The sequence below is a fragment of the Streptomyces sp. NPDC090127 genome (assembly GCF_044746945.1).
Classification (GTDB): Bacteria; Actinomycetota; Actinomycetes; order Streptomycetales; family Streptomycetaceae; genus Streptomyces.
This window is the reverse complement of record NZ_JBIVDE010000004.1, coordinates 681,846-739,516: the sequence shown is the minus strand read 5'-3', so window position 1 is coordinate 739,516 and position 57,671 is coordinate 681,846. Positions and strand designations below refer to the sequence as shown.

Below are 57,671 nucleotides of genomic sequence, written 5' to 3'. Positions count from 1 at the left end.
CCACGCTGGTCGCGGCGCGCGGCAGGCTGATGCAGGCGCTGCCGCAGAACGGGGCGATGGTGTCCGTCCTGGCCTCGGAGGCCGAGGTCGCGCCGCTGCTGGCCGGACGTGAGCACGAGGTGGCGATAGCCGCCGTCAACGGGCCCGGCTCGGTGGTGATCTCCGGTGACACGGACGCGGTGCTCGGGCTCGCCGAGGCGCTCGGAACCCGTGGGGTGAAGACCCGTCGCCTGACCGTCAGCCACGCCTTCCACTCGCCGCACATGGACCCGATCCTCGACGAGTTCCGCGCGGTCGCGGGCAAGCTGACCTTCTCCCCGCCGACCGTGCCCATCGTCTCCAACGTCACCGGTCGCCTCCTCACCGCGGAGGAGGCGTGCTCCCCGGAGTACTGGGCCGACCACATCCGGGGGGCCGTACGCTTCCACGACGGTCTGCGCACCCTGTGGTCCCTCGGCGTCACCACCTGCCTGGAGCTGGGGCCGGACGCCGTCCTCACCGCCATGGCGCAGGAGGGCCTGGACGCCGAAGCCGGCGCCGAGGCCGAGGTCCCCGACCGTCCCGCCCCCCTGCTGATCGCCGCCCAGCGGCGCGGCCGGCCTCAGGCCCGTACCCTCGCCGAGGCCATCTCGCAGGCCCACGTGAGCGGGGCCGTCGAGACGGACTGGCGGGTGCTGTACGCGGGCGCCGACGCCCGGAGGGCCGAGCTGCCCACGTACCCCTTCGAGCACAAGCGGTACTGGCTCGAGCACACCACCGCACCCGTCGACGGCGGGACCGCCGACGGCGGCCCGGAGCAGCGGTTCTGGTCCGCCGTGCGGGGGCGGGACCTCGACGGTCTGCGGGACCTGTTCGGTCCGGAGACGGCCGACGCGCTCGCCGGCGTCGTACCGGCGCTGGCTGAGTGGAGCGAGGACAGCGCCCGGCGCTCCGCCGTCGAGAACTGGCGCTACCGCGCCGTCTGGTGGCCCGCCGACGTGCTCGCCGACACCGAACTCACCGGCACCTGGCTGGTCGTCGAGCCCCCGGCTCCCGCCGCCTCCGGCCTGGCGGCCGAGGTCACGACGGCCCTGGCCGCACGGGGCGCCCAGCCGGTCCGGGTCGCCGTCGACCCGACGCGGGCGGACCGGTCGTCCCTCGCCCGGCAGCTTGCCGAGGCGGCGGACGGCGCCCCGGTCGCCGGCGTCCTGTCGCTGCTCGCCCTCGACACGACCCCGCTCGACGGGCACCCGGCCGTGACCCGGGGAACCACCGCCACCCTGCTGCTGATCCAGGCCTGCGTCGACGGCGCCGCCTCCGCTTCGCCGGAGGGCGACGCGCCCCGCCTCTGGCTCCTGACCCGAGGTGCCGTCGGCACCGGCGGGCAGGACCTGACCGCCGACCCGGCGCAGGCCCAGGTGTGGGGACTGGCCCGGACCGCCGCCCTGGAGCACCCGCGGCTGCTGGGCGGGGCCGTGGACCTCCCGGCCGCGCCGGACGCGGACGACCTGCGACGCCTCGCGGCCGTCCTCGCCGCCCCCGCCGACGAGGACCAGGTGGCGATCAGGCCCGCGGGCACGCTCGTACGCCGCCTGGTGCGCGCCACCGCCGGCCGCGCGGGCGACGCCACCTGGACGCCCCGCGGCACCGTCCTCGTCACCGAGGGCACCTGGGGGACGGGTGCGCGGGCCGCCGGCCGCCTCGCCGCCCTGGGGGCCGGGCACCTGGTGCTCACCCACGCCCCAGGGACCGCCGCCCCCGGTGCCGACGAGACCGTGGCCGAACTCACCGCCCTGGGCGCCGAGGTGACCGTCGTCCCGTGCGACCTGGGCGACCGGGACGCGGTGGCCGCCCTGCTCGCCTCCGTACCCGCGGAGCGGCCGCTCACCGCCGTCGTCCACGCCGCCGCCGAACTGAGCGCGGCCCCGCTGACCGAGACGGACGCGGCACAGTTCGCCCGTACGGTGAGCGCCACCGTCGCCGGCGCGGCGCACCTGCACGAGCTGCTCGCCCCGGAAGGCGCCGACGGCGCCGACGACCTGGACGCCTTCGTCCTGTTCACCTCGGTCGCCGGGGTGTGGGGCAGCGGCGGACAGGGCGCGTACGGCGCGGCCGCCGCCCATCTCGACGCGCTCGCCGACCACCGCCGCGCCGGCGGGCGTACCGCGACCGCGCTCGCCTGGAGCGTCTGGGCGGACACCGCGGTGTCCGCCGACGCCACCGCCGACCCGGTCGCCGAGCAGGCCCGCCGCGACCAGCTCCGCCGCCTCGGCCTGGCCGAACTCGACCCCGAGCGGGCCCTGGACGGCATGCTGGAGGCCGTCGGCAGGGCGCACGGCGACAGCGTGGTCGCCGACGTGGACTGGGCCAGGTTCGCCCCGGCCCTCGACGCCGTACGGAGCATTCCGCTGCTGCGCGCCCTGCCGGAGGCCGTGCAGGCCCTGGAGGAGCCGGCCGCGACCGGTTCCGGGGCCCCCGACTCCGCGGCCGAGACCCTGCGGGCGTCGCTGGCGGGACGGCCCGAGGGGGAGCAGAACCATCTGCTGACCGAGCTGGTCAGGGCCGAGATCGCCGCCGTCCTCGGCCACTCGGGCCCCGAGGACGTGCCCGCGGGCAAGGCCCTGAAGGACCTCGGGCTCGACTCGATGTCCGCCGTGACCCTGCGGAACCGGCTGGGTGCCGCGACCGGCCTGCGGCTGCCCGCGACGCTCGTCTTCGACCACCCCACCCCCGCCGCCGTGGCCGCCGTCCTGCGCGCCGAACTCGCCCCGGAGGAGCCGGGCACGGACATCGAGCAGGAGATCGACCGGCTGGAGGCCCTGATGGACGGGGTCTCCGCGGACCGGGGCGCACGGGACCGGATCGGCATCCGCCTGCAGTCTCTGCTCGCCCGGCTCGCCGACCGGGACGCGGAGGCTCCGGGCGCCGGTGTCGCCGAACGCCTGGACTCGGCGTCGGACGACGACATCTTCGCCTTCATCGACAGCGAACTCGGCACCGGCTGACCCGGCCGCACGGCAGCGTCCCGCCCCGCCGACACCGGCGGGGCCCGGCTGCCCCGCCCGGCATCAGCGGGGCCCCTGCCCCGACCCGACCGCAGCGGGCCCCGCCCTGACCCGACATCAGCGCGAGCCTTCCCGACATCAGCGAGGAACGGATGAACGCCACACCCGCCACACCCGACGAGAACAAGCTCCGGGACTACCTCAAGCGCGTCACCGTCGAGCTCACCGAGTCACGCCGCCGCCTCAAGGAGACCGAGGACCGGCGCCACGAGCCCATCGCCGTCGTGGGGATGGCCTGCCGGTTCCCCGGCGGGGTGCGCTCACCGGAGGACCTGTGGCGCGTGGTGGAGACCGGCGCCGACGCGATCGGCGGCTTCCCGACCGACCGGGGATGGGACGAGGACCTCTACGACCCCGACCCCGACCGGGCCGGCCGGACCGTCACCACCCGGGGCGGCTTCCTCTACGAGGCCGCCGAGTTCGACGCCGAGTTCTTCGGGATAGCGCCGCGCGAGGCGCTGGCGATGGACCCGCAGCAGCGGCAGTTCCTGGAGGTGTCCTGGGAGGCGGTGGAGCGGTCCGGGATCGACCCGGCGACGCTGCGCGGCAGCAGCACCGGTGTCTACGCCGGATGCGTCACCGACGACTACCAGCTCACCCTCCAGCAGGCCCCCGGTGAGATCGAGGGGTACCGGATGACCGGCGCCGCGCGCAGCGTGGTCTCCGGCCGGGTCGCGTACACCCTCGGCCTGGAAGGGCCGGCCGTCACCGTGGACACCGCCTGCTCCTCCTCCCTGGTCGCCCTCGACCTCGCCGTGCAGGCGCTGCGCCGCGACGAGTGCTCTCTCGCGCTCGCGGGCGGCGTGACGATCCTGGCCACGCCCACCGAGTTCGTGAACTTCAGCCGCCAGCGCGGCTTCTCCTCCGACGGTCGGTGCAAGGCGTTCGCGGCGTCGGCGGACGGTACGGGGTGGGCCGAGGGTGTGGGTGTCCTCGTGGTGGAGCGGCTGTCGGACGCGCTGCGTCATGGGCGGAAGGTCCTGGCGGTGGTGCGGGGTACGGCGGTGAATCAGGATGGTGCGTCGAACGGGTTGACGGCGCCGAACGGTCCGTCGCAGCAGCGGGTGATCCGTCGTGCGCTCGCGGAGTCCGGGCTCTCTGCGCGGGATGTGGACGCGGTGGAGGCGCACGGGACGGGGACGCGGCTGGGTGATCCGATCGAGGCGCAGGCGCTGCTGGCGACCTACGGTCAGGACCGTGCGGCGGGTGAGCCGTTGTGGCTCGGGTCGTTGAAGTCCAACATCGGCCACACGCTCGCCGCCGCGGGCGTGGGCGGCGTGATCAAGATGATCATGGCGATGCGGCACGGCGTGCTGCCGCACACCCTGCACGTGGACGAGCCGACGCCGTTCGTGGACTGGGAGTCGGGCGCGGTCCGACTGCTCACCGAGCGGCGCGACTGGCCCGAGACCGGACGGCCCCGCCGCTCGGCGGTCTCCTCGTTCGGCATGAGCGGCACCAACGCGCACGTGGTCCTGGAACAGGCCCCCGCCGCCGAAACCGCCGAAGCCGGAACCCCCGGAACCCCCGGAACCGACGCGGTGACGGACGCCGCCGAACTCGCCGAACCCCCCGCCGAGCAGCCCGCCGAGCAGCCCGTCCTGCCGTTCCTCGTCTCCGGCCGCAGCCCGCACGCGCTGCGCGCCCAGGCCGCCCGGCTCGCGGCCCATCTGAAGGCCCGCCCCGGCGAGGACCTCGCCGACGTCGCCCACGCGCTCGCCACGACCCGCACCGCCCTCGACCACCGCGCCGTCGTCCTCGGCTCCACCCCGGCCGCCGTCCTGGCCGGGCTGACCGGCCTGGCCGAGAGCGAGACCCGCACCACGTCCGTGGCGGGCGTGGTGCGGGAGCACGGCCGGACGGTCTTCGTCTTCCCCGGCCAGGGGTCCCAGTGGACGGGCATGGCCGTCGAACTCCTCGACACCTCACCCGTCTTCGCCGACCGCCTGCGCGCCTGCGCCCGTGCCGTCGGCGCCCATGTCGACTGGGACGTGGAGGACGTGCTCCGCCAGCGGGAGGGCGCCCCTTCGATCGAACGCATCGAGATCGTCCAGCCCGTGCTGTTCTCGGTCATGGTGTCGCTGGCCGAGCTGTGGCGTTCCCACGGCGTCGAACCGGACGCCGTCGTGGGCCACTCCCAGGGCGAGATCGCCGCGGCGGCCGTCACCGGAGCGCTGACCCTCGACGACGCCGCCCGGCTCATCGTGCTGCGCTCGCAGCTCTTCGCCGACGAGCTCGTCGGCCGGGGAGCCGTCGCCTCGGTCGCCCTCTCCCGGGACGAACTGGAGCCGAGGCTCGAGCCGTACGGGGAACGGCTCTCCGTCGCGGGACTCAACGGTCCGCGCCTGGTGACGGTGGCCGGCGAGACGGAGGCGCTGGGGGAGCTGGTCGCCGCGCTCGGCGCCGACGGGGTCCGGGCCCGGATCGTCCCGGCCACCGTCGCCTCGCACAGCCCCCAGGTCGACCGGCTGCGCGCACGCATCGCCGCCCTGCTGGACTTCGTACGACCCCAGGCAGGGCGGGTCCCGATCTACTCCACGGTCACCGGAGAGGTCCTCGACGGATCCGAACTGACCGCCGACTACTGGTTCGAGAACTGCCGGCGGCCGGTCGCCTTCGAACCGGTGCTCCGCCGGCTGTTCGCCGACGGGTTCGACGTCTTCGTCGAGTCCAGCGCCCACCCGGTGCTCGCCCTCGGCGTGGAGGAGACCGCCGAGGCCGCCGGGGCCGAACCGCTGGTCTCCGGCACGCTGCGCCGGAACCAGGGCGGTCTGCAGCGCTTCTACGCGGCGCTCGCCGAACTCCACGTCGCCGGCGTCCGGGTGGACTGGACCCCCGCGTTCGCCGGCCGCGCCGGCCGCCGTACCGAACTGCCGACGTACGCCTTCCAGCACCGCCGCTACTGGGTGGAGGGGAGCTCCGGGATCCCCGGGCAGGGTTCCACCGGCCCCGCCGACGGCCTCGACGCCGCGTTCTGGGCGACCGTCGAGCGCGAGGACCTCGAAGCCCTCGCGGCCACCCTCGGCGTCGACGCCGGACCGCTCGGCGCCGTCCTGCCCGCCCTCGCCTCCTGGCGGCGCGAGAGCCGCGCGGACGCGGAGCTCGAGTCGCTGCGCTACCGGGTGACCTGGCACTCGGCGGGAGACCCCCTCAGCGCCGGGCCCACCGGCCACTGGCTGGTCGCCGTGCCGTCAGGTGCGGCGGACGACCCGCTGGTCAAGGACGTCGTACGGGCCCTGGTGACGGGCGGCGCCCGTCCCTCCCTCGTCACCGTCGCCGCCGACGACGCTCGCGCGGAGCTGACCGCACGGCTGCGCGCCGCGACCGAGGGAGACCCGCCGGCCGGGGTGCTGTCGCTGCTCCCGCTGGACGGTACGGCCGACACCGCGCGCCCCGCGCTGCCGAAGGGCCTCGCGGGGACCCTGCTCCTCCTCCAGGCCGTGTCCGACGCGGGCCTCGGCCGCCAGGTGTGGTCGGTGACCCGCGGCGCCGTCGCGGTCGGCGCCGCCGACCGGGTCGACGCGCCCGCGCAGGCCGAGGTCTGGGGCCTCGGCGAGGTCGCCCGGCTCGAGGTGCCGCACCTGTGGGCCGGGGTCGTCGACCTGCCCGAGACGCCCACCGGGCGCGACCTGCTCCGGCTGACCGCCGTCCTGGCCGGTCCCGTGGAGGAGAGCGGGCTCGCGGTTCGGCCCTACGGGCTCTTCGCCCGCCGGCTCGTCCGCGCCCCGCGCACCCCTTCCCGGACCGCCGCCGGTGTGTCCGCGGTCCACGGCACCGTCCTCGTCACGGCGGGCACCAGCGGGCCGGGCGCCCACCTGGCCCGCCTGCTCGCCCGGCAGGGAGCCGCCCACCTGCTGCTCACCACCGACCCCGAGGGCACCGGAGACGGTACGGCGGACGGCGGGGACGGAGACGCTACGGCCGAACTGGTCGCCGCGGTCGAGACGTCGGGCGCACGGGTCACGGTCGCGCGGATCGACCTCGCCGACCGCGAGGCGCTGGCCGAGCTGCTGGACGCCCTGCCCGACGACGCGCCGCTGACCGGTGTCTTCCACACCGCCGGGCTGCTGGAGGAGGAGGCGCTCGGGACCCTCACCCCCGACCGTCTCGAGACCGTCCTGCGCATCAGGACCCTCGGCGCCCGCCACCTGCACGAACTGACCCGCCACCGGGACCTCTCGGCCTTCGTGCTGTTCTCGTCGGTGTCCGCCGTCCTCGGCGCGGGCCTCGGCCTCGCCGGGCACGCCGCCGCCAACGCCTACCTCGACGCCCTCGCCGAGCAGCGCCGCGCCGACGGACTGCCCGCGACCTCGCTGGCCTGGGGCGTGTGGGACGAGGAGCCCGCCGAGCCCGAGGCGGCGGCGGAGGCGGCGACGCGGCGCGAGCGCCTGACGCGGCGCGGCCTGCCGCCGCTCGCCCCGCGGCGGGCCCTCGCCGCGCTCCGCCAGGCCCTCGACACGGACACGCCCACCCAGGTCCTCGCCGACATCGACTGGGACACCTATCTGAAGGTGCTGGTGGCCGGGCGGCACGAACCGTTCCTCGGCCTGCTTCCCGAGGTCGCGCGCGCCGCAGGCCAGGGCGCCGACGGCCGCGACCGGGCCGCAGCGGAGCTCGCCGAGCTCCAGGGCGCGAGCGCGGCCGAGCGCCACGCGCTGCTGCTCGGCCTGGTGCGCGCCGAGATCGCGGAACTCCTCGGGCACGACACCCCGGAGGCCGTGGAGGCCCGCCGCGACTTCCTCGAACTGGGCATGGACTCGGTGGGCGCCGTGGCGCTCCGCACCCGCCTGGAGCAGGTCCTGCGGCGCAAGCTGCCCGCCCGGCTGGTCCTGGACCACCGCACCCCGGACAGCCTCGCGTCCTTCCTGTCCGACGCGTTCGGCCCGGGGGGCGGCGACGCCGGCGCCGACGATCCGGCGGACGGACTCGCCGCCCGGTACCTCGCGGCGGTCGCGGCCGACGGGCGGGCGGACGAGTTCGCGGGTCCGCTCGCCGAAGCGGTGGCCGCCCGCGCCTCGTTCGAGGAGCCGGGTCCTGACGACATCCCCGAGTCGGTGCTGCTCGCCTCCGGTGGCCGGTCGCCCGTGCTGATCTGCCTCCCCACCGTGCTCGCCACCTCGGGGCCGCACCAGTTCGCCCGCTTCGCGGCGGGCCTGGGCGGCGAGCAGGAGGTCGCGGCGGTGAGCCTGACCGGCTTCGCCGGGGCGCAGCGGCTGCCCGCGTCCCTCGACGCGCTCACCGCCGCCCTCGCCGAGGCGGTGCGCCGCCGCGCCGACGGCGCTCCCTTCGCGCTCGCCGGCTACTCCTCCGGCGGCGTCCTCGCCCACGCGGTCACCGCCCTCCTGGAGGCGGACGGCGTGCTGCCCGAGGCGCTGGTCCTGCTCGACACGTACCTCCCCGGCAGCGACGAACTCGCCGCCGTCGGACCGGCGCTGATGCGGGGCATGGCCTCGCGGCTCGGGGAGTTCGAGCCGCTCGGCGCCGAACGGGTCACCGCCATGGCGGCCCACCTGGACCTCATCGGCGACTGGCGGCCCGCCGACATCAAGGCCCCGGTCCTCCTGGTCCGCCCGGACCGCCCCGTACCCGGGGACCGGCCCCCGGCCGACGACGCCTGGCGGTCCCTCTGGCCGGGGCGGCACGACGCCGTCACGGTCCCCGGCGACCACTTCTCGCTCATCGAGGAGGACGCGGTGACCACCGCGCACGCCGTCCGCGCCTGGTGGGACCGCACGGTCCCCGGCGGCGCGGCGCCCGCCCCCGACCCGGCGAAGGAGCCGTCCGCATGACCGAGCAGGACAGAGCCCGGAACGACAGGGCCCAGAACGGCACGGCACAGAGCGACAGGGCTCAGAACGGCACGGCACAGAGCGACAGGGCTCAGCACGACACGGCACAGCCGGAACAGCCGAACCGCCGCACCCCCGTCCTGGTCGTCGGCGCCGGGCCGGTGGGTCTGGCCGTCGCCTGTGCCCTGTGGCAGCGCGGCGTCCCGGCCCGGATCGTCGAGGCCCAGGCGGACCCGCACCAGGGCTCCCGCGCGGTGCAGCTGCACCCCCCGACGCTCCGCGTCTTCCGGGAGCTCGGCATCCTCGACGAGGCCGAGCGGCTCGGCCTGAGGATCCGTACGACCAGCTACCACCTGGCCGGCGGTCGCACCCTGAGGGTCGCGCTCGGCGTCGAGAACGAACCGCTGATGCTGCCTCAGCAGGACACCAGCCGCCTGCTTGAGGAGGCACTGCTGCGGGCGGGCGGCCGGGTGGAGCGCTCCGTACGGGTCACGTCCGTGGACCTCGCGGACGACGGCGTCACGGTGAAGGCCGAGGGGCCGCGGGGCACGGAGGTCATCGAGGCCGACTGGCTCGTCGCCGCCGACGGTGTCCGCAGCACCGTCCGTGAGCTTCTCGGCGTCGACTTCGAGGGTTCGCCGGTCGCCACCGGCTTCCTGCTCGCCGAGGGCCGCATCGACGGCGCCTTCGAGCGGGACGCGGTCCACTACTTCCTCGGCCGTAGGGGCTCGGTCGTCTTCGCCGGGATGCCCGGTGACCGGATCAGGGTCTCCGGCGCGGTCCCCGACGACCACCCGACGACGCCCGAGGGCGTCCAGCGGCTGCTCGACGAGCGCGGCCCGGGCGGCATCACGATCGAGGACCTCGACATGGTCGGCCGGTTCACCAGCCAGGAGCGGATCGCCGCCGCCCTGCGCAAGGGGCGCTGCCTGCTGGCGGGGGACGCCGCCCACACGCACTCCCCGCTGGGCGGGCAGGGCCTCAACCTCGGCATCCAGGACGCGCACAACCTGGCCTGGAAGCTTGCCGGTGTGTGCACCGGCGCGCTGCACGCGCGCGTGCTCGACACCTACGAGGCGGAGCGGCGGGGCGCCGCCGAGCAGATCGTCCGGACCACGCACCGCTTCCTGAAGGTCTTCATGCTCGGCCCCTTCGCGGCCCGGGTGCGCAACACGGTGTGGAGTTCCCTGGAGGCGACCGGCGTGCTCCGCCGCTGGTTCGTCCCGCTCCTCGCCGGCTGGCGCGTCCACTACCCCGACACGCTGTCCGGCGCCCCGGCCGGCCCCGCCCGGTCCGGGCGGCCGCGGGGGCTGCCCGCCCCCGGCCGGCGGGCGCCGCACTGGGCGCCGCAGGACCAGGAGGCGGGACCTGCCGGGTTCCGGCTCGTGACCACGGGGCCCGCGGGCGGCGCCACCGCCGTGCGCGGCCGGGAGTGGGCGGAGCGGGCTCCGCTGCCGGTCGGGCACGTCCATGTGCCCCGGCGCGCATCCGGCTTCGTGCTCGTACGGCCCGACGGCTATGTCGCGGCCTCCGGCGCCACCCCCGCCGAACTCGCCGACGCCGGCCGCCTGCTGGCCCGTATCGCGCGCTGACCCGACGAGGACAAAGGAGTCCAGCCATGCCGGCCACAGACCGCCTGGCGGAACTGATCGAGCTGAAGTCGCGGGTCCGTCAGGGGGCGGACCCGACGGCCACCGCGCGCCAGCACGCCCGGGGCAAGCTCACCGTGTACGAGAGGATCGAACTGCTTCTGGACGAAGGCTCGTTCCAGGAGATCGAACCGTTGCGGCGGCACCGTTCGTCGGGCTTCGGCATGGAGCGGCGCCGCCCCCACTCCGACGGGGTGGTCACCGGATGGGGCACGGTCCACGGGCGGACCGTCTTCGTGTACGCCCACGACTTCCGGATCTTCGGCGGCGCCCTGGGCGAGGCGCACGCCGCCAAGATCCACAAGCTGATGGACCTCGCCGCGGACACCGGCGCGCCGCTGGTCTCCCTCAACGACGGCGCGGGCGCGCGGATCCAGGAAGGGGTCACCGCGCTCGCGGGCTACGGCGGGATCTTCCGCCGCAACACCCGTAGCTCCGGGGTGATCCCGCAGATCAGCGTGATGCTGGGGCCGTGCGCGGGCGGGGCGGCGTACTCGCCGGCGCTCACCGACTTCGTCTTCATGGTCCGCGAGACCTCGCAGATGTTCATCACCGGCCCCGACGTCGTCCAGGCGGTGACGGGTGCGGAGGTGTCCATGGACGGTCTGGGCGGCGCGGACGTCCACGCGGGCGTGTCGGGCGTAGCCGGTTTCGTCTACGACGACGAGGAGTCCTGCCTGGAGGAGGTGCGCTTCCTGCTCTCCCTGTTGCCACAGAACAACCGGGAGATGCCGCCGGCGGAGCTGTGCGACGACCCGGCCGACCGGCCGAACGACGCTCTGCTCGACCTGGTCCCCGACGATCCCCACCAGGCGTACGACATGCGGGCGGTGATCGAGGAAGTCGTCGACGACGGGCAGTTCTTCGAGGTCCACGAGGGGTGGGCGACGAACATCGTCTGCGCGCTGAGCCGGCTGGACGGCCGGGTCGTGGGCATCGTCGCCAACCAGCCGTCCTCGGCGGCCGGGGTTCTCGACATCCAGGCCTCGGAGAAGGCGGCCCGGTTCGTCTCCCTCTGCGACGCGTTCAACATCCCGCTGGTCACCCTGGTCGACGTGCCCGGCTTCCTGCCGGGCGTCGACCAGGAGCACAACGGCATCATCCGGCACGGCGCCAAGCTGCTGTACGCCTACTGCAACGCGACCGTGCCGCGGATCCAGCTGATCCTGCGCAAGGCCTACGGCGGCGCGTACATCGTGATGGACTCCCGCTCGATCGGCGCGGACATCTCGCTGGCCTGGCCCGGCAACGAGATCGCGGTCATGGGCGCGGAGGGCGCGGCGAACGTGATCTTCCGGCGCGAGATCGCGGACGCGGACGATCCCGAAGAAGTGCGCGCCCAGAAGATCAAGGAGTACAAGGCCGAGCTCATGCACCCGTACTACGCGGCCGAACGCGGCCTGGTCGACGACGTGATCGACCCGCGCGACACCCGCCTGGTGCTGATCAGGGCCCTGGACATGCTGAGTTCGAAGCACGCCGACCTGCCCGCCCGGAAGCACGGCAACCCGCCGGCCTGAGGCCGGCGGGTCGTCCCAGGCAGCCACGGGCCGCCCGCGCGCGTACGCGGGCGGCCCGTGGCGTTCAGACCGCCGGCGCCCCGGGCGCCGGGCCGGTCACGTCGACCTCCGCGACGGTGTCGTAGAACGACAGGTACCCCTTGATCTCGGGGACGGCGTCGATCGGGTCGAGATAGGACCACGCCACGTCCGGGTGGGCCGGCGTCCTCGCGTCCCCGCCCTCGCCGCGGTACGACCAGTAGGCGGCCTCGCCCTTGTACGGGCAGGTGGTCCGGGTCTCCGAGGGGTCGAAGAGCGTCAGGTCGACGTCCTCGGGCGGGAGGTAGTAGCGCACGGGCAGACCGGTCTCGTGGACCAGTACGGGCCGGTCGGAGGCGGCGACCGTACGGCCGCCGATCACCACCCGTACGGTCTGTGACCCGCGGACGGCCACGACACGGTGGCCGTTGTCGGTGGGCGGCATCCGGGCTCCTCTCCTGCCGTCAGCCGACGGCGGTCATGGACTGGTACTCCTGCTCGGAGAGGCGGATCGCCGCGCTCGCCATGTTCTCCTCCAGGTGCGCCACCGAGGACGTGCCGGGGATCGGGAGCAGGACGGGGGAGTGGCGCAGCAGCCAGGCGAGCGCGAGCTGGGCGGGAGTGGCGTCGCTCGCCTCGCCGGCCGCCGTCCCGCCTCCGGTCGGCGGAACGTTGTCGGGGGTGGCCAACTGTCCCATGGCGAGCGGGAACCAGGCGATGAACGCCAGGCCGTGGAGTTCGGCGTGGCGCAGGACGTCCTCGTACTTGCGCTCGGCGAGGTTGTAGAGGTTCTGCACGGAGGCGATCGGGGCGACCGTCCGTGCCTTCTCCAGCTCCTCCACCGTGACCTCGGAGAGGCCGATGTGCCGGATCTTGCCCTCCGCGCGGAGCTCGGCGAGCTCGCCGACCTGGTCCTCCAGGGGCACGGCCGGGTCGATCCGGTGGAGCTGGAGCAGGGGTATCGACTCCAGGCCGAGGTGGCGGAGGTTGAGCTCGACCTGCTGGCGCAGGTACTCGGGGCGGCCGATCGGACGCCAGTCGTCGGGCCCGGGGCGGGCGAGGCCGACCTTGGTGGCGATCACCAGGTCGTCCGCGTACGGGTGCAGGGCCTTCTTGATGAGGTGGTCGCTGGTGAAGGGGCCGTAGGCGTCGGCGGTGTCGATGAAGTTCACGCCGAGCTCCACCGCCCGCCGGAGCACCCGGACCGCCTCCGCGGGGTCGGCCGGGTCGCCCCAGATGCCCGGTCCGGTGAGCCGCATGGCGCCGTAGCCGAGCCGGTTGACGCTGAGGTCGCCCCCGATACGGAGGGTGCCGCCCGCCGGGGGCCGCGAGGTGGGCTGAGTCATGTACACAGTGTTCATCATTTGCACTCTGCGAGTCAATTACATGCCGTGAAGGAACCGGGGAGCGGTATTTATGTTTCAACACTGCTAAGATGTCGAGCATGGGACAGGTGACTCAAAGCCGGAGGATGCGCCTGCGCGAGGCGACGACCGCGGAGATCAAGGCGACCGCCCTGGAGCACATGGCCACCAGCGGGACGGCCGCGATCTCCCTGCGGGCCATCGCGCGTGACATGGGGATGACCGCTGGTGCGATCTACAGCTACTTCGACACCCGGGACAATCTGGTCAGCGTCCTGATCGCGGATGTCTACGGCCGCCTGGCCGACACGCTGGAAGCCGCCATCGGGGAGACCCCCAAGGGGGACGCGACCGCGCAGGTGCTCGCGTTCGGGCAGGCCTACCGCAACTGGGCGGTCGGCAACCCGGAGGAGTTCCGCCTCGTGTACGGCGACGCCGTGCCCGACTACCAGCCCCCGGAGGGCGGCGCGGCAGCCGAGGCGGAGCACCGCTCCTGCGCCGTGCTCACCGGCATCGTCGCGGCCGCCTGGCCCAAGGCCCAGCATCTCTACATCGGCAGCGACCACACCTGGTCCGACTTCGACCCGGAGTTCGGCGACCTGATCCGCCGGACCTTCCCCGACCTGCCGCCGGCCGCCGTCGCGCTCTCGCTGCGCGTCTGGGGCCGGATGCACGGCCTGGTGTCCCTGGAGGTCTACGGCCACCTGGCCCCCCAGGTCCGTGACCCCGAGAAGCTCTACCGCGCCGAGCTCATCGACCTGTCCAAGTCCCTCGGCCACGTGCCGACCGGTGAACTGGTGGGCTCCGCGCAGGCGTGACGCGTCGAACGGCCGGCTCCGGCGGTGGTGACCACCCCCGGACCCGGCCGTCACGTCTCTCAGGGACGGTCGGCGCATCCCGCGAGCCAGCGTCGGCCGAGACCCGCGTGGTCCGGCCCCGGACCGCCGGTCAGCCGCCGCCACAGTCCCGCCAGCCGGTGCCCCGCCTCGACGCAGTACACCTCCGCGAGCGCCTCGGCCTCCGCGCACTCGCCCCCGACGCCGTCACCGCCTTCGCGGGGATGCGGGTGCGCGGCCCTCGCGAGCACCGCGTACGCGGCGAACAGCTCCGCCCCGATGCGGCCGAGCAGGATCAGTGTGTGCTCCTTCTCGAAGAGCTCCTCCTGCCGGGGGTGGGCCGCGACCAACTCCCGGCAGGTCGCGTGGAACCGGGCCACCTGCTCCCGCACGGCCGCCAGATGGGCCCGGTTCGCGGCGCTCAGGCCCGCCCCGCCGACGGCGGTGTCGGCCGCCGCGACGGCCCGCTCGTCGCCGCCCGTCGCGTAGTACCGGGTCAGCAGCCGCCGCCCCGCCTGGGCATCCAGCTGGAAGTCCACGTTCCCTGCGATGCGTAGCCCGCGCGCGTCGCGCATCCGGCGCTCCAGCGGAACGGGAGGCGCTCCCCGACGGAGCTTGCTCGGCAGGGTCTCGACGCCCTCCGCCCCGTACAGGGAGACCGTCCGGTCCACGATCCGCCAGGCGGTGCGCACCGCGAGGTTCTTGGCCGTGAGCCGCTCGAACCAGCGGTCCTCGGCGCCGGGGCCTATCAGCCCCCAGCGGATCACGCTGTCCACGGCGTGCACCTCGGCCAGGGTGGCCGCGACAAGACGCTGGATCGCGTCGTACTCGATCAGGGCGCGGCCGTTGACGCTGCGCCGGGCGAGGAACTCCGCGGACCACCGGCGGCAGAGCCGGGCGATGGCGAGAGCCGGGGCGGCGGTGAAGTACAGCTGGCCGTCGAGGAGGACGTCGGCCATGGCCTCGGAGAACCGAGGGTCCTCGGGGGCGCCGCGGACGATGTGCTCCGCCGGCACCTCCACTCCGTCCAGGCGCAGCGCCCCGTTGGGCAGGCCCCGGCTGCCGGCGAACTCGACGGACGACGTCACCGCGAAACCGGCGGCGGACGTCTCCACGAAGCAGACGCACAGCCGGCGCCCCTCCGCCGTGTGCTCGGTGGCGGCGACCGCCAGCAGGTCGGCCACGGGACCGTGCCCGGTGAACACCTTCTCCCCGTGCAGGACATAGGCCGTGCCGTCGGCGGAGCGGGTGGCCGTGGTGCCCGGCCAGGCGTTGTTCTGCCCGGCGGGCTCGGTCAGCGCGAAGCCCGAGACCGCGCCCTCGGCGAGCCGCCCGGCGAGGTGGTCGCGCAGCGGCCCCTCGGGCAGCGCCGGCAGCAGCGCGGGCGCACCGACCCCCGCCTGGACGGCGAGCATCTGCCCCGCGGGCATGCAGAGCCCGGCGGCGTGCTCGACGGCGCGGAAGGTGTTGTACGGCGAAAGGCCCAGGCCGTCCGCCTCCGGTCCGAGGCGCAGCTTCAGGAAGCCGCTCGCCCGCAGGTCGTCGAGGAAGCCGTCCGGGAGCGCCCCGGTCAGATCGACCTGGTCCGGGTCGAGCCGGGCGCGGAGGAACGCGTCGAGCCGGACCCTGGTCGCCTCGCCCGCGGCCCGGTCCGCCGGGTCCTGCTCGGGGAGGGCGGGTGGCTCCGGACCGAGCAGCCCGGACTCCAGGGCGGCGGCGAAGCCGGGGACGGGAGGCGCGGTGACGGCGGGGGCGGCGGTCATCACACCCCCTGCGCGGGCACGAGTTCCACGGGTACGTCGAGCAGCACCGTGTGCTTGTTGTTGGGCGCCCACGTCTCCGGTCCGGCGGGGCGGATCTCCTCGACCCGGTCGAGCAGCGCCTCCAGCGCGAGCCGGATCTCCAGTCGGCCGAAGGCGTCGCCGAGGCAGTAGTGGACGCCGTGACCGAAGGAGAGGTGCGGGTTGGGGTCGCGCCGGATGTCGAACCGGTCCGGGTCCGGGAACACGGTCTCGTCGCGGTTGGCGGACGGCCACCACAGGGTCACCTTGTCACCGGCGCGCAGGCGCGTGCCGTGCAGTTCCACGTCCTGGGTGAGGGTGCGCCGGTTGTAGGGGTTCGCCGGCAGCCAGCGGAGCACCTCCTCGACCGCGGTCGGCAGCAGGGCGCGGTCCTTGCGCAACTCCCGCCACTGGTCGGGGTGGTGGGCGAAGGCGAGCAGGCCGCCGGCGATGGTGTTGCGCGGCTGCTCGAAACCGCTGACGAGCAGGACGCTGGCGTTGGTCTCCCGCTCCATCTCGGTGAGCGCGGGCTGGCCGCTGTCGGCGGGCAGTTCGCCGTTGGCGAGGACCGAGCCCAGATCGTCCGCGGGCAGTGCTCTCTTCCGTTCGAGGAGCGAGGTGAAATAGGAGCGCAGATTCTGGTAGACGGCCCGGGACCCGTCGTCGACCCGTCCGGTCCTGCGGTGGGTGAATCCGAGGACCGCGTGCACCCATTCCGTGAGTGCGGGCCAGTCCTCGCGCGGTACCCCGAGGAGAAGCGCGACCGAGCGCAGCGAGAAGGGTTCGGTGAAGTCGTCGACGAGGTTCACCCGGCCGCGGGCGACCGCCTCGTCGGCCAGGTCGGCGGCGGTGGCGCGGAGTTCGGGCTCGAGTTCCGTCACGGCGGTCGCCAGGGCCGGGCCGAGCAGGTGCTTGAACACGTCGTGCCGCGGGTTGTCCATCATGGCCAGCACGCTGCCGGTGAGGCCGCCGCCGAAGGGCAGGTCCTCCAGGTGGGAGCCGCCGCCGGCGCGGCCGCCGCCGCCCTGGGACGAGAAGACCGGGTCCACCGAGGCCGCCGCTATGTCCGCGTGCCGGGTCAGCACCCAGAAGCTCTCGCCGTCCGGGAGGGTACCGGCGGGGTGACGGAGCACGGGTGCCTCGCGACGGAGCCGCGCGAACAGCCCGTACGGAATCCCGCGGGCGAATCCGGCATGGTCCGTGAGGTCGAACCCTTCGAGGATCTCAGGGAATTCCATGGAATTATTCCGGTCGCTGCTATTGCTCATCCGAACCTCGTGTCAGGGAGTTTTCGGTGCGATACTCTGCAATTTCCCCGGGAAAAGTAGTGGTCCCCGCCCCCTAGTGCCAACCCCAGATTTTGTGGGGTACCCCTGTATGGGCGGGCGCGGTGAGAGGGGTTGGCCCTAGGGGGAGGTCGCAAGTAATTTCCGGATCCCAGCAGACGGTCCTCAATCGAGTGGGATGTGGAAAATGACCGAGGCGTCGACCGCAAAAATCCCGGATGTCATCACGTACGACCCCGAAGCCGCTCGGCGGGCGCTCCCCTTCGACCCGTTCGACCCCGATTTCCATGACGACCCGTTTCCGTACCACCGGAAGACGAGGGAGGAGTCCGGCCGGGCCTTCCGTACGCCGGGCGGGATCGTGGCCGTGTACGGCTACGAGGAGGCCGCGGCGGTGATGAAGGACCCCCGGTTCGGCTGGGGGGTGAACCCGATGGTGGCCGACCAGTTCGTGGAGAACCCCGCGAGCGGGGAGTCCGGCCGCATCCTCATGTTCATGGACCCGCCGGACCACACCCGGATCCGCGGCCTGGTGTCCAAGGCGTTCACGCCGAAAATGATCGCCGACCTGCGCCCCAAGGCGGCACGGTACGCCGAGGAGCTCCTCGACCAGGCGCTGGCGGAGCACCCCGACGGCCGGGTCGACCTCCAGCAGGCGCTGTCCCGGCCGCTGCCGGCCCGGGTCCTCAGCGACATGATGGCGATACCCGAGCACTACCACCCGCTGTTCTTCGCCAACACCATGGAGAGCGGGCGAGGCCTCGACCCGGGCTTCACGCTGACCGACGAGCAGAAGACCGGCCGCAACGGCGCCCGTGACGTCTTCATCAACGCGGGCATCGAGATGGTGGCCGCCCGGCGCGAGGCGCCCGGCGACGACCTCATCAGCGAACTGGCCCGTGCGGAGCAGGAGGGTGACCGGCTGTCCGAGTGGGAGCTGGCCATGCTGCTGATGAACCTGCTGGCCGCCGGGTTCGGTGCCACGGCCGCACTCATCGGCAACCAGGTCTACAACCTGCTGTCCCACCCGGCGCAGTTCGCGTGGCTGCGCAAGAACCCGGAGCGGGTGCCGGCGGCCGTCGAGGAACTGCTGCGCTACGACTCCACGCTGGCGATGGTGACCCGGACCGCCCTGGAGGACGCGGACGTGGCCGGCATCCCGGTGCGGACCGGCGAATACGTGGCGGTGATGATGGCCGCCGCCAACCGGGACCCCGAGGCCTTCGACGACCCGGAGCGGCTCGACATCACCCGGGAGCAGACCCGCAACCTCGGGTTCGGGCACGGCATCCACTTCTGTGTCGCGGCGCCGATCGCGCGCATGATCGGGCAGGAGGCGCTCGCCGCCCTGATCCGGCGCGACGTACGCCTGGACGAGGGCCGGTCGGTCGAGCGCTGGCCCGGCGTCTCGCTGCGGGTCATCGGTGAACTGCCGGTCGTCCTCGGGCCCGTGAGCGACGCCGACCCCGCCTGACCTGCCCGACGGCGCCGGTACGGCGTCTCCCCCCGCTCGATCGCCGGCCCTGGACCGCGCACACGGTCCGGGGCCGGTCCGCGTGCTCGCCCCCCGGGACCGGCCGAGGGCATACCGGTTCCGCTTGACAGTGAACGCTGTGGCAGTACCATCTCCCATGCGAACTCTGAACACCGCTCAGTAAACGAACGACATGTAGAGAGCGCCTCGCCGTTCTCCTTTGCAGAAGGGCTCCAATCCAGTGGAAGGTTCCGTTAGCTCGCATCAGCGGTCCGGCCTGAGGCTTGCGCTGCTGGCGTTGGCCCAGTTCATCATCGCCGTGGACTACAACATCGTGTTCGTGGCGCTGCCGGACATCGGCAAGGACCTGGACTTCTCCCCGCAGACCCTCCAGTGGGTCGTCAGCTCCTACGCCGTGGCCTTCGGCGGCTTCCTGCTCTTCGGCGGACGGGCCGCGGACCGGCTCGGCCCCCGCCGGGTCTTCGTCGCGGCGCTGGTCCTCTTCGGCGTCTCGGCTCTGGTCGGCGGCCTCGCCACCTCGGCGGAGCTCCTGGTCGCCGCACGCGCCGTGCAGGGCCTCGGCGGCGCCCTGCTCTTCCCCGCGACGCTCACCCTGATCGTCACCAGCTTCGAGGAGGGCCCCCCGCGCAACAAGGCGCTCGCGGTCTGGGGCGCCACCGGCAGCGGCGGCCTGGCCGCGGGTGCGCTGCTCGGCGGCGTGCTCACCCAGTGGCTCGGCTGGGAGTGGGTCTTCTTCTTCATGGTCCCGCTGGCCGTCGTCGCGCTCCTCGGCGTCCCCGCCCTGCTCGCTCCCGACGCCCCGCGCACAGGCGCCCGTCAGGGCTTCGACGTCCCGGGTGCCCTGGTCGTCACCATCGGCGCCACGCTCGTCGTGTTCGGCCTGGTCAGCGGCCCCGAGTCCGGCTGGACCACGCCCCGGGTGCTCGGCTCGCTGATCGTCGGCCTGCTCCTCGTCGCCTCGTTCTTCCTCATCGAGGCCAAGACCAAGGCCCCGCTCGCCCCGCTGCGCATGTTCCGCAACCGCACCCTCGTGACCTCGATGATGGTGGCGTTCCTGCACATGAGCGCCCTGAGCGGTGGCTACTACCTGTTCACCACCTACATCCAGAACATCCTCGACTTCAACGCGCTCCAGGCCGGCCTCGCCTTCCTCCCGCTGGGCCTGCTGGCGATGCTCGCCGGCGGCAAGATCGCGGCCACCATGCTCAACAGGACCGGACTGCGCGGAACCCTCTCCCTCGGCATGCTCATCTACGCGATCGGCATGGCCGCGATGGCCGCGGGCATGGTCGCCGGCGGCACCTACTGGGCGGTCCTGCCCGGCGTCGCCATCTACGGCTTCGGCGGCGGCCTGGCGTTCACCTCCATCTTCGCCACCGCCGGTTCCGGGGTGGACCCGGCCGAACAGGGCGTGGCCTCGGCGCTCGCCTCCACATCCCAGCAGATCGGTGCCGCCGTCGGCCTCGCCGTCATCCTGGTCATCGCCAACTCCGGCCTCGACCTGACCGCCGGCGCTCCGGCCCCGGCCGACGGCGACGTCATCTCCGGCCTGCGGGTGGCCGGCTGGGTCACCGCGGCCGCCGCGCTCCTCGGCGCCGTGGCCGCGCTCAACCTGCGCAAGGCTCCCGCCGCGGCCCCCGCCCCGGCCGAAGAGCCCTCCGGGGTGCGCGTCTCCTGACGCCCGCCCTCCCGGACTCGGGACCCGCGGCCGGCAATCCCCCGTACCGGCCGCGGGTCCCGATCGCAGAGAGCCCCGTGGCCCCTCGCCGAACACGGCGAGGGGCCACGGGGCTCAGGGCTGTCCGGGGTGGTGGGGCCCCCTGGGCGGGCCGCGATCCGCGGCCACGCGCCGGGAGGCCGACTCCCCGGGCTCAGGAGGCGCGGCGGGTCGTGATCACCGGTCCGCCCTCGCCGTTCACGGCGAGGGCCAGGTCACTGCGCCGCTTGATCCCGAGCTTCCGGTACACGCGGGTGAGGTGCTGCTCGACGGTGCTGACGGTGACGAAGAGCTTGGCCGCGATCTGGCGGTTGCTGTGGCCGCGGACGGCCAGGGCCACCACCCGCATCTCCGCGTCGCTCAGCACGCCGACCAGCTTCTCCCCACCGGTCACCACGGCGGCCAGCTCCTGAGGTCTTCGCCCCCCTTCCGGCGGTGTCCGGGCAGGTAGCGGCACGCCGGACCGCTCGGCGAGCTGACGGGCCCTGCGCAGCGCCATCCGGCCCTTGCTGTACTGCCCGGTGTCGAGGTGGCACCGACTCAACGCGCTGAACGTGTACGCGAGTTCCAGCGTGTTGCCGCACTTCTGCGCGGCCTCCAGGGCCTGCCCCAGGAGCTTGATCCGCTCTTGCGGGGGTGCGGTGGCCGCGAGTGTCCGCAGGGTCAGGGAGCGCGCCTCGTGGTGCCCCGGTCCCACCAGGACCGACTGCTCGGCGGCCAGTTCCCGGGCGCGCGCCAGCTCGCCGCGTGCCAGGTGGGCCCGTGCCACGTCGGTGCGCCAGGGCAGCAGGGCCGGGACGTCCATCTGCCAGCGGGTGGCCAGTTCACCGACGGCGGCGAAGTCGTCCAGGGCCGCCTGCGACTGGCCGCTCGCGAGCAGCGCGTTGCCGCGGGCACGGAGGTAGCAGGCCCCGAGCAGGGTCTGGAACATGGCCTCGGGCGGCTCCACCTGGAGCTGGGCCAGCGCCCGGTCGTGCGAGCCCAGGACGGTGTACGCCTCCAGGGTGACCGTCAGCGGCAGCCCGATGTGGATGCCCCAGCCGGCGGCCGGCATCTCGGCGAGGGCCCGCTCGGCCAGCCGCGCGGCCTCGGCCGGGTCACCCCGGTGCAGGGCCAGCGACGCCCGCAGGCTCTCGAAGAGCGCCTGCCAGATGGGTGCGGACCGGCTCCGGGCCGCGGCGGAGAGCGAGTCGATCCACTGTTCGGCCGAGTCGTGGACCCCGTTGAAGATCAGCGTGCTGACCGCGAGCACCAGAGGGATCAGCGTGTCGTCGTCCAACCGGTGGCTGACCAGCGCCTGTTCCGCGCACAGGGCGGAGAGCGGCCCGGGGCCGTCCCGCAGTACGCGCTCCAGTTCGACGAGCGTCTGGCCCCGGGTGGCGGCCGGCGGGACGTACGACTCGCCGGCCGCCGCCGTGGTGTCGCCCTCCTCCTCCGCCATGGCCGGATACAGCAGGACGAGGGTGGTCCGGCACCTCCGCAGGGTGGCCGACGCCTCCGCGTCCTGGCGCAGCCGGGCGTGCCGCTCCATCTGCTCCAGGAGATCCAGGGCCGCGCGCGGGCGGCCGAACCAGAGCAGCGCGTCCACCGGCGCCGCCACATGACGCCCCGTCAGCAGGCCGCAGCGGGCCGCCTCCAGGAGGGACGGCAGTCGACGGGCCGCGGTCCGCGGATCGGACCGCCACTCGGTGCGGAAGAGCATCGCCGTCGTGGCGGTGAAGTGCTCCTTGCTGCGGTCGTACCGGTACGCGACGGAGAGGCAGTCGGTCGCGAGTGTGGTGTCGCCCGTCGAGAGGCCCTCCTGCGCGGCCTCCAGCAGGACGGCGGCGGCGCAGTCGTTGTCGATCTGGCTCGCGGCGACGAGGTGGTGCGCGACCGCCGTCACCGGAGCGCCGTTCTTGAAGAGCAGGGTCCCGATCCGGGTGTGCAGTTCGGCACGCGCCTCGGGGGTCATGTCGTGCAGGACGGCGGTGCGCGCGTCGGGGTGGCGCCAGGCGCCGTCGCTGAGCAGACCCGTCTCCTCCAGCGTGCCGAGCGCCAGGTTCAGGGACTGCGGGTGGGTGCCCGGGAGTTGGACGAGCAGCGGCACGTACCGCGGGTCGTGCAGGACGGCCATGATCCGCGCGATCGTCCGTACCGAGGTGGCGCAGCGGTAGAGGCAGCCGAGGACGGCCTGCTCGAAGAGGGTGCCCGCGGACAGTGCCGGGGCGGGCCCCCGCGTCGTCGCCGCGATGCTGTCCTCGACCAGGCCGCGGACGAGGAACGGATTGCCGCCGGTGGCGGCGAGGCACTCCGTACCCAGGGCCTGGGCCGCGCCCGCGCCGAGGCGCGCCGCGAGCAGGGCGCGCACCCCGTCGAGGGAGAGGGGCGGCAGCCGCACGCGGTGGCAGACCGGCTCCGGGGGAAGCTCCGCGCGTAGCAGGGTGCTGGAACGGCGGGGGGAGGGGAGTTCGTTGAGGACGAGGAGGAGCGGCGTCGCGCGCAGCCGACGGGTGAGCGAGGACAGACACAGCAGGGACGGGGTGTCCGCGTACTCGACGTCGTCGACGCTGATGAGCAGCGGCCGCTCGACGTACTTGACGAGGTCGTGCAGGGCCGTGCCCATCTGGTGGAAGAGCCGCGGCGGGATGGCGACGGCGTCCTGCACGTTGGCTGCGTCGGCGCTCAGGGCCCGGTCGAGCAGATGGGCCACGTGACCGGCGGCCGCGGGCGGCAGCTCCACGCCCCGGAACAGCTGGGCGAGGACGCCGAAGGGCACGTACCGCTCCATGCGGGAGGCGGTCGCGGAGAGGTGCACCACGCCGGCGAGCCCGGCCTCCTCGGCGAGGGCGGCGAGGAGTTCGGTCTTGCCGTGCCCGGCCGCCCCGCTCACGACCGCGATCCTGCTGTTCCCTCCCAGGGCTTCGCCGAGGAGGCGCCGCATGACCGATAACTGTTCCTCACGCTCGCATATGAGGTGGGGATGGGGCGGGGGAGTGAGCTCGTCCAGAACGACCGACGCTGTTCTTGGAGGCATTCTTTCGACTCCGCTTCGTATTCAGCTGTATCGGAGAAGGGGTGCGCCAGACGTGTCGAACGATTGATCCGCTGGCGAGCTCTGCCCAGTAAAACCCGGTCTCCCGAGCACGGCAACCAACGTCCACGGCGGAGGTACAGGCTCCGATTGGCCGCTGAATACAAGGGAGTCCGTCGTGCCTGGGGGATCACGGCCGAGGGGCCGGAATATTCGACGGCGGGGAGGGGTCCGTGAAACGCGTCACATTCGCTCGTGGTGGGCTGTCGGGCCGTCCATCGGGGTGGGCGCGTACGGATGACGTACGGAGATCGGCCACCAGGGGCCGGTGATGTGGTTCATGACGAGACGATTCCGCTGGATGGCGCCCCACGCACCGCATTTTTTCGGCCGGAAATCAGACTTTAACCTGGCTGTTCCGAACGCTCCGATGATGCTGACAAAACCCCCATGCGGCCACACCGGGCGCCCTCCGCGCCGAACGCCGGGCAGAGCGCCACCCCTTGACGCGCGCCGGCATTCTGTGGACCGAAAAAAGAACGCCCGCCCTGTGCGGCCGCCGCCGCGGCGGCGGTCCCTGCCGGTGCCGGCGCCCGGGGCGAGACGCGCCGAGGGCCCGTACGTGTCGGGGGACGCGTACGGGCCCTCGGTCGTGTCCGGAGGCGGTGCGAGGCGTCGGATGGCTACTCGACGACGAGCTCGACCTGGATGTTGCCGCGGGTGGCCTTGGAGTACGGGCAGAACGCGTGGGTCTTCTCCAGCAGCGAGAGGCCCGGCTCGCCCTGGAGGTGGTCCGGGAACTCGGCGCGCATGACGACCGCGAGGCCGAAGCCGCCGTCCGTCTCGTCCTTGCCGATGGAGACCTCGGCGGTGATCGAGGCGTCCGTGATGTCGATCTTCTCCTGGCGTGCCACGACACCCATCGCGCTGGCGAAGCAGGCCGCGTACCCGGCGGCGAAGAGCTGCTCGGGGTTGGTGCCCCGGCCGTCGCCGCCGAGCGCCTGGGGGTGGGCGAGGGGGAGGTCGATGTGGCCGTCGGAGCTGACGGCGCGGCCCTCGCGGCCGTTGGCGGTGGCGACGGCGGTGTAGATCGCGTTCATGGAGGTCCTCGTTTTCCGGTCCGTGCTCGGTCGGTGTCTGCGGTAAACCGTAGCGTGCAATTCAATTGCGCACAACTCAATCGTCCGTGAGGTGGTCCCGTACCCTGGAGCCATGGAGACGCTCGACACGACCCCCGACACGGACCGGGCGAACCCGGAGGCGGACTTCCTCCGGCTCGACCACCAGATCTGCTTCTCGCTGCACGCCGCGACCCGCGCCTTCAACGGCGTCTACCGGACCGCGCTCAAGGAGCTCGGGCTCACCTACCCCCAGTACCTGGTGATGCTGGTGCTCTGGGAGCACGGCGAGCTGCCGGTCAAGCGGATCGGCGAGCACCTGCGCCTCGACTCCGGGACGCTGTCGCCGCTGCTCAAGCGGCTGGAGGCGGCCGGCTACGTCGAGCGGCGGCGCAGCCCCGAGGATGAGCGCTCGGTGACCGCGCGCCCCACCGAGGCGGGCGTCGCGTTGCGGGAGCAGGCCCTGGGAGTGCCGATGCGGATCGCCACGGCGACCGGCCTGGACCTGGAGGAGATCCGAGGCCTGCGCGCCCAGCTCACCGAGCTGGCCGCCCGCCTCGACGCGGCCGACCCGGAGGCGCTGGGAGGCCCGGGGCGGCACCAGGCGTAGACGATCCGCCGGGGTGCGGGAGTCGTCGGGGTGCGGGGGCCGTCGGCGTGCGGGAGTCGTCGGGGTGCGGGGGCCGTCGGCGTGCGGGAGTCGTCGGGGTGCGGGAGTCGTCGGGGTGCGCGAGCGTGGCGGGGAAGCCCGAACGCCCACCACCGCCCGCACCGAACGGAAGTCCGATGGAGTACGTCACCCTGAACAACGGCGTCCGGATGCCGATCCTCGGCTTCGGCGTCTACCAGATCCCGCCGGAGCAGACCGAGGAGGCCGTCACCGACGCCCTCGCCGTCGGATACCGGCTGCTCGACACGGCAGCCGCCTACGGCAACGAGGAAGCCGTCGGCCGCGCGATCAGCAGGAGCGGCATCGCGCGCGAGGAGCTGTTCGTCACCACCAAGCTCTGGATCCAGGACGCCCCCGCGCAGGAGAACGCCGAGCGCGCCTTCGAGGCGTCCCTGTCCAAACTCGGCCTCGACCATGTCGACCTGTATCTGATGCACCAGCCCTACGGCGACGTCTACGGCCAGTGGCGTGCGATGGAGAAGGCGCACCGCGAGGGCCGGGCCCGGGCGATCGGCGTCGCCAACTTCTATCCCGACCGGCTCCTCGACCTCCTCCTCCACAACGAGGTCACGCCCGCGGTCGACCAGATCGAGACCCACCCGTTCTTCCAGCGCGTCGCCGACCAGGAGCTCATGCGCGAGCACGGGGTCCAGATCCAGTCGTGGGGCGGGTTCGCCGAGGGCCGCAACGACCTCTTCGGCCAGCCCCTGCTCAGCCGGATCGGCGCCGAACACGGCAAGTCCGTGGCCCAGGTGGTCCTGCGCTGGCTGATCCAGCGCGGTGTCGTCGCGATCCCCAAGTCGGTCCGCGCCGCGCGGATGGCGGAGAACTTCGCCGTCTTCGACTTCGAACTCGCCGACGACGAGATGGCGGCCATCGCCGGTCTCGACACCGACCGCTCGCTCTTCTTCGACCACCGGGACCCGGCCGCCGTCGGCAGGCTGGGCACGGTCCGGGTGGACGCCTGACGGCACGCGGGCGAGACGCGGACGGCCCCCTCGGCACGGGAGGGGGCCGTTCCGAGGGCGGCGCGTCGCCCGGCGCGTGCTGGTAAGGACCGAACCGCACCCCAGTCCTATACTCACCCCCATGTCCTCCCTCACCGTCCGGCGCGCCACCGCCGACGACTCGCGTCGTCTCAGTCACCTCGTGCGGAAGTCCCGTGCCTACCGGGGTGACTACGCCGCCATGGTCGACGGCTACACCGTCGGAGGGTCCTACATCGAGCACCACCCCGTCTTCGTCGCCGTCGACGCCGACGAGCGCGTGCTCGGGTTCTACGCCCTCCTGCTCGACGAGGCCGAGCTCGATCTCGCCTTCGTCGCCGACGCCGCGCAGGGGCGGGGCGTCGGCCGGGTGCTCATGGACCACATGCGGGAGCAGGCGCGGGCCGCCGGGCTCGGGGCCGTGCGGGTCGTCGCGCATCCGCCCGCCGAGGAGTTCTACCTGCGGACCGGCGCCCGTCGCACCGGCACCGTCGAGCCCGCCGGGCGGATCCACTGGGCGCGCCCCGAGCTCCGGTACGACATCGCGTGAGCGCCACCGACAAGACCCACGAGGCCGAACCCGGCGAGCGGGCCGCACAGAGCGAGCAGACCGAACGGACCGAGCGGCGCCGCGTCTTCGCCGACCTCACCCCGCTCCGTACGTCCGCGCACTACCGTCGCCTCTGGTTCGGCAACACCGTCTCCTGGGTCGGCCAGGGCATGACCGCGCTCGCGGTCTCCCTCCAGGTGTACGAGATCACCCGCTCGCCGTTCTCCGTCGGGCTCGTCGGGCTGTTCTCGCTCGTGCCCCTGATCGTCTTCGGGCTCTACGGCGGCGCCATCGCCGACACCGTCGACCGCCGCAGGCTCGGGCTCGCCTCCGCCACCGGCTCCGCCGTGCTGTCCGCCGCCCTCGCCACCGCCGCGTTCGCCGGCTTCCACCGGGTCTGGTTCCTGTACGCGATCGTGGCCCTGCAGTCGGTCTGCGGCGCGCTCAACTCGCCCGCCAGGACCTCGATGATCCCGCGCCTGCTGCCGCCCGAGCAGCTGCGCGCCGCCAACGCGCTCAACTCGATGACCACGACCTTCGGCACCCTCGTCGGCCCGAGCCTCGGCGGCCTCATCGTCGGCTTCGCCGGCTTCCAGACCGCGTACCTCATCGACGCCGTCGCCTTCTCCGCCGCGCTCTACGCGATGTGGCGACTACCCTCCATGCTCCCCGAGCGGACCGGCACGGCCAAGCGCGCCTCCGTCCTCGACGGACTCCGCTTCCTCGCCACCCGGCCCAATCTGCGCATGACGTTCTTCTCGGACTTCTGCGCGATGATCCTCGCCCACCCCCGCGCCCTGTTCCCCGTCGTCGCCGTCCTCTGGTACGACGGCGACGCCACCACCACCGGTCTGCTCGCCGCCGCGCCCGCCGCCGGAGCGCTCCTCGGCGGGGTCGTCAGCGGCTGGCAGGGGCGTATCCGCCACCACGGGCAGGCGATCCTGATCGCCGTCGCCTGCTGGGGCACCGCCATCGCCGTCTTCGGCCTCACCCGCGAACTCTGGCTCGGGCTGCTCCTGCTCGCGCTCGCCGGGTACTCCGACACCGTCTCCATGATCTTCCGCAACACGATGATGCAGGTCGCCGCCCCGGACGAGATGCGCGGGCGGCTCCAGGGCGTCTTCATCGTCGTGGTCGCGGGCGGGCCCCGACTCGGTGACTTCCTCGCAGGGTCCGTCGCCGATCTGACCTCTCCGGCCGTCGCCGTCACCGGCGGCGGCCTCGCCTGTGTGCTGGCGATCGGTGTTCTCGCGCTGTTCGCGCGCGGTTTCCGCCGATACGACGCGCTCGACCCGACTGCCTGAGATGGCGGTTGGCCGCCACGGCACATAGTCGCCAGGCCGTTCCGTATTCACTGACCTGACGGTCGGAACAGACTCCTCGCGGGCCCGGAACCACCCCTTCCCCCGGGTGCCGAGGAGTGCGTCGATGATCAGACCTTCCGCAGGAGGAAGGGCCGGACTGCTCGCCGCCGGCATCTCCCTGGTCCTGCTCACGGCAGGGCAGACCGCCGCCGCCGGAGGGGCCGGCGACCCCGCCGTACCCGACACGTTCACGAACGCCGGCGCGCGGAGCGCCACCGTCACCCTCGTCACCGGCGACCGGGTCACCGTCACCGAGCTGGGCGGTGGGAAGAAGACCGTCACGGTCGACCGGGTCGAGGGCGCCACCGGCGCCGTACGCAGCGAGATCTCCGGCGGCCGGGTCACCGTCGTTCCCGACGAGGCCCGCCCCTACCTGGACTCGGGCGTCCTGGACGAGCGGCTCTTCGACGTCAGCGGCCTCATCGAGCAGGGCATCACCGACGATCTGCCGCTGATCGTCACGCACGGCGCCGGCAAGGACGCCCGCGCCGCCGCACCGCGCGGCACCACGACCGTCCGCGCCCTGCCCAGCATCGGCGGCGCGGCGGTGGAGGCGACCGACCCGGCCGCGTTCTGGCGCGCGTTCACCTCGCCCGCCACCCGCTCGACGGGCGGCAAGGTCTGGCTCGACGGCCGCGTCGAGGCCGCCATGGCCGAGTCCAACGCCCAGATCGGTACCCCGAAGGCGTGGGAGGCCGGGCTCACCGGCAAGGGCGTGAAGGTCGCCGTCCTCGACACCGGGGCCGACCTCGGCCACCCCGACCTCAAGGACCGGGTCGGCGAGTCCAGGTCCTTCATCGAGGGCCAGGAGGTCGCCGACCGCGACGGCCACGGCACGCACGTCACCTCGACCGTCGGCGGCAGCGGCGCCGGTTCCGACGGCACGGAGAAGGGCGTCGCGCCCGGCGCGACCCTCGCCGTCGGCAAGGTCCTCAGCGACGAGGGGTCCGGCAGCGAGTCGCAGATCATCGCCGGCATGGAGTGGGCCGCCAAGGACATCGACGCGAAGATCGTCTCGATGAGCCTCGGTTCGACCGAACCCAGCGACGGCACCGACCCGATGGCGCAGGCGGTCGACACCCTGAGCGCCGAGACCGGCGCGCTCTTCGTCATCGCCGCCGGCAACAGCGGCGCCCCCGGCTCCATCGGCTCGCCCGGCGCCGCCGACTCCGCCCTGACCGTCGGCGCCGTCGACTCCGCCGACCAGGCCGCGTACTTCACCAGCCAGGGACCCCGCCACGGCGACCAGGCCCTCAAGCCGGACCTCTCCGCGCCCGGCGTCGACATCCTCGCCGCCCGCTCGCAACTGGCCACCGGCAGCGGCCTCTACACCTCCATGAGCGGTACGTCGATGGCGACCCCGCACGTCGCGGGCGTCGCCGCCCTGCTCGCCGAGAAGCACCCCGACTGGACCGGCGCGCAGCTCAAGGACGCGCTGATGTCCTCGTCGAAGACGCTCCCCGACTCCGCCTACGCGCTCGGCGCCGGACGGGTCGACGTGGCCGCCGCGATCGGCGCGGACGTCACCGCGACCGGCTCCGCCGACCTCGGCTTCTTCGCGTGGCCGTACGAGGGGAACGAGCCGGTCACCCAGGCCGTCACGTACACCAACCACTCCGACGCCGATGTGCGGTTGAGCCTGGCCGTCGAGGGGATGCCCGCGGGCGTGGTCACGCTCGCCGACACCACCCTCACGGTCCCCGCCCACGGCACCGCGCGGACCGCGGTGACCGGTGACGGCGGCAAGGCCCCGGTCGGCGCGGCCTCCGGCCGGATCATCGCCTCCGCCGCCGGAGCCCCCGTCGCGCACACCGCGCTCGGCCTGGTGAAGGAGGAGGAGCGCTACACGCTCACCGTCCACGTCAAGGACCGGGACGGCGCACCCACGGCCGCGGCCCTCGGAGTGGCGAAGCTGGCCGAGGGCGAGGAGGCGTTCCCGGCGACCGTCGGCGACTCCGGCACGCTCGAACTGCGCCTGAGCCCCGGCACGTACACCGTCTCCTCCTTCCTCGACGTCCGCGGCTCGCACGGCGAGGACTCCCTCGGTCTCGGCTTCCTGACCGACCCGGAGATCGTCCTCGACCGCGACCGCGAGATCACCCTCGACGGCCGCCGGCTGAAGGAGATCAGGGCCGAGGTCGAGCAGCGGACCGAGACCCGTCAGCTCCTCATGGAGTTCGACCGGCAGGCGAACGGGGCCTCCTACGGCGGCGCCGTCCAGCTGCCGATCGCGTACGACTCGATCTTCGCCGCCCCCACCCGCAGGCCCGCCACCGGCACCTTCGAGTACCGGACCGTGTGGCGCCTGGGCAAGCCGCTCCTGGAGGCGAGCGCGGGCGGCGTCCGGCTCTCCGGCGCCACGCCGCAGCCGGGCACGGCGCTGCTCGAAGGCGGCTCGCGGCTCGGGCTCGTCGACGTCGGCACCGGCACGGCCGCCGAGTACGCGGGCAGGAACGTCAGGGGCAAGGCCGTCCTGGTCCGCGCCGGAGCGCTGACGCCCGTCGCCGTCGCCCAGCTCGCCCAGGACGCGGGCGCCGCCCTCCTCTTCGTCACGGACGACGCACCCGGCCGCCTCAACACCTGGTTCGGTACGGCGGAGTTCGAGGACCGGCCGCTGGCCGTCGCGACCGTGAACGCGGCCGACGGCGCCCGGCTCGCCGAGGCCGCAGCGCGGAAGAAGACCGCCGACGTGACCGGGACGCGCTTCACGCCGTACGTCTACGACCTGTCCGAGGGGCACCCCGGCGCGATCCCGTCCGACCTGGTCTTCCGGCCCGACGAGGACGAACTCGCCACCGTACGCTCCACGTTCCACAACCCCACCGGCCGCACCGAGCTCGGCGGCGAGTTCCGCTACTCGATCACCGACACCTTCCCGGTGGGCTTCGGCTTCAAGGAGTACACCTCCTTCCCGGCCGAGCGCACCGAGTACGTCTCCACCGGTCGCGGCCAGGGCTGGCACGAGTCGGTCGACCTCGGGGACTCGCTCGAACAGCGCGGCGGGATCCTCACCTACCGGGGCGACAGCACGACCCACCGCGACTGGTTCAAGCCGGTCTGGCACCCGTGGCTGGGCACCGGGCTCGGCTGGGGCCAGCAGCGCGCGGGCAACGACCTGCAGTTCAACACCCCCGGCTGGGGCGACTCCGGCCCCGACCACACCGGCTTCGGCAACGTGTGGGGCGACGACTCGATGACCCAGTTCACCGAGGTGTACGTGAACGGGACCCGGGTCGACCGCAGGCAGAGCTCGGGCGCCTACGCCTGGGACTCCCCGGCCGAGGAGGCCGTGTACAAGGTCGTCACCGACACCACGCTGGATCCGGCGCGCTGGCGGCTGTCGACCAAGGGCCACACCGAGTGGACGTTCCGCTCGAAGGAGACCCCCGCCGACCGCGCGACCGTCCTCCCGCTCATCAACCTCGGCTTCGACGTCGACACCGACCTCAAGGGCGACGTGCGCGGCGGGCACCGGCTGTCGGTCGGGATCTCGGCGGAGTACGTGCGGGGCGCGGCCGGCACCGGCCGGATCGGCGGCGGCACGCTGGACGTCTCCTACGACGACGGCAGGACCTGGCAGAAGGTCACGCTCGGGACGTCGTGGCACGGCACGTCCTGGACGGGTGAGCTGCGGGTGCCGCGCGGCGCCGCGTACATCTCGCTCCGGGCGGGCGCCACCGACGACCGGGGCGGCGCGGTCACGCAGGAGATCATCCGGGCGGTGGGCGTGCGGTGACCCCCGGGCACGGCGGGGCGCCGAGCGCGGCGCCCGCGCTCCCCGCCGTGCCTCGGATGGGCCACGTTGTGCCCCGAACGCCCGTCAGCGTTTGCCGCTGTCCTATGCCGTGGTCAGGCTCCGAGGTGAGCAACCCCGCTCAATCAGGAGGTTTTCCATGCGCAAGACCCTGGTCACGCTCGCCCTGACCGCCGCCGCCGTGCTCGGCGGCTCCGGTGCCGCCCTCGCCCACGGCGGACCGGAGTTCGGTGACAACGACGTGTACGTCGTCGAGCACGGTCCCGTCGACGTCGGCATCGTCGTCTGCGGCGACTTCAGCGTGTGCGTGGGCGACTGACGCTCGCACGGCGCGCCAACGAAGCCCCCTCACCGCGAGGGGGCTTCGTGCTGCCCGCCGTCCGTTCGGCACACGATCCCGCGCACCACGCCCAGCTCCACCAGGTCCTGTGGGCGCAGCCGGAGCTGGTCGGCGGTGGCCGGGGCCTCGTCGGGGGAGCGCTTGAGGATGGCCGAGGCGAGTTCGGGCGCGATGACGGAGAAGTAGCCGTCGGGCGTGGTCCAGGTGGAGCCGCGCGCGGCGAGCGCGAGGGCGCCGCCGGAGCCGCCCTCGCCGACCAGGAGCGAGGTGACCGGGACCCGTGCCTCGGCGACCGCGGTGAACGCCTCCGCGATGGCCGGGCCAGCCCCGGCCCGCTCCGCCTCGGCGTCGTTGGCGGCGCCCGGGGTGTCGATCAGCGTGAGCACCGGGATCCCGAGGCGGTCCGCGAGCCGGATCAGCCGGGCGACGGTCCGGAAACCCGCGGGGCGGGTCGCCGAACCGTCCTGCGCCGCGTACGCGACCGTCCGCCCCTCGTGCAGCCCGAACCCGCACTCCACACCGTCGTCCACCCCACCGGCCCGATCGCCCCGCACGGTCGCCCGCACGTCGAAGTACGCGTCCAGATAGGCCCCGGCCCGGGGACGCGCGGCGGCCCGGGCCCGTACGACGGCCTCCCACCCGGTCCCGGGCGGCCCGGCCTCGGCGAGCGCGCGGGGCGGGGGAGCGGGGGCGACGGCCGAGGGGTCGGCGGGTGTGGCGGGCGCGGCGGGTGTGGTGGCCGGGGGGTCGGCGGGTGCGATCCGGGCGGCCGGCTCGTCGTCCGTGTGGGCGGGTGCGGTGGCCGGGGGGTCGGCGGGTGCGATCCGGGCGGCCGGCTCGTCGTCCGTGCGGGCGGGTGCGCCGCCCGTCAGGAGCCGTAGCCACAGGGCGAGCGTCGCCCGCAGGTCGGCCGGGGCGACGAGCGCGTCCACGTGCCCGTGGGCGTACTGCTCCTCCGCCGTGTACGCGGACGGGTCGGCGTCCCGCGGCCGGACCCGGGAGCCCGCGAAGGCCACCTGGGCGGAGGGCAGGGCGAGGACCACGTCCGCGCCCGCCCCGACCGTCGCCCAGCCGCCACCGGTCGACGGGTCGCGCAGGACGGAGACGTGGGGGACCCCCGCGTGCCGTAGCCGTACGGTCGCCTCGGCCACCCGCTGGAGCTGGGTCAGGGCGATCATGCCCTCCTGCATCCGGCTGCCGCCCGTCGCCACGAGCGACACCAGCGGTACCCGATCGGCCGCGGCGGTGCGGTACGCGGCGACCAGCCGGTCACCGGCGGCCTGCCCGAGCGAGCCGCCCAGGAAGCCGAACTCGAACGCGGCCAGGACCACCGGGTGACCGCCGATCGTCGCCCTGCCGTACAGGACGGACTCCTCCTCACCGGTCCTCTCGGCGGCACGCGCGCGTGCCGCGTCGTACCCGGCCCACCCGATCGGACCGTCCGGTCGCGGCGGCTCGTCCGGGGCGCGGGCGCGCAGCGGCGCGAAGTCGTCGGCGACCAGCGCGACGACCTGACGGGCGGTGAGCCGCTCAGCCACGGCGGGCCTCCGCGAGGGCCTCGGGCAGCGCCTTCTTCAGGAGCTTGCCCATGTCGTTGCGGGGCAGCGCGCCGAGGAAGTGGACGGTCCGCGGCCGCTTGTGCGGGGCGAGCAGACCGGCGACGTGGTCCGCCAACTCCGCGGCCGTCGGCGGCTTCTCCGCGTCCGCCGGCACCACCCACGCCACGATCCGCTCCCCGAGATCCGGGTCGGCCTCCCCGGTCACGGCGGCCTCGGCCACCGCCGGGTGGTCCAGCAGGGCGTTCTCGATCTCGCCGGCGCCGATCTTGTACCCGCCGCTCTTGATCAGGTCCGTCGCCTTGCGGCCCACGATCCGGACGTACCCGTCGGGTTCGCGGACCGCCATGTCCCCGGTGCGGAACCACTCCCCGTCGAAGGCGGCGGCGGTCGCGTCCGGCCGGTTCAGATACGCGCTGAACAGGTTCGGGCCCCTGACCTGGATCTCGCCCACGCTCTCCCCGTCGTACGCCCCGAGTTCCGTGCCGTCCTCCTCCACGAGCCGCAGCCGCACGCCCCGCAGGGGCAGCCCCACGGACCCGGCGCGCGGCGCCGAGTCCGCGGCGACCGACGTGGGGGTCCGGGGGTCCGCCCGCAGCGAGCACAGCATCAGCGTCTCGGTCATGCCGTACCGCTCGATCACCGTCCGGCCCGTCGCCACCGCGATCCGCGCGTGGTCGTGGACCGGCAGCGCCGCCGAGCCCGACACCAGCAGCCGCGCCTCGGACAGCGCCCGTACCAGCGTCGGGTCGCCGTCCAGCGCGTCCGCGATCCGGTGGTACATCGTCGGTACGCCGAACAGCATCGTGCCGCCGCCCGCACCCAGCTCCCGGGCCACGCCCTCGACGGAGAACGCGCCGAGGTGCCGCACGGAGCCGCCGCGCCGCAACGGGCCGAGGACGCCCAGGATCAGGCCGTGCACATGGAAGAGCGGCAGCGCGTGCACGAGCACGTCGTCCGCCGTCCAGGCCCAGGCCTCCTCCAGGGCGTCCAGCGAGGCGGCGACGGCCCGGTGGGAGAGCACGACGCCCTTGGGCGGGCCGGTGGTGCCGGAGGTGTAGACGATCAGCGCGGCCGTCTCGGGGTCGTCCGGCCCGTCGGGGAAGGCGCCGTCGGGGAAGGCTCCGTCGGAGAGGGCCCCGTCGGAGGAGGCTCCGGCGGAGGGCGCGGAGTTCGGGGTGTGGCGCGCGACCACGGTCTCCACGTCGATCCGGGGGAGTTCCGCGAGCCCCGGAGGTAGGACGTCGTCCGCGCCCGCGAGCACGACGCCCGGAGCGCTGTCGGCGAGGATGTGCGCCAACTCCCGCTCGCCGGTACGCGGGTTGAGCGGGACGGCCGGTACGCCGGCCAGCAGCGCGCCCACCACCGCGACCGCCGTCCGGGCGGTCGGCGTGGCCCAGACGGCGACGCGCCCCGCGTCCGCGATCCGGGCCACCAGGGCGCCGGCCGCCCGGCCCAGCTCCTCGTACGTCAGCGTGTCCGCGCCGAAGCGCAGGGCGGGCCGGTCCGAGCCGGCCTTCAGAGCCGGGAACAGCGCGTTCAAGGGTCGTCCTCCTCGCGTAGCGGGATGCCGAGAGGCATTCTTCCCGCGCTCAGGGGCGGCGCGCTGCGACCTTGCTCACCTCCGGGGCCCCGCCCTCCTCCGATCGGGGACGGATCGTCCGCATCCGGCCGTACGCGTACACACAGCCCGCGAGCGCGAGGTCGGACAGGAGCATGAATCCGATCGAGTAGGAGTCCTTGGCGCTGTAGATCGCGCCCATCACCAGCGGCGGTACGAACCCGCCGAGCCCGCCCATCGCCCCGACGATGCCGGTGACGCTGCCGACCTGCGGCTGCGGGGTGACCTGCGAGACCAGCGCGAAGACCGAGCCGCTCGCCGTGCCGAGCCCGGCGGCCATGCAGAGCAGCGCGATCGTGCCGCCCGGGTTCAGCGGCGGGTCGAAGGCCTGGACGATGGCGAGCAGGGCGACGAGGCCGAGCGCGGCCGCGGTGACCAGGGCGGGGTGGATCCGGTCCGAGAGCCAGCCGCCGATCGGCCGGAAGACGACGGTGACCAGCGCGAAACCGGCGGCCTTCGTCCCGGCGTCGGTCGGGTCGAGCGCGTACCAGGTCTTCAGATACGTCGGCAGGTACACCCCGAAGGCGACGATGCCGCCGAAGCCGATCGCGTACAGCGCCGACAGTTCCCAGGTCACCCGCAGCCGGCCCGCCTCGCCGAGCCGGGTGGAGAGGGAAGCGGTGGGGACCGGCCGGTCGGGGCGGTCGGTGACCAGGAAGACGGCGAGGACGGCGTAGCCGGCGAGGGCGATCGCCACCACGACGAACGGCAGGTTCTCGCCGTGCTCGGCGATGCGCGGGGTGAAGTAGCCGGAGAGCGCCACGCCGCCCATGCCCATGCCGAAGACACCGAGCGCCAGGCCCCGCTTGGCGGGCGGGAACCAGGAGTTGACCAGCGGGATGCCGATCGCGAAGGTCGTGCCGCCTAGGCCGAGGAGGAAGCCGACGGCGAGCATCGCGCCGTACGAGTTCTTCGCCGGGATCAGGAGCAGGACGGGCACGATCGTCAGCGCCGAGATCAGCGGGAACATCACCTTGGCGCCGTAGCGGTCGGTGAGCGCGCCGACCGGGATCCGGCCCAGCGAGCCCACCAGGACGGGGACGGCGACGAGCAGCGACTGCTCGAAGGAGCTGAGTTTCAGCCGCTCTCCGTACCAACTGGCCAGCGGGGCGATCAGGTCCCACGCCCAGAAGGTGAGCGCGAAGCCGATCGTGGCCATGACCAGGTTCCGGTAGGCGGCGCCGGAGGGTTTCGCGAGGGTGTCCACGCGACCAGTCAAATTCGAGCGACCGGGCGAGGCGCGCCGGACTGGGCCGTACGGGGGCCGCCGACACGGCCTGCGCGGGACGCATGACGGGCGGCCCGTGCGGGACGCGACGGGCGGCCTCGGGGGCGTGACGCGGACGGCCTCGCGAGACGTGACGGACGCCTGTGCGGGGAGGTGGCGGGCGGCCCGTGCGGGACGCGACGGGCGGCCTCGGGGGCGTGACGGACCCCTGTGCGGGGAGGTGGTGGAGTGCCTCGCGGGTCATGACGGACCCCTGTGCGGGGAGGTGGTGGAGTGCCTCGCGGGTCATGACGGACCCCTGTGCGGGGAGGTGGCGGAGTGGCTCGCGGGGCGTGACGGACCCCTGTGCGGGGAGGTGGCGGAGTGGCTCGCGGGGCGTGACGGACGGGCCGCCGGACCGGCCTACGGCCACTCCACCGTCGTCGGTGGGTGTCCGTCGTCCGTGACGCGCAGCCGCGGGCCGTCCGGCGTGGCCGTCACCTCGACCCGGATCGCGGTGAGCCCCGGCCGGCGATGGGCCGCCGCCAGCGCGGAGCGCAGGGCGGCGAGCAGCCGGTCCGCGTCGGCGGGCTCGACCAGGGCGTCGACCGCGCCGGTGAACCGCACCGAGGGCGGGAAGCCGAGGAGCACCGCCGCGCCGTCGGTCTCGCGCAGCACCCGGCCCCGGAAGGTGGTCGGGGCGTCGGCGGGGGGCTGCTGGAGGGCGAAGATGGCCGTCCGTACCTCCTGGATGGTGGAGTCCAGCTCGTCCACGGCCCGCCCGAGTAGCGCCGTGTCGTCCAGGGCCTCGACGTCGACGCCGGGGCCGGGGCGTTCGCTCCCGGGGGAGTCGGGGACCGTGCCGGAGGCGGGGCGCTCGTCCGGGTGGGAGCCGGGGCCGGTGCCGGTGCCGGTGCCGGGGCCGGGGCGCTCGTCCGTGGGGGAGCCGGGGACCGTGCCGGAGGCGGGGCGCTCGCTTCCGCCCCCCTCCTCGACGTCCGCGCCGCCGCCCGCGCCGCGGGCGGAGTGCGGCTCGGAGCCCGTCTCCGCCGCCGCGCGTCGCCGTGTCGACTCCAGCATCATCTCCGTCGCGAAGAGCCGCTGGACCACGAGATCGTGGAGGTCGCGGGCGATCCGGTCGCGGTCCTCGTACACCGCGAGCTGCTCCCGGTTGTGCTGCGCGTCCGCCAGGACCAGGGCCAGCGCCGCCTGGGAGGCGAACTGCGAGGCGAGCAGCCGGTCCACCGCCGTGTACGGGCGTCCGCCGCGCCGCCGGGGGAGCGCGAGCGTGCCGATGAGCCGGCCGCCGCTCTGCAGCGGCAGCATCATCGAGGGCCCGAACCGCGACCGTACGTGCGTCGTCATCCGCGGATCGGTCGCCGAGTCCTCGACGAAAACCGGCTCCCCGCCCAGCAGTTGCACGAGGACCGGCGAGCCGGGCGTGATCGCCGTGCCCACCAGGTCGCCCGGGTCGTCCACCGTCGAGGCCGCGACGATCTCCATCCCGCCCTCCGGCGTGGGCTGGAGGACGACCCCGGCCGAGGCGTCGGCGAGGATCCGCGCCCGCTCGGCCACCGTCGTCAGCGCGTCCGCCGCCGGTTCCCCGGCGAGCAGCGCCGTCGTCACCGCCGCCGCGCCCTCGATCCACCGCTCCCGCTGCCGGACGGTCTCGTACAGCCGGGCGTTGCCGATCGCGATCCCCGCCTGCGAGGCGAGGACCCGCAGCATCGACAGGTCCTCCTCGGTGAACGGGCCGCCGCCGTGCTTCTCGGTGAGGTAGAGGTTGCCGAAGACCTCGGTGTGGACCCGGATGGGCACTCCGAGGAAGGAGTGCATCGCGGGGTGGCCCTCGGGCATCCCGCAGGAGCGCGGGTCGGCCGTCAGATCGTCGAGCCGCAACGGCTGCGGGTCCTCGACGAGGACGCCGAGGAGCCCGCTGTGCCCGTCGGGCAGCCGGGGGATCCGCGCCCGCTCGGCGTCCGTCATCCCGGCCGTGAACAGCTCGGTGAGCCGGCCGCGCTCGGGGTCCACGACCCCGAGCGCCCCGTAGCGCGCCCCGATCAGCTGCGTCGCGGAGTCCACGAGGTGCTGGAGCGTGGCCCGCAGTTCGAGCTCGGTGCCGACACTCAGGACCGCCTGGAGCAGCATCGGCAGCCGGGGTGCGGATTCCGAGTCGTCGTCCGGGTCCATGAGTGACATGGGAACATTGTCATGCAAAACGGTCGGTCGAGACGATCATTCCGCCACGGACAGCGGGTCGAGGACCATCGGCTGGATCTTGCCCTCCAGCATCGCCCCGAGCCCCAGGATCGCGCACACGTCGGGCCGTTCGGCGATGTGCACGGGCATCCCGGTCGCCTCGCGCAACATCTGGTCGAGGCCCGGGAGCAGGGCGCTGCCGCCGACCATCATGATGCCGCGCTCGGCGAGGTCGGCCACCAGGTCGGGCGGGCAGTCGCGCAGGATCTTGCCGATGCCGTCGAGGACGGCGGTCAGCGGGGTGTGGATCGCCTCCCGTACGGCGGCGGTGTCGACGGTCACCGAGCGGGCGAGGCCCGTGGCGACGTCCCGGCCGTGGATCTCGGTGTAGCTCGGGCCCTGGGGCGTCAGGCCGTTGCCTCGGAGGGCGAGTTGCAGCGGCCGCACGGACTGGCTGGGCAGCATCAGCTCGTGCTGGTGGCGCAGGTGCTGGATGACCGCGTGGTCGATCGCGTCGCCGCCCACCGGAATCCGCTGGGCGGTCACGATGGACCCCAGCGACAACACGGCGACCTGGGTGGTCGCCGCGCCGCAGACCATGATCATGGTCGCGGTGGGCTGCTCGACGGGGAGGCCGCAGCCCACCGCCGCCGCGATCAGGGTGTCGACCAGCTCGACCCGGCGCGCGCCGAGGCCGACGAGGGTCTCCACGGCGGCGCGCTGCGCGAGCGGGTCGCTGTCGTGCGGGGTGCAGGCGGCGGCGCGCAGCCGGGGCTTGCGGCGCAGCTGGCGGCGGAGCTTCTCACCGAGGAGGTGACGGAGCATCCGCTGGGCCATCTCGATGTCGACGACGGTGCCGCCGGAGACGGGCCGGGCGACCCGGATGTAGTCGGGGGTGCGGCCGGTCATCTTCTCCGCCAGGGCGCCGACGGCGATCAGGGCCCCGGTGCGGGTGTTGACGGCGGCGACGCTGGGCTCGTCGACGACGAGCCCGGCGCCCTTGACGAAGACCCGGGTGCGGGCGGCGCCCAGGTCGACGGCGAGATGGCAACGGCGCAACTGCTCAAGGCTGACGGTCACGGCAGATCCTCCGGAGTGCGGTGCTGGCACGGAGCGAGTGGATGGACGCGCGTTCTGTTCGCATCCTGCGCACGGCTCCGGCGCGGCGCGCGCTGGGATGCGCCGCCCGGGGGTGTAAGAGACCTGACGCCGGGTCAGGGAGTCCGGTCGGGGTGGCGGGTCGGGGAGCCGGGTCGGGGTGGCTGGTCGGGGTGGCGGATCAGGGCGTCGGGTCAGGGCATCAGCTCAGGGCGACGGGTCGGGGCCTCGGATCAGGGCGTCGGGTCAGGGCATCAGCTCAGGGCGACGGGTCGGGGCCAGGGATCAGGGCGTCGGGTCGGGGCCTCGGATGAGGGCGTCGGCTCAGGGCATCGCGTCAGGGCCCCGGCTCAGGGCGTCGGGTCAGGGCATCGGCTCAGGGCATCGGCTCAGGGCACCGCGTCAGGGCATCGGCTCAGGGCGTCGGGTCAGGCGCCGGGTCGGAGCAGACGCTGCAACAGACCCCAGGTGAACTCGGCGGCGCCCGGTGTGCCGTCGGGGAGGGTGAAGTCCAGGCGCAACCGGGTCGGCGCGCTGCCGTCGCGCGCCCGGGCCGGCGGGAAGGCGTTGCCGACCTCGGCGACCGTGCAGCCCCAGGGCCGCAGATCCGCCTCCGTGCGCAGCTCGGGGACGGCGGAGCCGGGTGCGCGGACCAGGCCGCACCCCCAGACCTGCGACGCCGTCCGGCGGCCGAGCGGTCCCACCAGGACCTCCCAGCGCAGCTCCGGCCAGAGCGGCAGCTCCCACTGGAGGATCTCGGAGTCGTACTGCTCCACCCGGCGGCGGGCCACGGGCTCGCCGAGCGCGGCGCGGTACCGGGCGAGTTCGCCCGGGCCCCGGCGGGCATGCGCCCAGGCCTGCCAGCGCCGGTTGGCCTCCCGCATCCGCGTCCTGTCGACCCCGAGTGCGCGGACGGCTTCCTCGACGAGATCCGGCTGGTGGTCGGCCATCCGGCGGAGCAGGACGAGCTGGAACTCGGTGGGCCCGAAGGGCTCGGACGAGGTCATGGCGACCATCCTGCCCGAAGCGGGAGAATCGCGACGACGCGCCGCCTACCTGGGGTTTCCTCACAGGATCCTCACGTCGCCGCCTACCTGTGGTGTCCCGCCGACACATACTCTGCGGCAGCCATGGACTACTGCCATCAGTGCCGACGGCATCTCAACGGCGCCCTCGCCTGTGCGGGGTGCGGTACGCCGGTGGAGGAGCTGCGGTACGAGACCCCCCGCGCGGCCGAACCCCCTCGCGCGAGCGAGTACGGGACCGAGCCCCCTCGCGTGGCCGAGTACGCGACCGAGCCCCCTCGCGCGACCGCGTACGCGGCCGAGGCCGAGCACGTCTACGAACTGGACGTCGTCGAGCCGCCGCGCCCCGCCTCGGGGGGCGGTCGTGCCGCCAGGCGGGCCGCCGCGGAGGCGGGTGCCGGCGGCGCGTCCGGGCGGGCGGCCTCGCGCAGGGGGCGCCGGGGGCGCAGCCGCAAGGGGCGAAACGTTCTGGTGGGCGGGCTGGGGCTGCTGCTGGCGGCCGGCGCGCTGAGCCTGACGAAGGTGGCGCTCGACCCTCCGGACGAGGGGGGCGCCGCCACCGCCGTACAGGAGGAGGAGGTCGTCGAGACCTCGTTGCCGCCGGTGCCGTCGGAGACCGTCCGTCCGTCGCGGACGCCGGGCCCGGTCCGGGTGTCGACCTCGGCCTCGCCGGTGGACGCGGACCTGCCCGCCCCCGGCCACACGGGCATACCCGGCTCCGGCTCCGGCGGCTCCGGGTCGGGGTCCGGAGGCGGGGGCGGGAACGGGCCCGGGGGCGGGGAGGGCGGCGGCGGTGGAGGCGGCGAGGGGCCGGGCGGCGGTGCGGGCGGCCCGAGCGCCACGGTCGGCGACTCGCCGTCCGTGGAGCCGCCGACCGAGTCGCCGGAGCCGGGCGACACCCCTTCGGCGCCGGGCCCGACGACGGGTCAGCCCACCGCGCCGCCGACGCCCACCCCGGCCCCTCCCACGCCGAGCCCGGAGCCGACCTGCTGGCTCTTCATCTGCTGGTAGGCCGCGGCGGCGCGTCCTCCGGCACGTCCTCGCCCAGCATCCGCCGCAGCAGGTCCCGCAGCAGCGTCCGCTCGACCGCGGTGAGCTGCCCGAGCGGCTCGCGCGCGAAGTCCAGCGACTCCCGCAGCCTGCGGGCGGTGTCCAGGCCCTCCGGGGTGGGCGCGGCCAGCTTGACGCGGCGGTCGGCCGGATCGGGGCGGCGCTCCACCAGGCCGCGCGATTCGAGGCGGTCGACGATCCCCGTGACGTTCGACGGCTCGCACTTCAGCTTCTCGGCGATCTTCCGCATCGCCACCGGCTCCAGCGACAGGAGCCCGAGGACGCGGGCCTGGGCGCCGGTGAGCGAGTGCTCCGAGGCCGCGTGCTCGTACTCCTGGTGGTACCGCGCCACGACAGCGCCGATCAGCTCGACGACTTCGAGGGTCACGGGGTCGGTGCGTGAGGTGGCCATGGGCGCCATCGTACCCAGATACTTGACAACATGAAATATCCAGGCGCATGGTTGTTTCAGATGGTGAAGTAATTCTCGTTCCAGGAGGCAGAGCCGATGACCGTTCTTCCCGCGTCCAGCCGTGAGTGGCACCTCGTCGCCCGCCCGCACGGCTGGCCCACCCCCGCGGACTTCGCGCTCCGTGAGACCCCGGTCGCCGAGCCCGCCGAGGGCCGCATCCTGGTCAAGAACCTGCACTTCTCCGTCGACCCGTACATGCGCGGACGCATGAACGACGTGAAGTCGTACACCCCGCCGTTCAAGCTGGACCACCCCATGGAGGGCGGCGCCGTCGGCGAGGTCGTCGCGTCGAACGCGGAGGGCTTCGCCGTGGGCGACCACGTCCTGCACCGCCTCGGCTGGCGCGAGTACGCCGACCTGGCCGCCGAGCACGCCGTCAAGGTGGACGCAGCCCTCGCCCCCCTCTCCACCTACCTCGGCGTCCTCGGCATGACGGGCCTGACGGCCTATGCCGGCCTCTTCGAGGTCGCCTCCTTCAAGGAGGGCGACGCCGTCTTCGTCTCCGGCGCGGCCGGCGCCGTCGGCAGCCAGGTCGGCCAGATGGCGAAGCTCAAGGGCGCCTCCCGGGTCATCGGCTCCGCCGGTTCCGACGAGAAGGTCAAGCTGCTCGTCGAGGAGTACGGCTTCGACGCCGCGTTCAACTACAAGAACGGCCCGGTCAAGGACCAGCTCCGCGAGGCCGCACCGGACGGCATCGACGTCTACTTCGACAACGTCGGCGGCGACCACCTGGAAGCCGCGATCTCCTCGCTCAACGTGCACGGCCGCGCCACCATCTGCGGCATGATCGCGCAGTACAACGACACCGAGCCGGTCCCCGGCCCGCGCAACATGGCCATGATCATCGGCAAGCGGCTGCGCCTCCAGGGCGTCCTCGTCGGCGACCACTACGGCCTGCAGCCGCAGTTCGTCGAGGAGGTCGGCGGCTGGCTGCGCTCCGGCGAGCTGAAGTACGACGAGACGGTCGTCGAGGGCATCGAGAACGGCGTGGAGGCCTTCCTCGGAATGCTCCGCGGGGAGAACACCGGAAAGATGATCGTTTCGATGACCCGTTAGTCTTCCCTCAGCCGTCGCGATCGTGGGCGCGAGTCGCGGCGAACCAGCAGAAGGAAGCATCAGATGTCCATCCAGCAGTCCGACGTCCTGTACACCGCCGTCGCCACCGCCGAGAACGGGCGGGACGGCCGGGTCGCGACCGACGACGGCCAGCTCGACGTCGTCGTGAACCCGCCGAAGGCCATGGGTGGCTCGGGCGCGGGCACCAACCCCGAGCAGCTCTTCGCCGCCGGCTACAGCGCCTGCTTCCAGGGCGCGCTGGGCGTCGTGGCGCGCAACGAGAACGCCGACATCTCGGGCTCGACGGTCACCGCCGAGGTCGGCATCGGCAAGAACGACGACGGCTTCGGCCTCACCGTCAAGATCTCGGCGACCATCCCGAACGTGGACGCCGAGACCGCGAAGAGCCTGATCGAGAAGGCCCACCAGGTCTGCCCGTACTCCAAGGCGACCCGCGGGAACATCACGGTGGAGCTCGCCGTCTGAGTTACGCGTACTCTGAAGGAGGCCGCACCTCGACCGACCGGGGTGCGGCCTTCTTCGCGCCGGCCCGTTCGAGGCGCCCGATAGGGTGATCGACATGCGCGATTTCGGGGCTGGGTTCGGATATCTGGTACGGGGACAGAAGTGGGTCGGCCTGCACGGCAGGTGGCTCGGGTTCGGGCTGCTGCCGGGGCTCGTGACGCTGCTGCTGTACGTGGGCGCCCTCGTCGGCCTCGGATACGGGGCCGACGACCTCGCCGCCTGGGCGACGCCGTTCGCCGACGACTGGACCTCCCCCTGGCAGGGGCTCGTCCGGGGCTTCCTGACCGGTCTCGTCTTCGCCTTCGGGCTCTTCCTCGCGGTCATCACCTTCACCGCGGTGACCCTGCTGGTCGGCCAGCCGTTCTACGAGTCGCTCTCGGAGCAGGTCGACCGCACCGAGGGCGGCGAGGTGCCGGAGTCCGGCCTGCCGCTCTGGCGCGAGCTGTGGATCTCCGCGCGGGACAGCCTGCGCGTGCTCGCCCGGGTCGCCCTCTACGGCGTCCTGCTCTTCGCCTGCGGCTTCATCCCCGTCGTCGGCCAGACGGTCGTGCCGGTGATCGGCTTCTGCGTCTCCGGCTTCTTCCTCGCCGAGGAGCTGTCGGCCGTCGCCCTCCAGCGCCGGGGCGTCGAGCTGAAGGAACGCCTCCGGATGCTCCGGGGCCGCCGGATGCTCACCCTGGGCTTCGGCGTCCCGCTGGCCCTGTCGTTCCTGGTCCCGTTCGTCGCCGTGTTCCTCATGCCGGGCGCGGTCGCGGGCGCCACGCTGATGGCCCGCGAGCTGACCGGCGAGGCGGGGACCGACGGGTCGGGGACCGACGGCGAGGGGACCCCGGCGGAGTCGGTGCCGACGGCCGCACCACAGGCCCACCCGTACGCGAAGGCCCCCCAGCACCAGCAGCCGCAGGGGTAGGAGCACCGGCGGCCGCGTCCGGGCGCCTGACGCCCGTCGGGCCCGGTCCGCTCAGCCCACCTCGGCGAGGGCGAAGCCACGCTCCGCGCCCGCGTCCGCGATGCGCTCCCCGTCGGGGCCCCAGACGCCGCTGAGGCCCACGCACGGGCCTGCCTCGCTGGCGCCGACGAGGTTGGCCAGCACCACGTACAGCCCGAAGTCCCGGGCCCGTACCGGATACACCTTCTCGAACGAGTCGTTCTCTGCGTCCAGCGCCGAGCTCGCCAGGTAGACGGTGCAGCCGTCGTCGGCGGCCCGCTCGGCGATCTCGGGGAAGCGGTTGTCGTAGCAGGTGGCGAGCGCGAATCGGACGCCGTCCAGGGTGAAACGGCCGTCGGCCGCGCCCGGGGCGAAGACCTCGGCCTCCAGGCCGTACAGATGGGCCTTGTCGTAGCGGGTGAGCAGCTCGCCCCGCGGGCCGAAGACCAGGGACGTGATGCCCGGCCGGCCGGACGTCGTGGCCACCGGCCCGTTGACGACCGCCGCCGAGCCCGACGCGCGGCAGGCCTCCCGGACCGGATCGAGCCGCGGGTCGTCCTCGGTGAGCCGGAGGGCGGGGGTGGCGTGGATGAGGGTCGGCTCATAGCCGGTGAGCGCCAGCTCGCCGAGGACGACGAGCCGGGCGCCCGCGGCACCGGCCTCCCGGACGAGCTCGCCCGCGGTACGGGCATTGGCGTCGACGTCCCCGGCGACCGGGGCGAACTGAGCTGCTGCGACGATCATGACCGCCATCATCCCGCCCCGGCGCCGGAGACGGAACCCCGGGCCCTTCCGCCCGTGCCCGCAGGGCGATCCGGCCAGGGCCTCGGCGGGCCCGGGAAAGCCAGGTCGTGTCCGGAAGGTCTGGCCCGGCTCGCCCTGACCGGCGCCCTGCGGGCGGACGGCCGTACTCTCCGGACACCCCCTAGGACGCCACCGCCACCGCGACGATCGCCCGGACCTGGCCGATGATGTCGAGCCGGTTGCGGACGAAATCCGGGTCCGTGACCGTCCCCGTCGCCGGGTTCGTGTTGCCCGCGCCGAACTGCAGGACCGGCGTGTGCACATGGCCGCCGGGCAGCTCCGGCAGCCCGAGCCGGTCACGCAGCAGCGTCGCGCGGTAGGCGATCTCGTTGGAGAGGTAGTCCCCGCCGCCGCCCGCGCGCGCCGTGGAGCCCGCCGTCGGGCCGTCCGGGCGCTCCACCGGCCCGGCCCCGCCCGCCGGGACCTCGGTCACCACCGTGTTGTCCCGTACCGGGAAGCGCCCGGTGTCCGCCGCGACGATCGAGGCGTACGGCAGCGTCGTCGCCGTCCACTGGGGCTGCGTGGATGGGGCGTCCACCGGGACCGTCTCCGTGCGCGAGACGTTCTCGTTGTCGGGGAAGCCGCCCCGCCAGGCCCCGTTGAACCGCTCGACGTCGAAGCGGCCGATCCGGCCCTGGCTGACGGTGGTGAAGAGGTCCACCGTCGGAAGGTGCCGGCGCAGGGTCCGTTCGACCGTCCCGTCGGCGAAGTCCTGCCAGCGGACGGGGAAGACGGCCGTCTCGATCCGGGCGAGGCCCCCGTCCGCCGTGCGGATCACGGTGCCGTCCAGGGCCAGCGCGGTGGCGCCGGACGGATTGCTGATCCGGGCGTCCCGGTCGAGGGTGAACGGGTCGAAGCCGGTCAGCAGGATCCGCTTCATGCCCTTCCCGGCCGGGAACGCGATCGAGTCCTGGCCGCGCGAGGAGCGCTCCAGCCGGTCGAGCAGCAGGCCGCGCCGTTCCTCGGAGAGCGCGAACCCCGGCTGCCAGCCGCGCAGTTCGCGGGTCATCGCGAGGCGCGCCCAGTACAGCGGGCGGTCGTCGTCCGCGCTGAGGTCGCCGCGCACCCGGCGCCCCTGCGCCCGGTCGACCGCGTCCCGCCAGAGCCGCTCACCGTGGCGCACCACCGCGCGCTCCGCGTCTCCGTACGAGGCGGAGCAGGCCAGGGCGCGGGCGAACTCCGGCGCCACGGAGGCGAATCCACCACGCCGGAGGATCTCCTGCGGCGCGGCACGGTCGAGCCGCGCCTCCTCCACGGTGCCGGCGGCCACGCCGGTCCCGTCCGCCGACGCGGGCGGAGCGCCCGCGACCAGCGTGGCGGTGATCAGCGCGAGACCGAGCGAGGCATGACGTATCCGGGAGAGCACGGGAGGGACCTCCGTAGAGTCGGAAACGGGCTCGCGCAGTATCCCGGCTCACCCGTAACTCCCGCTACGGCGCCCTCACTTACCGCCGCCGCCCTCGCCGCCCTCGCCGCCCTCGACGCCCTCGCCGCCCCCGGCATTCCCGCTCTCCCCGGCGCCCCCAGGTGAGCCCTCGCCCCCGGGTGAGCTGTCGGTCCCGGGTGAGCGGTCGGCCCCAGGCCAGCCCTCGCCCCCGGCTGAGCCCCCGCCACCCCCGCCGTCGCCGCGCAGCAGCCGCAGGAAGTCGCGGAACGCCGTCGGCATGTCCACCGCCGCCGGGTCGAGCAGCCACTGGTACTGCAGCCCGTCCATCACGGCCGTCAGGATCGGCGCCGCGCGCTCCGGCGTCAGCCCGCCCGGGAGCCGCTCGCCGAACTCCAGGCGCAGCACGGTCGCCATCTCCGTGCGGACCTGGGCGTAGCGCTCGGTGAAGAACGCGCGCGCCGGGTGTTCCTCGGTCACGCTCTCGCCCAGCAGCGCCGAGAAGGTCTGCACGATCCCCCGCCGCATCGCGTTGTACTCGACGAGCGAGTCGATCAGGTCGAGGCGCCAGCCCTCGCGCGAACCCGCGCCGCTCGTGTCCCACTTGTCGCGCTCCGCGAGGACCGCGACGAGCAGGGCCTCCTTCGTGGGGAAGTAGTGCAGCAGCCCCTGCTGCGTCAGGCCGACCCGCTCCGCGACGGCGCTGAGCGACGCGCCCCGGTAGCCGCGCTCGGCGATCACCTCCAGGGCCGCGCGCACGATGTCCGCGCGCCGCTCCTCACTCCTGGCCCGCACCATCGCCGTGGCCCCCTTCCCTGCCGGTCGTCCAGTCGAAGGTCCCTTGTCACGAGGACCGCACGAGGACCGTACGTCATCGTAAGATTACGAAACAATAACGTAACCTACCGATCTACAGGTATCGGGTCCACCATGGGCCGCACACGACTTCAACGAGGAGGTACGGCCATGGCGGAGAACAGCGCGGAGACCGTCCGTGAGCAGGCCGTCGAGACGGCGCTCGGCACGCTCGACCTGGACACCAAGACCCGGCTGCTCGGCGGCCAGGACATGTGGTCCCTGCCCGCCGTGCCGGAGATCGGACTGCGGTCGATCGTGATGTCGGACGGCCCGATCGGCGTCCGGGGCGTCCGCTGGACCGCCGACGACCCGTCCGTCGCCCTGCCGTCCCCGACGGCCCTCGCCGCCGCCTGGGACCCGGCCCTCGCCCGCCGCGCCGGCCGCCTCCTCGCCCAGGAGGCCCGCCGCAAGGGCGTCCACGTCCTCCTCGCCCCCACGGTCAACCTGCACCGCACCCCGCTCGGCGGCCGCCACTTCGAGGCCTACAGCGAGGACCCGTACCTCACCGGCGTCATCGGCACCGGCTACGTCCAGGGCGTCCAGGACGGCGGCGTCGGCACCACCGTCAAGCACTTCGTCGCCAACGACGCCGAGACCGACCGCTTCACCGTCGACAACAAGGTCGCCCCGCGCCCGCTGCGCGAGCTCTACCTCGCCCCCTTCGAGGCCATCGTCAAGAACGCCCGCCCCTGGGGCATCATGACCGCCTACAACCAGGTCAACGGCGTGACCATGACCGAGCACCACGAGCTCGTCCACGAGGTCCTGCGCGGCGAGTGGGGCTTCGACGGCGTCAACGTCTCCGACTGGATGGCCGCCCGCTCCACCACGGGCGACATCGAGGGCGGCCTCGACGTCGCCATGCCCGGCCCGCAGACGGTCTACGGCGCGGCGCTCGCCGCCGCCGTCCGGGCCGGCGAGGTCGAGGAGTCGGCCGTCGACGCGGCCGTACGGAACGTGCTGCGGCTCGCCGCCCGCGTCGGCGCCCTCGAAGGCGCCCCGCCGGTCGTCGCGGAGCCCCCGGCCGCCATCGACGGCGACGCCCTCGCCCGCGAGATCGCCGCCCGAGGCATCGTCCTCGTCCGCAACGAGGGCGCCGCGCTGCCCCTGGCCGCCGGCTCCACCGTCGCCCTCTCCGGCGCCGCCGCCCGCGACGCCCGGGTCCTCGGCGGCGGCTCCGCCCAGGTCTTCCCCGACCACACCGTCTCCCCGCTCGACGGCCTCACCGCCGCCCTGCCCGACGGGACCCTCACCTTCACCGTCGGCGCCGACCCCAGCGACGAACTGACCCCCGCCGAGCAGGGCTTCACCCTCCGCGCGGTCTGCCGCGACGCCGACGGCACCGTCCTCGGCGAGGGCACCCTGCCCAACGGCCAGGTCCAGTGGATCGGCGACGACCTCCCGGCCGGCGTCACCCACGGGACCCTGCACTCCATCGAGGTCACCGGAGCCTTCACCCCGCGCGAGTCCGGCGAGCACTCCTTCGGCACCCGGGGCCTCGGCGCCTTCAGCCTCAGCGTCGCGGGCGAGAGCGTCTTCGACGGCGTCCAGGTGATGGGCCCGGAGACCGATCCCTTCGAGGCGTTCTTCGGCGCCCCCGTCGAGCGCGCCAGGGTCGCCCTCACGGCCGGCGAGACCGTCGAGGTCTCCCTGCTCCACACGCTGGACAAGGAGTTCGCGGCCCCGCTGCCGGCCGTCATGTTCTCCTTCGTCCACCTCGGGCCGCGGCGCGACCCCGACGAACTGATCGCCGAAGCCGTCGAGGCCGCCCGCGCCGCCGACACCGCCGTCGTGGTCGTCGCCACCACCGAGCGCGTCGAGTCCGAGGGCTTCGACCGCAAGGACCTCGCCCTGCCGGGCCGCCAGGACGAACTGGTCCGGGCCGTGGCCGCCGCCAACCCGAACACCGTGGTCGTCGTCAACGCCGGCTCCCCGGTCGAGATGCCCTGGCGCGAGGACGTCGCCGCCGTCCTGCTCACCTGGTTCCCCGGCCAGGAGGGCGGCGCCGCGGTCGCCGACGTCCTCACCGGCGCCGCGGAGCCCGGTGGCCGCCTCCCCACCACCTGGCCCGTCGCCCTCGCCGACGTCCCCGTCACCGAAGTCACCCCCACCGAGGGCGAACTCTCCTACGACGAGGGCGTCTTCATCGGCTACCGCGCCTGGGACAAGACCGGCGCCACCCCGGCGTACGCCTTCGGCCACGGCCTCGGCTACACCACCTGGTCCTACGACTCCCTCGAAGTCACCCCCACCGAGGCGACGGTCCGGCTCACCAACACCGGCACCCGCACCGGCCGCGAGGTCGTCCAGATCTACCTGGCGCCCACGGCCGACGGGGTGGAGCGCCCGGCCCGCTGGCTGGCCGGCTTCGCGAGCGTCGAGGCGGGCCCCGGCGAGAGCGTCGAGACCGTGATCCCGCTGCCCGCCCGCGCCTTCGAGATCTGGGACGAGGAGCGGACCGGCTGGACGCGCGTCACCGGCACGTACGAGGTGCGGGCCGCGCACGCGCTGACCGACACCCGCCTCACCGCCACGCTGGACATCTGACGGCGGCGAAGGCCCTCATGACCGGTCCCGGGGCGGCACCTGACAACCGCCCCGGGGCTTCAGCGCGTGCCGAAGCGGTACACGGTCGTGGACGTGTACACCTCGTCCGGCCGCAGCACCGCCGAGGGGAACTCCGGCCGGTTCGGCGAGTCGGGGAAGGCCTGCGCCTCCAGCGCGATCCCGCCGAGCTCCGGGTTCGCGTACACCTGGAGACCGGGCTCGGTCGTGTCCACCGTCACCGTCCGCCCGGACTCCGGCGAATACAGCTCGGCGGCCGCCGAACCGCCCTCGTCGAGGACGAAGTTGTGGTCCAGCGAGATCGCCACCCGCCTGCGGGAGCGGAAGTCCAGCTCCGTGCCCGCGACCTCGGCGAACGCCCCGGTGGGGACACCCGTCGCGTCGGTCGGCGTCCAGCGGTCCGCCGCCACCCGCAGCTCGTGCGCCCCGCCGCCCAGGCGCCAGTAGGCGTGGTTCGTCAGCGCCACCACGGTCGGCGCGTCGGTCCGCGCGCGGTAGCCGATCCGCAGCGCCCCGTCCTCCCGCAGCCGGTAGCTCACGGAGACCTCCAGGCGGCCCGGGAAGCCCTCCTCGCCGGCCGGGCTCACCCGGGAGAGCCGTACGCCCGAGGTGATCTCCTCCGCGTCCCACACGTGCTTGTCGAAGCCGCGCTCCCCGCCGTGCAGACAGTTCGGCCCGCCGTTGCGGGCCAGGCGGTGGGTGGCGCCGTCCAGGGTGAAGGAGCCGCCCCCGATCCGGTTGGCGTACCGACCCACCAAGGCGCCGTAGTAGGGCTCCGGATGCTTGAGATAGCCCGTCAGATCCGGGAAGCCGAGAGCGGTCTCGCTCGGCACGCCGTCCCGGTCGGGCGTCACCACGGACTGCACGATGCCGCCGTACGTCAGCACCCGCACCCGCACCGCGCCCCGCTGGAGGGTCCAGCGCGTGACGTCCGTACCGTCGACCGAACCGAAGGGTTCACCCGTGATCCTCATGATCAGGGACCCTACGCGGGCGGCTCCGCCGCCGTCACCTGCCGGTGCGCCAGCTCCGCGAGCCGCGCCTGGCCGGCCTTGCTCGGGTGGAACCAGTCCCACGGGCTCAGCTGCCGCCCGTCGAAGGGGAAGCCGAACACCGCGCCGCCGTCGTACCGGCAGCGCCGGTCCCGCGCGCAGACCTCCGCCAGGACCTCGTTGTACGCCACCACCCGGTCCCGCACCGTCGTCCGGCGCCGCTCGGCCGACGCGGTCAGGTCCAGCGGGTCGGCCAGCATCGAGGCGCAGATCCCCAGGCTCCAGACCCGGCGGCTCGTCGGGCTGTCCTTTCCGCGCGCCCAGAGCCGCTTCAGGTCCGGCACGCTCGACACGTACACCTGCGCCTTCGGGGCGGAGGACCGCAGGTTCGCCAGCGACGCCTCGAAGTCCGCGCGGAACTCCGCGACCGGGGTCATCTGTGCGGCGGTGGTGCGGCAGGCGTCGTTGGCGCCCATCAGCACCGTCACCAGCTCCGGTTTCCGGGTGCCCGCCGCCGCCATCTGCTCGGGCAGGTCGGCCATCCGGGCCCCGGACCTGGCCAGGTTCCAACTGCGCCCGGCGACGCGCTCGGGGCCGAGGAGCCGCAGGGCCAGGCTGTTGACCCCGGCGTCCGTGCCGGTCGCCCAGGACGCCTCGGGGCAGTCGGCCAGGAGCGTACAGGCGTCGAAGGCGCGGGTGATGGAGTCGCCGACGGCGGCGACGGAGCTCGGGGTGCGGTCCCAGTCGGGCGTCGGCTGCGGGGTCGGGGTGGGGGACGCCGAGGGTTCCGGAGCGCCGGTCTCACACCCCGTCAGGGCGCCGGTGCACAGCAGCGCGAGGGCTCCGGCCGCGGCGATCCCGGTCCGGAAAGGTCGTCGTACACGCCGCGCGTTCCGCCGCGAGGGCCGGCGCGTTCCGCCGCGCGACTCTCCGTGCCGCCCTCCGGGTGTTTCTCCCCGGGTCCCTCCGCGCGTCCCCTCGCGCTTCCTTCCGCGCATGCCTCGTGCCCTCCTCCGGCGTCCGTTCGGCGTCCTGGCGGGTGAATGCTTGGTGTCCACCGGCGCCCGGACCGACCGTACGTCACCCCAAGGGCGGTGCGGCACGGTAGCTTTTCCCCCGTCGAACCAGAGGCACCCTGGCCGATCGGCTCCGGTAAATTACATCACGTCACATGCTGTCCCTTTTTCGGGGGTTTACGAAGTTTGCTCCCGATGCTGTTTACTGAGGCCGCTGGGAAAGGCGAACCTCGTCCCACACTGGAGGTCCCGGTGACGACACGTGGAGTCCTGTACGTACACTCCGCACCGCGCGCGCTGTGCCCGCACGTCGAATGGGCGGTCGCGGGTGTCCTCGGTGCGAGGGTCCAGCTCGACTGGATCCGCCAGCCGGCGTCGCCCGGCACGTGGAGAGCCGAGTTCTCCTGGAAGGGCCAGACCGGCACGGCCTCCAAGCTGGCCTCCGCGCTGCGCGGCTGGCAGATGCTCCGCTTCGAAGTCACCGCGGAACCCTGCCCGACCGCCGAGGGCGAGCGCTACAGCGCCACGCCCGAGCTGGGCATCTTCCACGCGGTCACCGGCATGCACGGCGACATCCTGATCCCCGAGGACCGGCTGCGGGCCGCCCTGGCCCGCTCCGTGCGCGGCGAGACGGAGCTGGAGGCGGAGATCGCCAAGCTCCTCGGCAAGCCCTGGGACGACGAACTGGAACCCTTCCGCTACGCCGGCGAGGGCGCCCCGGTGCGCTGGCTGCACCAGGTCGTCTGAGGCCGTCCGCACCCGTCCCGGGAGGTAGATTCCGTCCCGGGGGCGCGCAGGGGGCGCGCGGGGCGGGGGCGTGTCATGCGTGGACGCAGGGCGGTCGGGGCGGCCGCGATGTTTTTGGGCGGGATCGTCGTGGGGGCGGCCCTGGTGCTGCTCGGCGGCTTCCTCTACCAGGCGGTCTCCGGTCATCTGTCCGGCCGCATGATCGCGTGGGCCGTCGGACTGCTGGTGGTCGCGGTGACCCTGACCGGCGTGTTCGGCGCGACGCTGCCGGACGAGGACGACGGCGGGAAGCAGACCGACGCGGAGCTTCGGGACGCCGAGCCCGGCTCGGGGGCGGCCAGGACCGACGCCGGCCCCTCGCCGGCCGAGGACGCCGGCCCCGTGCCCGCGGGCGCCCCGTCGAAGGCCGTGGAGGACCGGTTTCTCGCCCTGGTCGTCGTCGTGGCCGTGCTCGGCCTGCTCGCCGGGGGAGCCGGCGGCGTCGCCTGGTACGAGACCCTGCGCCCCACGGCCGCGACACGCCCGGATGCACCGAAGGCCCACCCCCCGTCGAGGGTGGGCCCGGGCGTGGCGGAGGCCCACCCCGTGCCTCGGGGTGGGCCTCCGTCGGGTACGTCGGGTCAGACCGTGCGGAACGCCAGCACCACGTTGTGGCCGCCGAAGCCGAACGAGTTGTTGATCGCCGCGATCGTGCCCTGCGGCAGTTCGCGGGGCTCGTCGCGGACGATGTCCGCCTCCACGGCCGGGTCCAGGTCGTCGATGTTGATCGTCGGCGGGGCCAGCCGGTGGTGCAGGGCCAGGACCGTCGCGACGGTCTCGATGCCGCCCGCGCCGCCCAGCAGGTGACCCGTCATCGACTTCGTCGCGGAGATCGCGACGTGGTCCAGGTCGTCACCGAGCACCTTGCGCAGCGCCTTGATCTCGGCCACGTCACCCTGCGGCGTCGACGTCGCGTGCGCGTTGAGGTGGACGACCTCGGCGGGCTTGAGGTCCGTCGAGTCCAGCAGGTTCTGCATCGCCGCGGCGATGCCCCGGCCGGTCGGCTCGGGCTGCGCGATGTGGTGGCTGTCGGCCGACAGGCCCTGGCCGAGCACCTCGCAGTAGATCCGCGCGCCGCGCGCCTTCGCGTGCTCCTCGGACTCGAGGATCACCACGCCCGCGCCCTCGCCGAGCACGAAGCCGTCCCGGCCCGTGTCGTACGGACGCGAGGCCTTCGTGGGCTCGTCGTTGCTCTTGGACATCGCCATCATGTTGGCGAACGCCGCGATCGGCAGCGGGTGGATCGCCGCCTCGGTGCCGCCGGCCACGACCACGTCGGCCCGGCCGGTACGGATCATCTCGACGGCGTAGCCGATCGCCTCGGCGCCCGACGCGCACGCCGAGACCGGGGTGTGCACGCCCGCCCGGGCGTTCACCTCCAGGCCGACGTTGGCGGAGGGGCTGTTCGGCATGAGCATCGGCACGGTGTGCGGGGACACGCGGCGGACGCCCTTGTCCTTCAGCACGTCGTACTGGTCGAGCAGGGTCGTGACACCGCCGATGCCGGAGGCGATGACGGAGCCGAGCCGCTCGGGCTCGATGCTCCCCTCCTCACCGGCCGGGGCGGTGTAGCCCGCGTCGGCCCACGCCTCGCGGGCCGCGATCAGCGCGAACTGCGCCGAGCGGTCCAGCTTGCGGGCGAGCGGGCGGGGCAGAACGTCACCCGGGTCGACGGCGGCGAGCGCCGCGATCTGGACCGGCAGTTCGGCGAAACGTTCGCCCTCGAGAGACTTGACGCCGGAGCGTCCCGCGATCAGACCTTCCCAGGTCGATGCGGAGTCGCCACCCAGCGGTGTGGTTGCGCCGATACCGGTGACGACCACGGTGCGATTGGTCGAGTTCACAGGAATTCTTTCTCCACGTGTGTGATGGTCGAAATACGGCGCCACCGCCGGGTGGCTGACCGAGTCAGCAGGGGCCGAATCAGCCCTGGTTCTTCAGGATGTACTCGGTCGCGTCGCCGACCGTCTTGAGGTTCTTGACGTCCTCGTCCGGGATCTTGACCTCGAAGCGCTCTTCGGCGGCCACAACGACCTCGACCATGGACAGCGAGTCGACGTCCAGGTCGTCGGTGAAGGACTTGTCCGTCTGGACGTCCTCGGTCGGGATGCCGGCGATCTCGTTGACGATGTCCGCGAGACCGGCGACGATCTCTTCCTGGGTGAAGGCCATGGTGGCGCTCCTTCTGTGATTGCTTCGGTAAGGGGCTTCCGGAAGATCCGGAGTGCCTAGGGGAGAGTAACGACCGTCGCGGCGAACACGAGACCCGCCCCGAAGCCGATGATGAGCGCCGTGTCGCCGCTCTTCGCCTTTCCGGTCGCCAGGAGCCGCTCCATAGCGAGCGGAATCGAGGCGGCCGAGGTGTTGCCGGTGGTTTCGACGTCACGCGCGACCGTGACGTGCTCCGGCAGCTTCAGAGTCTTCACCATCGAGTCGATGATCCGCATGTTCGCCTGGTGCGGAATGAAGACGTCAAGGTCGTCCGCCGAGATTCCGGCGGCGTCCAGCGCCTGCTGGGCGACCTTGGCCATCTCGAAGACGGCCCAGCGGAACACCGCCTGGCCCTCCTGCGTGATGGCGGGGAACTTGATCTCGCCCTGCTCGTTGAGGGGGAGCTTGGAGACGTCGCCGACGTGGAACTCGTTCCACGGGACCGTCTGCTTGATCGTCTCGGACTTGTCGCCCTCCGAACCCCACACCGTGGGGCCGATGTGCGGCACGTCGGAGGGGCCGACCACGACCGCGCCGGCGCCGTCGCCGAACAGGAAGGCCGTCGCGCGGTCCTCCAGGTCGGTCAGGTCGCTCAGCCGCTCGACGCCGATGACCAGGACGTACTCCGCCGAACCCTCGACGACCATGCCCTTGGCGAGGGTCAGACCGTAGCCGAAGCCCGCGCAGCCGGCGGAGATGTCGAACGCGGCCGGCTTGCCCGCGCCGATCTTGTCGGCGATCTCGGTGGCGACGGCCGGGGTCTGCTTGAAGTGCGAGACGGTGGAGACGACCACGGCGCCGATCTGCTCCGGGCTGATCCCGGCATCGGCCATGGCCTTCCCGGAGGCCTCGACCGACATCGCGGTCACGGTCTCCTCGGGGGAGGCCCAGTGGCGGGTGGTGATGCCGGAGCGCGAGCGGATCCACTCGTCGGAGGAGTCGATCTTCTCGAGGATCACCTCGTTCGGCACGACCCGGGTGGGGCGGTAGCCGCCGACACCCATGATCCGCGCGTACGGGGCGCCCTTGCTGGGCTTGATCTTCGACATGCTCTACGGCTCCTTCTCAGGCTGCAGTGTGCTCGGCGACGAGCGTGCGGGCCGCGTCGAGGTCGTCGGGGGTCTTCAGGGCGACGGTCGGCACGCCCGGAAGCGCGCGCTTGGCGAGACCGGTCAGGGTGCCGCCGGGGCACACCTCGATCAGCGCCGTCACGCCCAGGGCCTTGAAGGTCTCCATGCACAGGTCCCAGCGGACCGGGTTGGCGACCTGGCCGACCAGGCGCGCGATGACCTCGCCGCCGTCGGCGACGACCGCGCCGTCCCTGTTGGAGACGTAGCGCACGCGCGGGTCGGAGAGGGTCAGCTCCTTCGCGGCGGCCTCCAGCTTCGCGACCGCCGGGGCCATGTGGTGCGTGTGGAACGCGCCGGCGACCTTCAGCGGGACGACGCGCCGGGTGCCCTCGGGCTTGTCCTCGGCGAGGGCGGCCAGCTGCTCCAGCGTGCCGGCGGCCACGATCTGACCGGCGCCGTTGACGTTGGCCGGGGTCAGGCCGAGCTTCTCCAGGTGCGGGACGACCGCGTCGGGCTCGCCGCCGAGGAGCGCGGCCATGCCGGTCTCGGTGATCGCGGCGGCCTCGGCCATCGCCAGGCCGCGCGTCCGTACGAGACGCAGGGCGGAGGTGTCGTCGAGGACACCGGCGAACGCCGCGGCCGTGATCTCGCCGACGCTGTGGCCCGCGACGGCGCCGGGGGCGATGCCGGGGACGGCCTCGTCGAGCGCGGCCGCGGACAGCAGGCCGGCGGCGACGAGGAGCGGCTGCGCGATCGAGGTGTCACGGATCTCGTCCGCGTCGGCGTCGGTGCCGTAGTGGACGAGGTCAAGACTGATGGCCTCGGACCAGGCCGCCAGACGGTCGGCGGTACCGGGGAGTTCGAGCCAGGGAGTCAGGAAGCCGGGCGTCTGAGCGCCTTGGCCGGGAGCGACGAGTACGAGCACCCTCACACTCTCTCTTGTGGACGGCTCCC

General features: G+C 73.7%; 40 protein-coding genes and 2 pseudogenes (1 of these 42 only partly in view). 20 read left to right on the top strand and 22 right to left on the bottom strand.

Annotated features, from left to right (window positions below):
* The 5 genes and pseudogenes from ACIPPS_RS18885 to ACIPPS_RS18865 form a co-directional block, all read left to right on the top strand.
* Positions 1-2,984, top strand: part of the annotated coding region (locus ACIPPS_RS18885; protein WP_401433058.1) for an SDR family NAD(P)-dependent oxidoreductase (this coding region is incomplete at its 5' end). Its footprint begins 1,081 nt before the window's first position; 2,984 of its 4,065 annotated nt are in view.
* A 116-nt stretch (positions 2,985-3,100) separates the two neighbouring features.
* Positions 3,101-7,906: pseudogene (locus ACIPPS_RS18880) on the top strand (type I polyketide synthase); the annotation flags it as partial.
* Between the two features lie 138 nt (positions 7,907-8,044).
* Complete coding sequence (locus tag ACIPPS_RS18875) at positions 8,045-8,833, top strand: thioesterase domain-containing protein (protein WP_401433174.1); 789 nt, start codon at positions 8,045-8,047, stop codon at positions 8,831-8,833.
* The gene (locus tag ACIPPS_RS18870) at positions 8,830-10,425 is read left to right on the top strand and encodes an FAD-dependent monooxygenase (RefSeq protein WP_401433055.1); all 1,596 of its coding nucleotides are present in this window, start codon (positions 8,830-8,832) and stop codon (positions 10,423-10,425) included. The genes ACIPPS_RS18875 and ACIPPS_RS18870 overlap by 4 nt, the downstream gene beginning before the upstream one ends.
* Before the next feature lie 26 nt (positions 10,426-10,451).
* On the top strand, positions 10,452-12,002 hold the full coding sequence (locus ACIPPS_RS18865; protein ID WP_401433053.1) for an acyl-CoA carboxylase subunit beta: 1,551 nt from the start codon (positions 10,452-10,454) through the stop codon (positions 12,000-12,002).
* A 64-nt stretch (positions 12,003-12,066) separates the two neighbouring features.
* On the opposite strand, the gene ACIPPS_RS18860 is transcribed toward ACIPPS_RS18865, so the two are convergent.
* Both ACIPPS_RS18860 and ACIPPS_RS18855 read right to left on the bottom strand, forming a co-directional pair.
* Positions 12,067-12,465 (bottom strand): DUF427 domain-containing protein, encoded by a 399-nt coding sequence (locus ACIPPS_RS18860; RefSeq protein ID WP_401433051.1) that lies wholly within the window; start codon positions 12,463-12,465, stop codon positions 12,067-12,069.
* A 19-nt stretch (positions 12,466-12,484) separates the two neighbouring features.
* The gene (locus tag ACIPPS_RS18855) at positions 12,485-13,366 is read right to left on the bottom strand and encodes an aldo/keto reductase (protein WP_401433048.1); all 882 of its coding nucleotides are present in this window, start codon (positions 13,364-13,366) and stop codon (positions 12,485-12,487) included.
* Positions 13,367-13,464: 98 nt separating this feature from the next.
* On the opposite strand from ACIPPS_RS18855, the gene ACIPPS_RS18850 reads away from it, so the two are divergent.
* Positions 13,465-14,202 carry a TetR/AcrR family transcriptional regulator gene (locus ACIPPS_RS18850; protein WP_401433046.1) on the top strand — a complete coding sequence of 246 codons (738 nt, stop codon included), beginning with the start codon at positions 13,465-13,467 and terminating at the stop codon, positions 14,200-14,202.
* Between the two features lie 59 nt (positions 14,203-14,261).
* Here the strand turns inward: ACIPPS_RS18850 and ACIPPS_RS18845 are convergent, their stop codons facing one another.
* The gene (locus ACIPPS_RS18845) at positions 14,262-15,983 is read right to left on the bottom strand and encodes an acyl-CoA dehydrogenase family protein (RefSeq protein ID WP_401433044.1); all 1,722 of its coding nucleotides are present in this window, start codon (positions 15,981-15,983) and stop codon (positions 14,262-14,264) included.
* Positions 15,983-17,239 (bottom strand): cytochrome P450, encoded by a 1,257-nt coding sequence (locus ACIPPS_RS18840; protein ID WP_401433041.1) that lies wholly within the window; start codon positions 17,237-17,239, stop codon positions 15,983-15,985. The genes ACIPPS_RS18845 and ACIPPS_RS18840 overlap by 1 nt, the downstream gene beginning before the upstream one ends.
* Before the next feature lie 235 nt (positions 17,240-17,474).
* On the opposite strand from ACIPPS_RS18840, the gene ACIPPS_RS18835 reads away from it, so the two are divergent.
* A complete protein-coding gene (locus ACIPPS_RS18835; RefSeq protein WP_401433038.1) occupies positions 17,475-18,761 on the top strand; it encodes a cytochrome P450 in 1,287 nt (428 codons plus the stop codon).
* A gap of 298 nt (positions 18,762-19,059) precedes the next feature.
* Positions 19,060-20,460, top strand: coding sequence for an MFS transporter (locus tag ACIPPS_RS18830; RefSeq protein ID WP_401433035.1), 1,401 nt, complete (start codon positions 19,060-19,062; stop codon positions 20,458-20,460).
* A 193-nt stretch (positions 20,461-20,653) separates the two neighbouring features.
* On the opposite strand, the gene ACIPPS_RS18825 is transcribed toward ACIPPS_RS18830, so the two are convergent.
* Together ACIPPS_RS18825 and ACIPPS_RS18820 are read right to left on the bottom strand one after the other, a co-directional pair.
* Entirely contained in the window at positions 20,654-23,515 is a 2,862-nt protein-coding gene (locus tag ACIPPS_RS18825; protein WP_401433033.1) for an AAA family ATPase, read from the bottom strand.
* A 680-nt stretch (positions 23,516-24,195) separates the two neighbouring features.
* Positions 24,196-24,612: an organic hydroperoxide resistance protein gene (locus ACIPPS_RS18820; protein ID WP_401433030.1), complete on the bottom strand. Its 417-nt coding sequence runs from the start codon at positions 24,610-24,612 to the stop codon at positions 24,196-24,198.
* Positions 24,613-24,724: 112 nt separating this feature from the next.
* On the opposite strand from ACIPPS_RS18820, the gene ACIPPS_RS18815 reads away from it, so the two are divergent.
* From ACIPPS_RS18815 to ACIPPS_RS18790, 6 genes are all read left to right on the top strand, one after another.
* Positions 24,725-25,240 carry a MarR family winged helix-turn-helix transcriptional regulator gene (locus ACIPPS_RS18815; RefSeq protein WP_401433027.1) on the top strand — a complete coding sequence of 172 codons (516 nt, stop codon included), beginning with the start codon at positions 24,725-24,727 and terminating at the stop codon, positions 25,238-25,240.
* Between the two features lie 176 nt (positions 25,241-25,416).
* Positions 25,417-26,268, top strand: coding sequence for an aldo/keto reductase (locus ACIPPS_RS18810; RefSeq protein WP_401433024.1), 852 nt, complete (start codon positions 25,417-25,419; stop codon positions 26,266-26,268).
* 121 nt (positions 26,269-26,389) lie between these two features.
* On the top strand, positions 26,390-26,836 hold the full coding sequence (locus ACIPPS_RS18805) for a GNAT family N-acetyltransferase (protein WP_401433021.1): 447 nt from the start codon (positions 26,390-26,392) through the stop codon (positions 26,834-26,836).
* The gene (locus ACIPPS_RS18800; protein WP_401433019.1) at positions 26,833-28,140 is read left to right on the top strand and encodes an MFS transporter; all 1,308 of its coding nucleotides are present in this window, start codon (positions 26,833-26,835) and stop codon (positions 28,138-28,140) included. The genes ACIPPS_RS18805 and ACIPPS_RS18800 overlap by 4 nt, the downstream gene beginning before the upstream one ends.
* 124 nt (positions 28,141-28,264) lie before the next feature.
* On the top strand, positions 28,265-31,936 hold the full coding sequence (locus tag ACIPPS_RS18795) for a S8 family serine peptidase (RefSeq protein WP_401433017.1): 3,672 nt from the start codon (positions 28,265-28,267) through the stop codon (positions 31,934-31,936).
* 157 nt (positions 31,937-32,093) lie between these two features.
* On the top strand, positions 32,094-32,273 hold the full coding sequence (locus ACIPPS_RS18790; RefSeq protein ID WP_401433014.1) for a hypothetical protein: 180 nt from the start codon (positions 32,094-32,096) through the stop codon (positions 32,271-32,273).
* A 29-nt stretch (positions 32,274-32,302) separates the two neighbouring features.
* Here the strand turns inward: ACIPPS_RS18790 and ACIPPS_RS18785 are convergent, their stop codons facing one another.
* From ACIPPS_RS18785 to ACIPPS_RS18760, 6 genes are all read right to left on the bottom strand, one after another.
* Positions 32,303-33,832: a carboxyl transferase domain-containing protein gene (locus ACIPPS_RS18785; RefSeq protein WP_401433012.1), complete on the bottom strand. Its 1,530-nt coding sequence runs from the start codon at positions 33,830-33,832 to the stop codon at positions 32,303-32,305.
* Positions 33,825-35,393 (bottom strand): acyl-CoA synthetase, encoded by a 1,569-nt coding sequence (locus tag ACIPPS_RS18780; RefSeq protein WP_401433010.1) that lies wholly within the window; start codon positions 35,391-35,393, stop codon positions 33,825-33,827. Before ACIPPS_RS18780 ends, ACIPPS_RS18785 begins: the two co-directional genes overlap by 8 nt.
* 49 nt (positions 35,394-35,442) lie before the next feature.
* A complete protein-coding gene (locus tag ACIPPS_RS18775) occupies positions 35,443-36,630 on the bottom strand; it encodes a nitrate/nitrite transporter (RefSeq protein WP_401433171.1) in 1,188 nt (395 codons plus the stop codon).
* Between the two features lie 471 nt (positions 36,631-37,101).
* Positions 37,102-38,877, bottom strand: a complete 1,776-nt coding sequence (locus ACIPPS_RS18770; RefSeq protein ID WP_401433008.1) for a GAF domain-containing protein — start codon at positions 38,875-38,877, stop codon at positions 37,102-37,104.
* Positions 38,878-38,913: 36 nt separating this feature from the next.
* Complete coding sequence (locus ACIPPS_RS18765) at positions 38,914-39,957, bottom strand: rod shape-determining protein (protein WP_401433005.1); 1,044 nt, start codon at positions 39,955-39,957, stop codon at positions 38,914-38,916.
* A 446-nt stretch (positions 39,958-40,403) separates the two neighbouring features.
* Positions 40,404-40,982 (bottom strand): hypothetical protein, encoded by a 579-nt coding sequence (locus ACIPPS_RS18760; RefSeq protein ID WP_401433002.1) that lies wholly within the window; start codon positions 40,980-40,982, stop codon positions 40,404-40,406.
* A 123-nt stretch (positions 40,983-41,105) separates the two neighbouring features.
* Between ACIPPS_RS18760 and ACIPPS_RS18755 the strand changes: the two genes are divergently transcribed.
* Complete coding sequence (locus ACIPPS_RS18755) at positions 41,106-42,011, top strand: hypothetical protein (protein WP_401433000.1); 906 nt, start codon at positions 41,106-41,108, stop codon at positions 42,009-42,011.
* Here the strand turns inward: ACIPPS_RS18755 and ACIPPS_RS18750 are convergent.
* On the bottom strand, positions 41,998-42,462 hold the full coding sequence (locus tag ACIPPS_RS18750) for a MarR family winged helix-turn-helix transcriptional regulator (RefSeq protein ID WP_401432997.1): 465 nt from the start codon (positions 42,460-42,462) through the stop codon (positions 41,998-42,000). The two genes, ACIPPS_RS18755 and ACIPPS_RS18750, sit on opposite strands and share 14 nt — an antisense overlap.
* Positions 42,463-42,558: 96 nt before the next feature.
* On the opposite strand from ACIPPS_RS18750, the gene ACIPPS_RS18745 reads away from it, so the two are divergent.
* The 3 genes from ACIPPS_RS18745 (at position 42,559) to ACIPPS_RS18735 (ending at position 45,013) form a co-directional block, all read left to right on the top strand.
* Entirely contained in the window at positions 42,559-43,578 is a 1,020-nt protein-coding gene (locus tag ACIPPS_RS18745) for an NADP-dependent oxidoreductase (RefSeq protein ID WP_401432995.1), read from the top strand.
* Positions 43,579-43,641: 63 nt separating this feature from the next.
* Positions 43,642-44,064 carry an organic hydroperoxide resistance protein gene (locus ACIPPS_RS18740; RefSeq protein ID WP_401432992.1) on the top strand — a complete coding sequence of 141 codons (423 nt, stop codon included), beginning with the start codon at positions 43,642-43,644 and terminating at the stop codon, positions 44,062-44,064.
* Between the two features lie 94 nt (positions 44,065-44,158).
* Positions 44,159-45,013 (top strand): EI24 domain-containing protein, encoded by an 855-nt coding sequence (locus ACIPPS_RS18735; protein ID WP_401432989.1) that lies wholly within the window; start codon positions 44,159-44,161, stop codon positions 45,011-45,013.
* Between the two features lie 51 nt (positions 45,014-45,064).
* On the opposite strand, the gene ACIPPS_RS18730 is transcribed toward ACIPPS_RS18735, so the two are convergent.
* The 3 genes and pseudogenes from ACIPPS_RS18730 to ACIPPS_RS18720 form a co-directional block, all read right to left on the bottom strand.
* Positions 45,065-45,775, bottom strand: coding sequence for a carbon-nitrogen hydrolase family protein (locus tag ACIPPS_RS18730; RefSeq protein ID WP_401432986.1), 711 nt, complete (start codon positions 45,773-45,775; stop codon positions 45,065-45,067).
* A gap of 181 nt (positions 45,776-45,956) precedes the next feature.
* Complete coding sequence (locus ACIPPS_RS18725; RefSeq protein WP_401432983.1) at positions 45,957-47,201, bottom strand: pyroglutamyl peptidase; 1,245 nt, start codon at positions 47,199-47,201, stop codon at positions 45,957-45,959.
* Between the two features lie 252 nt (positions 47,202-47,453).
* Positions 47,454-48,017, bottom strand: a pseudogene (locus ACIPPS_RS18720) (TetR/AcrR family transcriptional regulator); the annotation flags it as partial.
* Between the two features lie 168 nt (positions 48,018-48,185).
* Between ACIPPS_RS18720 and ACIPPS_RS18715 the strand changes: the two are divergent.
* Positions 48,186-50,624 carry a beta-glucosidase gene (locus ACIPPS_RS18715; RefSeq protein WP_401432980.1) on the top strand — a complete coding sequence of 813 codons (2,439 nt, stop codon included), beginning with the start codon at positions 48,186-48,188 and terminating at the stop codon, positions 50,622-50,624.
* Between the two features lie 59 nt (positions 50,625-50,683).
* Here the strand turns inward: ACIPPS_RS18715 and ACIPPS_RS18710 are convergent, their stop codons facing one another.
* Positions 50,684-51,616 (bottom strand): aldose epimerase family protein, encoded by a 933-nt coding sequence (locus tag ACIPPS_RS18710; RefSeq protein WP_401432977.1) that lies wholly within the window; start codon positions 51,614-51,616, stop codon positions 50,684-50,686.
* 11 nt (positions 51,617-51,627) lie between these two features.
* A complete protein-coding gene (locus ACIPPS_RS18705) occupies positions 51,628-52,632 on the bottom strand; it encodes an SGNH/GDSL hydrolase family protein (RefSeq protein WP_401432974.1) in 1,005 nt (334 codons plus the stop codon).
* Between the two features lie 270 nt (positions 52,633-52,902).
* Between ACIPPS_RS18705 and ACIPPS_RS18700 the strand changes: the two genes are divergently transcribed.
* Entirely contained in the window at positions 52,903-53,397 is a 495-nt protein-coding gene (locus tag ACIPPS_RS18700; protein WP_401432971.1) for a DUF3145 domain-containing protein, read from the top strand.
* Positions 53,398-54,017: 620 nt separating this feature from the next.
* Here ACIPPS_RS18700 and fabF read toward each other — a convergent pair.
* The 4 genes from fabF to ACIPPS_RS18680 form a co-directional block, all read right to left on the bottom strand.
* Positions 54,018-55,280, bottom strand: coding sequence for a beta-ketoacyl-ACP synthase II (fabF, locus tag ACIPPS_RS18695; RefSeq protein WP_401432969.1), 1,263 nt, complete (start codon positions 55,278-55,280; stop codon positions 54,018-54,020).
* 79 nt (positions 55,281-55,359) lie between these two features.
* Positions 55,360-55,608, bottom strand: a complete 249-nt coding sequence (locus tag ACIPPS_RS18690; protein ID WP_401432966.1) for an acyl carrier protein — start codon at positions 55,606-55,608, stop codon at positions 55,360-55,362.
* 56 nt (positions 55,609-55,664) lie between these two features.
* On the bottom strand, positions 55,665-56,696 hold the full coding sequence (locus ACIPPS_RS18685) for a ketoacyl-ACP synthase III (RefSeq protein ID WP_401432963.1): 1,032 nt from the start codon (positions 56,694-56,696) through the stop codon (positions 55,665-55,667).
* 16 nt (positions 56,697-56,712) lie between these two features.
* The gene (locus ACIPPS_RS18680; protein ID WP_401432961.1) at positions 56,713-57,642 is read right to left on the bottom strand and encodes an ACP S-malonyltransferase; all 930 of its coding nucleotides are present in this window, start codon (positions 57,640-57,642) and stop codon (positions 56,713-56,715) included.
* Positions 57,643-57,671 lie beyond the last annotated feature (29 nt).

Bases quoted from the DNA above. Each gene is read 5' to 3' on its own strand.
- ACIPPS_RS18770 (WP_401433008.1), bottom strand. From the start codon at position 38,877: ATGTCACTCATGGACCCGGACGACGACTCGGAATCCGCACCCCGGCTG.
- ACIPPS_RS18715 (WP_401432980.1), top strand. From the start codon at position 48,186: ATGGCGGAGAACAGCGCGGAGACCGTCCGTGAGCAGGCCGTCGAGACG.
- ACIPPS_RS18850 (WP_401433046.1), top strand. From the start codon at position 13,465: ATGGGACAGGTGACTCAAAGCCGGAGGATGCGCCTGCGCGAGGCGACG.
- ACIPPS_RS18835 (WP_401433038.1), top strand. From the start codon at position 17,475: ATGACCGAGGCGTCGACCGCAAAAATCCCGGATGTCATCACGTACGAC.
- ACIPPS_RS18735 (WP_401432989.1), top strand. From the start codon at position 44,159: ATGCGCGATTTCGGGGCTGGGTTCGGATATCTGGTACGGGGACAGAAG.
- ACIPPS_RS18865 (WP_401433053.1), top strand. From the start codon at position 10,452: ATGCCGGCCACAGACCGCCTGGCGGAACTGATCGAGCTGAAGTCGCGG.
- ACIPPS_RS18815 (WP_401433027.1), top strand. From the start codon at position 24,725: ATGGAGACGCTCGACACGACCCCCGACACGGACCGGGCGAACCCGGAG.
- ACIPPS_RS18710 (WP_401432977.1), bottom strand. From the start codon at position 51,616: ATGAGGATCACGGGTGAACCCTTCGGTTCGGTCGACGGTACGGACGTC.
- ACIPPS_RS18705 (WP_401432974.1), bottom strand. From the start codon at position 52,632: ATGCGCGGAAGGAAGCGCGAGGGGACGCGCGGAGGGACCCGGGGAGAA.
- ACIPPS_RS18860 (WP_401433051.1), bottom strand. From the start codon at position 12,465: ATGCCGCCCACCGACAACGGCCACCGTGTCGTGGCCGTCCGCGGGTCA.
- ACIPPS_RS18870 (WP_401433055.1), top strand. From the start codon at position 8,830: ATGACCGAGCAGGACAGAGCCCGGAACGACAGGGCCCAGAACGGCACG.
- ACIPPS_RS18795 (WP_401433017.1), top strand. From the start codon at position 28,265: ATGATCAGACCTTCCGCAGGAGGAAGGGCCGGACTGCTCGCCGCCGGC.
- ACIPPS_RS18810 (WP_401433024.1), top strand. From the start codon at position 25,417: ATGGAGTACGTCACCCTGAACAACGGCGTCCGGATGCCGATCCTCGGC.
- ACIPPS_RS18745 (WP_401432995.1), top strand. From the start codon at position 42,559: ATGACCGTTCTTCCCGCGTCCAGCCGTGAGTGGCACCTCGTCGCCCGC.
- ACIPPS_RS18845 (WP_401433044.1), bottom strand. From the start codon at position 15,983: ATGACCGCCGCCCCCGCCGTCACCGCGCCTCCCGTCCCCGGCTTCGCC.
- ACIPPS_RS18805 (WP_401433021.1), top strand. From the start codon at position 26,390: ATGTCCTCCCTCACCGTCCGGCGCGCCACCGCCGACGACTCGCGTCGT.
- ACIPPS_RS18750 (WP_401432997.1), bottom strand. From the start codon at position 42,462: ATGGCCACCTCACGCACCGACCCCGTGACCCTCGAAGTCGTCGAGCTG.
- ACIPPS_RS18790 (WP_401433014.1), top strand. From the start codon at position 32,094: ATGCGCAAGACCCTGGTCACGCTCGCCCTGACCGCCGCCGCCGTGCTC.
- ACIPPS_RS18825 (WP_401433033.1), bottom strand. From the start codon at position 23,515: ATGCCTCCAAGAACAGCGTCGGTCGTTCTGGACGAGCTCACTCCCCCG.
- ACIPPS_RS18730 (WP_401432986.1), bottom strand. From the start codon at position 45,775: ATGATCGTCGCAGCAGCTCAGTTCGCCCCGGTCGCCGGGGACGTCGAC.
- ACIPPS_RS18840 (WP_401433041.1), bottom strand. From the start codon at position 17,239: ATGGAATTCCCTGAGATCCTCGAAGGGTTCGACCTCACGGACCATGCC.
- ACIPPS_RS18755 (WP_401433000.1), top strand. From the start codon at position 41,106: ATGGACTACTGCCATCAGTGCCGACGGCATCTCAACGGCGCCCTCGCC.
- ACIPPS_RS18855 (WP_401433048.1), bottom strand. From the start codon at position 13,366: ATGACTCAGCCCACCTCGCGGCCCCCGGCGGGCGGCACCCTCCGTATC.
- ACIPPS_RS18740 (WP_401432992.1), top strand. From the start codon at position 43,642: ATGTCCATCCAGCAGTCCGACGTCCTGTACACCGCCGTCGCCACCGCC.
- ACIPPS_RS18760 (WP_401433002.1), bottom strand. From the start codon at position 40,982: ATGACCTCGTCCGAGCCCTTCGGGCCCACCGAGTTCCAGCTCGTCCTG.
- ACIPPS_RS18820 (WP_401433030.1), bottom strand. From the start codon at position 24,612: ATGAACGCGATCTACACCGCCGTCGCCACCGCCAACGGCCGCGAGGGC.
- ACIPPS_RS18775 (WP_401433171.1), bottom strand. From the start codon at position 36,630: ATGGCCACGATCGGCTTCGCGCTCACCTTCTGGGCGTGGGACCTGATC.
- ACIPPS_RS18685 (WP_401432963.1), bottom strand. From the start codon at position 56,696: ATGTCGAAGATCAAGCCCAGCAAGGGCGCCCCGTACGCGCGGATCATG.
- ACIPPS_RS18690 (WP_401432966.1), bottom strand. From the start codon at position 55,608: ATGGCCTTCACCCAGGAAGAGATCGTCGCCGGTCTCGCGGACATCGTC.